General features: G+C 48.5%; 52 protein-coding genes and 1 tRNA gene (1 of these 53 running past the window's edge). 25 read left to right on the forward strand and 28 right to left on the reverse strand.

Translation table 11 applies throughout. The features are described from left to right. Positions 1 to 233: 233 nt before the first annotated feature. Both MHN31_RS13870 and MHN31_RS13875 read right to left on the reverse strand, forming a co-directional pair. A complete protein-coding gene (locus MHN31_RS13870; protein ID WP_125559167.1) occupies positions 234 to 1,163 on the reverse strand; it encodes a porin in 930 nt (309 codons plus the stop codon). 142 nt (positions 1,164 to 1,305) lie between these two features. Beyond that, a complete protein-coding gene (locus MHN31_RS13875) occupies positions 1,306 to 2,154 on the reverse strand; it encodes a LysR family transcriptional regulator (protein ID WP_125559165.1) in 849 nt (282 codons plus the stop codon). A gap of 86 nt (positions 2,155 to 2,240) precedes the next feature. Between MHN31_RS13875 and MHN31_RS13880 the strand changes: the two genes are divergently transcribed. Then, positions 2,241 to 2,618, forward strand: coding sequence for a DUF413 domain-containing protein (locus MHN31_RS13880; protein ID WP_058796367.1), 378 nt, complete (start codon positions 2,241 to 2,243; stop codon positions 2,616 to 2,618). Positions 2,619 to 2,660: 42 nt separating this feature from the next. Here MHN31_RS13880 and rarD read toward each other — a convergent pair whose 3' ends face one another. Next, on the reverse strand, positions 2,661 to 3,566 hold the full coding sequence (rarD, locus tag MHN31_RS13885) for an EamA family transporter RarD (protein WP_125559161.1): 906 nt from the start codon (positions 3,564 to 3,566) through the stop codon (positions 2,661 to 2,663). Positions 3,567 to 3,715: 149 nt separating this feature from the next. Here rarD and recQ point away from each other — a divergent pair, with 149 nt between their 5' ends. The 5 genes from recQ to MHN31_RS13910 all read left to right on the forward strand — a co-directional run bounded on the left by recQ (position 3,716) and on the right by MHN31_RS13910 (position 9,742). Then, the gene (recQ, locus tag MHN31_RS13890) at positions 3,716 to 5,530 is read left to right on the forward strand and encodes a DNA helicase RecQ (RefSeq protein ID WP_138538496.1); all 1,815 of its coding nucleotides are present in this window, start codon (positions 3,716 to 3,718) and stop codon (positions 5,528 to 5,530) included. A 24-nt stretch (positions 5,531 to 5,554) separates the two neighbouring features. Then, on the forward strand, positions 5,555 to 5,857 hold the full coding sequence (locus MHN31_RS13895; protein ID WP_239444527.1) for a DUF3630 family protein: 303 nt from the start codon (positions 5,555 to 5,557) through the stop codon (positions 5,855 to 5,857). A gap of 74 nt (positions 5,858 to 5,931) precedes the next feature. Next, positions 5,932 to 7,701 carry a ShlB/FhaC/HecB family hemolysin secretion/activation protein gene (locus MHN31_RS13900; protein ID WP_239444528.1) on the forward strand — a complete coding sequence of 590 codons (1,770 nt, stop codon included), beginning with the start codon at positions 5,932 to 5,934 and terminating at the stop codon, positions 7,699 to 7,701. Positions 7,702 to 7,758: 57 nt separating this feature from the next. Then, positions 7,759 to 8,325 (forward strand): mechanosensitive ion channel domain-containing protein, encoded by a 567-nt coding sequence (locus tag MHN31_RS13905; RefSeq protein WP_125559155.1) that lies wholly within the window; start codon positions 7,759 to 7,761, stop codon positions 8,323 to 8,325. A gap of 79 nt (positions 8,326 to 8,404) precedes the next feature. Further along, a complete protein-coding gene (locus tag MHN31_RS13910) occupies positions 8,405 to 9,742 on the forward strand; it encodes a tetratricopeptide repeat protein (RefSeq protein ID WP_239444529.1) in 1,338 nt (445 codons plus the stop codon). Here MHN31_RS13910 and MHN31_RS13915 read toward each other — a convergent pair. Further along, the gene (locus MHN31_RS13915) at positions 9,739 to 10,338 is read right to left on the reverse strand and encodes a DUF6151 family protein (RefSeq protein WP_138538498.1); all 600 of its coding nucleotides are present in this window, start codon (positions 10,336 to 10,338) and stop codon (positions 9,739 to 9,741) included. The two genes, MHN31_RS13910 and MHN31_RS13915, sit on opposite strands and share 4 nt — an antisense overlap. A 148-nt stretch (positions 10,339 to 10,486) precedes the next feature. On the opposite strand from MHN31_RS13915, the gene yeiP reads away from it, so the two are divergent. Together yeiP and MHN31_RS13925 are read left to right on the forward strand one after the other, a co-directional pair. Beyond that, the gene (gene yeiP / locus MHN31_RS13920) at positions 10,487 to 11,059 is read left to right on the forward strand and encodes an elongation factor P-like protein YeiP (protein WP_125559149.1); all 573 of its coding nucleotides are present in this window, start codon (positions 10,487 to 10,489) and stop codon (positions 11,057 to 11,059) included. Positions 11,060 to 11,248: 189 nt separating this feature from the next. Next, positions 11,249 to 13,912, forward strand: coding sequence for an ATP-binding protein (locus MHN31_RS13925; protein ID WP_239444530.1), 2,664 nt, complete (start codon positions 11,249 to 11,251; stop codon positions 13,910 to 13,912). 39 nt (positions 13,913 to 13,951) lie between these two features. Here the strand turns inward: MHN31_RS13925 and rimI are convergent, their stop codons facing one another. From rimI to guaB, 5 genes are all read right to left on the reverse strand, one after another. After that, the gene (rimI, locus tag MHN31_RS13930) at positions 13,952 to 14,425 is read right to left on the reverse strand and encodes a ribosomal protein S18-alanine N-acetyltransferase (RefSeq protein WP_239444564.1); all 474 of its coding nucleotides are present in this window, start codon (positions 14,423 to 14,425) and stop codon (positions 13,952 to 13,954) included. Then, entirely contained in the window at positions 14,422 to 14,733 is a 312-nt protein-coding gene (locus tag MHN31_RS13935) for a hypothetical protein (RefSeq protein WP_239444531.1), read from the reverse strand. Before MHN31_RS13935 ends, rimI begins: the two co-directional genes overlap by 4 nt. Before the next feature lie 107 nt (positions 14,734 to 14,840). After that, positions 14,841 to 14,917, reverse strand: a tRNA-Trp gene (locus MHN31_RS13940). Between the two features lie 148 nt (positions 14,918 to 15,065). After that, complete coding sequence (gene guaA / locus MHN31_RS13945; RefSeq protein WP_010383432.1) at positions 15,066 to 16,640, reverse strand: glutamine-hydrolyzing GMP synthase; 1,575 nt, start codon at positions 16,638 to 16,640, stop codon at positions 15,066 to 15,068. Positions 16,641 to 16,824: 184 nt separating this feature from the next. Beyond that, complete coding sequence (guaB, locus tag MHN31_RS13950) at positions 16,825 to 18,294, reverse strand: IMP dehydrogenase (protein ID WP_239444532.1); 1,470 nt, start codon at positions 18,292 to 18,294, stop codon at positions 16,825 to 16,827. A 131-nt stretch (positions 18,295 to 18,425) separates the two neighbouring features. On the opposite strand from guaB, the gene xseA reads away from it, so the two are divergent. Beyond that, positions 18,426 to 19,790, forward strand: a complete 1,365-nt coding sequence (xseA, locus tag MHN31_RS13955; protein ID WP_194868487.1) for an exodeoxyribonuclease VII large subunit — start codon at positions 18,426 to 18,428, stop codon at positions 19,788 to 19,790. On the opposite strand, the gene MHN31_RS13960 is transcribed toward xseA, so the two are convergent. The 3 genes from MHN31_RS13960 to MHN31_RS13970 form a co-directional block, all read right to left on the reverse strand. Next, a complete protein-coding gene (locus MHN31_RS13960; RefSeq protein ID WP_239444533.1) occupies positions 19,787 to 20,449 on the reverse strand; it encodes a hypothetical protein in 663 nt (220 codons plus the stop codon). The genes xseA and MHN31_RS13960 overlap by 4 nt on opposite strands. A 27-nt stretch (positions 20,450 to 20,476) precedes the next feature. After that, positions 20,477 to 21,298, reverse strand: coding sequence for a serine O-acetyltransferase (gene cysE / locus MHN31_RS13965; protein WP_021032726.1), 822 nt, complete (start codon positions 21,296 to 21,298; stop codon positions 20,477 to 20,479). A 202-nt stretch (positions 21,299 to 21,500) separates the two neighbouring features. Then, a complete protein-coding gene (locus MHN31_RS13970) occupies positions 21,501 to 24,374 on the reverse strand; it encodes a M16 family metallopeptidase (protein ID WP_239444534.1) in 2,874 nt (957 codons plus the stop codon). Positions 24,375 to 24,675: 301 nt separating this feature from the next. Between MHN31_RS13970 and MHN31_RS13975 the strand changes: the two genes are divergently transcribed. Further along, positions 24,676 to 25,632 (forward strand): methylenetetrahydrofolate reductase, encoded by a 957-nt coding sequence (locus MHN31_RS13975; RefSeq protein WP_125559138.1) that lies wholly within the window; start codon positions 24,676 to 24,678, stop codon positions 25,630 to 25,632. A gap of 61 nt (positions 25,633 to 25,693) precedes the next feature. Here MHN31_RS13975 and gpsA read toward each other — a convergent pair whose 3' ends face one another. The 4 genes from gpsA to MHN31_RS13995 all read right to left on the reverse strand — a co-directional run bounded on the left by gpsA (position 25,694) and on the right by MHN31_RS13995 (position 27,952). Next, on the reverse strand, positions 25,694 to 26,701 hold the full coding sequence (gpsA, locus tag MHN31_RS13980) for an NAD(P)H-dependent glycerol-3-phosphate dehydrogenase (protein WP_010383439.1): 1,008 nt from the start codon (positions 26,699 to 26,701) through the stop codon (positions 25,694 to 25,696). A 3-nt stretch (positions 26,702 to 26,704) separates the two neighbouring features. Next, positions 26,705 to 27,187 (reverse strand): protein-export chaperone SecB, encoded by a 483-nt coding sequence (gene secB / locus MHN31_RS13985; RefSeq protein WP_010383440.1) that lies wholly within the window; start codon positions 27,185 to 27,187, stop codon positions 26,705 to 26,707. A 70-nt stretch (positions 27,188 to 27,257) separates the two neighbouring features. After that, positions 27,258 to 27,512, reverse strand: coding sequence for a glutaredoxin 3 (gene grxC, locus MHN31_RS13990; RefSeq protein ID WP_010383441.1), 255 nt, complete (start codon positions 27,510 to 27,512; stop codon positions 27,258 to 27,260). Positions 27,513 to 27,520: 8 nt separating this feature from the next. Beyond that, positions 27,521 to 27,952 (reverse strand): rhodanese-like domain-containing protein, encoded by a 432-nt coding sequence (locus MHN31_RS13995; RefSeq protein ID WP_010383442.1) that lies wholly within the window; start codon positions 27,950 to 27,952, stop codon positions 27,521 to 27,523. Positions 27,953 to 28,215: 263 nt separating this feature from the next. Here MHN31_RS13995 and gpmM point away from each other — a divergent pair, with 263 nt between their 5' ends. From gpmM to MHN31_RS14020, 5 genes are all read left to right on the forward strand, one after another. Further along, the gene (gpmM, locus tag MHN31_RS14000) at positions 28,216 to 29,760 is read left to right on the forward strand and encodes a 2,3-bisphosphoglycerate-independent phosphoglycerate mutase (protein WP_239444535.1); all 1,545 of its coding nucleotides are present in this window, start codon (positions 28,216 to 28,218) and stop codon (positions 29,758 to 29,760) included. A gap of 3 nt (positions 29,761 to 29,763) precedes the next feature. Next, positions 29,764 to 30,900: a peptidoglycan DD-metalloendopeptidase family protein gene (locus tag MHN31_RS14005; protein WP_125559132.1), complete on the forward strand. Its 1,137-nt coding sequence runs from the start codon at positions 29,764 to 29,766 to the stop codon at positions 30,898 to 30,900. Positions 30,901 to 30,938: 38 nt separating this feature from the next. Further along, complete coding sequence (locus tag MHN31_RS14010; RefSeq protein WP_125559130.1) at positions 30,939 to 32,159, forward strand: S41 family peptidase; 1,221 nt, start codon at positions 30,939 to 30,941, stop codon at positions 32,157 to 32,159. A gap of 21 nt (positions 32,160 to 32,180) precedes the next feature. Then, entirely contained in the window at positions 32,181 to 32,930 is a 750-nt protein-coding gene (locus MHN31_RS14015; RefSeq protein ID WP_239444565.1) for a divergent polysaccharide deacetylase family protein, read from the forward strand. Between the two features lie 284 nt (positions 32,931 to 33,214). Beyond that, positions 33,215 to 33,634, forward strand: a complete 420-nt coding sequence (locus MHN31_RS14020) for a CBS domain-containing protein (RefSeq protein ID WP_194868490.1) — start codon at positions 33,215 to 33,217, stop codon at positions 33,632 to 33,634. 42 nt (positions 33,635 to 33,676) lie between these two features. On the opposite strand, the gene pepB is transcribed toward MHN31_RS14020, so the two are convergent. Beyond that, positions 33,677 to 34,972, reverse strand: coding sequence for an aminopeptidase PepB (gene pepB, locus MHN31_RS14025; protein WP_125559129.1), 1,296 nt, complete (start codon positions 34,970 to 34,972; stop codon positions 33,677 to 33,679). An 81-nt stretch (positions 34,973 to 35,053) separates the two neighbouring features. On the opposite strand from pepB, the gene sfsA reads away from it, so the two are divergent. The 8 genes from sfsA (at position 35,054) to MHN31_RS14065 (ending at position 41,578) form a co-directional block, all read left to right on the forward strand. Beyond that, a complete protein-coding gene (sfsA, locus tag MHN31_RS14030) occupies positions 35,054 to 35,761 on the forward strand; it encodes a DNA/RNA nuclease SfsA (protein ID WP_239444536.1) in 708 nt (235 codons plus the stop codon). Positions 35,762 to 36,021: 260 nt separating this feature from the next. Next, positions 36,022 to 36,465 (forward strand): RNA polymerase-binding protein DksA, encoded by a 444-nt coding sequence (dksA, locus tag MHN31_RS14035; RefSeq protein ID WP_010383453.1) that lies wholly within the window; start codon positions 36,022 to 36,024, stop codon positions 36,463 to 36,465. 18 nt (positions 36,466 to 36,483) lie between these two features. Beyond that, complete coding sequence (gene gluQRS / locus MHN31_RS14040) at positions 36,484 to 37,428, forward strand: tRNA glutamyl-Q(34) synthetase GluQRS (RefSeq protein ID WP_239444537.1); 945 nt, start codon at positions 36,484 to 36,486, stop codon at positions 37,426 to 37,428. A gap of 259 nt (positions 37,429 to 37,687) precedes the next feature. Further along, entirely contained in the window at positions 37,688 to 39,049 is a 1,362-nt protein-coding gene (pcnB, locus tag MHN31_RS14045) for a polynucleotide adenylyltransferase PcnB (RefSeq protein WP_239444566.1), read from the forward strand. Then, complete coding sequence (folK, locus tag MHN31_RS14050) at positions 39,046 to 39,555, forward strand: 2-amino-4-hydroxy-6-hydroxymethyldihydropteridine diphosphokinase (protein WP_239444538.1); 510 nt, start codon at positions 39,046 to 39,048, stop codon at positions 39,553 to 39,555. The genes pcnB and folK overlap by 4 nt, the downstream gene beginning before the upstream one ends. Before the next feature lie 55 nt (positions 39,556 to 39,610). Next, the gene (gene panB, locus MHN31_RS14055) at positions 39,611 to 40,405 is read left to right on the forward strand and encodes a 3-methyl-2-oxobutanoate hydroxymethyltransferase (protein WP_125559119.1); all 795 of its coding nucleotides are present in this window, start codon (positions 39,611 to 39,613) and stop codon (positions 40,403 to 40,405) included. Then, positions 40,405 to 41,259, forward strand: a complete 855-nt coding sequence (panC, locus tag MHN31_RS14060) for a pantoate--beta-alanine ligase (RefSeq protein ID WP_239444539.1) — start codon at positions 40,405 to 40,407, stop codon at positions 41,257 to 41,259. The genes panB and panC overlap by 1 nt, the downstream gene beginning before the upstream one ends. A 79-nt stretch (positions 41,260 to 41,338) precedes the next feature. After that, positions 41,339 to 41,578 (forward strand): hypothetical protein, encoded by a 240-nt coding sequence (locus tag MHN31_RS14065; protein WP_125559116.1) that lies wholly within the window; start codon positions 41,339 to 41,341, stop codon positions 41,576 to 41,578. Positions 41,579 to 41,871: 293 nt separating this feature from the next. Here the strand turns inward: MHN31_RS14065 and MHN31_RS14070 are convergent, their stop codons facing one another. The 3 genes from MHN31_RS14070 to phoB form a co-directional block, all read right to left on the reverse strand. After that, a complete protein-coding gene (locus tag MHN31_RS14070) occupies positions 41,872 to 42,840 on the reverse strand; it encodes a phosphate ABC transporter substrate-binding protein PstS family protein (RefSeq protein WP_010383461.1) in 969 nt (322 codons plus the stop codon). Between the two features lie 76 nt (positions 42,841 to 42,916). Then, positions 42,917 to 44,245, reverse strand: a complete 1,329-nt coding sequence (gene phoR, locus MHN31_RS14075) for a phosphate regulon sensor histidine kinase PhoR (protein WP_125559114.1) — start codon at positions 44,243 to 44,245, stop codon at positions 42,917 to 42,919. 56 nt (positions 44,246 to 44,301) lie between these two features. Then, positions 44,302 to 44,991, reverse strand: a complete 690-nt coding sequence (gene phoB, locus MHN31_RS14080) for a phosphate regulon transcriptional regulator PhoB (protein ID WP_010383464.1) — start codon at positions 44,989 to 44,991, stop codon at positions 44,302 to 44,304. A 41-nt stretch (positions 44,992 to 45,032) separates the two neighbouring features. Between phoB and MHN31_RS14085 the strand changes: the two genes are divergently transcribed. Next, positions 45,033 to 45,245, forward strand: coding sequence for a hypothetical protein (locus MHN31_RS14085; RefSeq protein WP_125559112.1), 213 nt, complete (start codon positions 45,033 to 45,035; stop codon positions 45,243 to 45,245). 247 nt (positions 45,246 to 45,492) lie between these two features. Here MHN31_RS14085 and MHN31_RS14090 read toward each other — a convergent pair whose 3' ends face one another. From MHN31_RS14090 to MHN31_RS14125, 8 genes are all read right to left on the reverse strand, one after another. Beyond that, entirely contained in the window at positions 45,493 to 46,431 is a 939-nt protein-coding gene (locus tag MHN31_RS14090) for a porin (RefSeq protein WP_125559110.1), read from the reverse strand. 478 nt (positions 46,432 to 46,909) lie between these two features. Then, the gene (fba, locus tag MHN31_RS14095) at positions 46,910 to 47,974 is read right to left on the reverse strand and encodes a class II fructose-bisphosphate aldolase (RefSeq protein ID WP_239444540.1); all 1,065 of its coding nucleotides are present in this window, start codon (positions 47,972 to 47,974) and stop codon (positions 46,910 to 46,912) included. Between the two features lie 198 nt (positions 47,975 to 48,172). Further along, on the reverse strand, positions 48,173 to 49,351 hold the full coding sequence (locus tag MHN31_RS14100) for a phosphoglycerate kinase (protein ID WP_125559108.1): 1,179 nt from the start codon (positions 49,349 to 49,351) through the stop codon (positions 48,173 to 48,175). A 31-nt stretch (positions 49,352 to 49,382) separates the two neighbouring features. Further along, entirely contained in the window at positions 49,383 to 50,396 is a 1,014-nt protein-coding gene (epd, locus tag MHN31_RS14105; RefSeq protein WP_194868494.1) for an erythrose-4-phosphate dehydrogenase, read from the reverse strand. A 157-nt stretch (positions 50,397 to 50,553) separates the two neighbouring features. Continuing rightward, the gene (locus MHN31_RS14110; protein WP_239444541.1) at positions 50,554 to 51,171 is read right to left on the reverse strand and encodes a 3'-5' exonuclease; all 618 of its coding nucleotides are present in this window, start codon (positions 51,169 to 51,171) and stop codon (positions 50,554 to 50,556) included. Next, entirely contained in the window at positions 51,168 to 53,006 is a 1,839-nt protein-coding gene (locus MHN31_RS14115; protein ID WP_125559102.1) for a DUF294 nucleotidyltransferase-like domain-containing protein, read from the reverse strand. Before MHN31_RS14115 ends, MHN31_RS14110 begins: the two co-directional genes overlap by 4 nt. A gap of 259 nt (positions 53,007 to 53,265) precedes the next feature. Next, positions 53,266 to 54,990: a sodium:solute symporter family protein gene (locus MHN31_RS14120; protein WP_125559199.1), complete on the reverse strand. Its 1,725-nt coding sequence runs from the start codon at positions 54,988 to 54,990 to the stop codon at positions 53,266 to 53,268. 11 nt (positions 54,991 to 55,001) lie between these two features. Further along, entirely contained in the window at positions 55,002 to 55,265 is a 264-nt protein-coding gene (locus tag MHN31_RS14125) for a DUF4212 domain-containing protein (RefSeq protein ID WP_010383473.1), read from the reverse strand. Positions 55,266 to 55,631: 366 nt separating this feature from the next. Between MHN31_RS14125 and MHN31_RS14130 the strand changes: the two genes are divergently transcribed. Continuing rightward, positions 55,632 to 57,671, forward strand: partial view of a PAS-domain containing protein gene (locus tag MHN31_RS14130; RefSeq protein WP_239444542.1) — the 5' portion only. Its footprint extends 1,389 nt past the window's final position; only the first 2,040 of its 3,429 coding nucleotides appear in the window; the start codon lies at positions 55,632 to 55,634; its stop codon lies beyond the right edge, outside the window.

Raw genomic sequence — 57,671 nt, forward strand, 5'->3', positions numbered from 1 at the left:
GCGTTGTGCCCCGTGTCGGTGGATGCGCATTATAGGGAAATCGAAACCCAGCGCAACCCCTTTTTTGAAGAAAAGTGAGAAAAACAGTGCGTTCGGACATTAATTGCACTAAACGCGCATTTTTTGACATTAAACACACAAAATCAGCTCACTTTCAGGTACACATTACGCAAAAAGGCCAGTCAGAGTATTCTGACTGGCCTTTTTTGTATGTTCTATTAGATGCGATATGCTTAGAACTTATATTCGATACCGGCACCCAGGTAATCTTCTTCTACACCATTGTCTTCGTCAACACTTGAGTAGAATGCGTAAAGTTTTGCTGCTTTGCTTAGCTTGTGGTCAATACCAACAGAGATACCATCTACTTTATCGCCTTTATCAAAGTCGATAACCTGATATTGTAGCTTTAGGGTATTCGCACCGAAACCATATGCCGCGTTTACCATGTAACCGTCAGCTTCATCAGACCCATCAACTTTCTCTTGCATCTGATACATTGCGCCCAGTTTGAAGTCTGCTACTTTACCTTGTACTGAAAAACGTACTGCGTCGTAGCCTTTTACTTCACTATCTGTTGCAACTGCAGCGTAGAAGTTAGTCTTTTTCAGTTTAGCATCACCATAAGTCAGGGCTGCTGAGAAACCGTTTTCACCCTCAGTGCTATCTTCTGCAATAAAGGTACCTAGCACTTTGAAGCCATTGAAGCTGGCCGACTTATAAGAAATAGAGTCGCCCAGACGGTTTTCACCTTTAAACAGATTCTTAATATCTGCCTCAAGGTCGTTGAACAGGTCCAGCTTGCCTTGTGACTGTTTGAATGCCGTGTCATTGCGACCAATAACAACTTCACCGAAACCGCCTTTCAGGCCCACATACTGGTTACGCGCTGTAATGTTGTCATCATCGCCTTTAGAGTCCGCATCAGATACATCAACCTGAAACTCCAATTTGTAGATAACTTCCAGGCCAGAGTCCAGCTTTTCTGACCCCTTGAAACCAAAGCGTGATGCATTGCTCTTCACTTCTGTGAATGAACCTTCACCTTCATCTGAACTTTGGACAGACAAATTCGCTTTACCATATACATCAACATCAGCGTAAGCGCTCGCAGACAAAGCACCGAAAATAGAAACAAATAATGCTGATTTGGATAATTTCATGTGTATTTCCTCAAGTATCGCAACACGTAATTTTTTAGACAGGCGCAGTCTGCCAGTGATACGTGACAGAAATATTACACTTAAAATAAAAGTGACATTTAACTGTCAGTCAATCATCATAAATAATTCAACAATCTGTAACCTAATCAGGTAGAGACGCCAAAAGACTGGCAATTGTCTCAATTTGTTCTATCTGTTCATTATCCTTGTGATAAGCAACATAGATTTCCCGTGCATTTTGCTCCACTGATTCTATATGAAATAGCTGCTTCTTCTCTATCGGCTCAACGGCCAGTGCACGGGGTATAAATGCTGAGCCACCACACTGCATGATCAAATCCAGTGCGATACGACCCGTACTGGTTCTGAAATAAGGCGGTGTACTGCCGTTAAACTGTTTCGCATGCCACAATGAAAAAGCCGTTCCCCAGTCTACGTAAACATATTGCTTATCAAAAAAGTCTTCACTGGTGGTTTGCACCATTGTACTGACCGGGATGATAGCCAGATGCTTAATTTGCTTAACGACCAGTTCATCCACTTTAGGTGGGTCAAATAGCACCGCAATATCGAGCGTTCGCTCCAATAATAAACGAGTACTCTCCTGCTGCGCTTTGACCTCAGCCACCAGCGATACTCCAGGCATCGCCGCCACAATGTGGTTAATCCCAAACTGTAAAAAGGCGTCCCAAATATTTGGCGTGCCGGCCAGTGACACTTGTTTATGCATATTATTGGCAAGTGCGACATCAACCTTGGCACGCTGCATCCCGGTGAGGATCATATTGGCATGAGGTAACAAACGTTCGCCCGGCGCAGTCAGTTGAATATTATTACGCTGACGTATGAACAAATTAACGCCAAGGCTTTGTTCTAACTGGCGGATCCGAAAGCTGACAGCAGATTGAGTAATATATAAATTTTCCGCTGCGCGACCAAAATGACGCGTCTTAACAACTTCGACAAATGTTTTTAATAGATCTAGGTCCACATACCCCCCTTACGATAAAAAAAACTCGTTTAAATATTTGTTCTCTATGGTCCATACTCCTGCCAAACAATGCTGAGGATTTCACCATGAATCAAAATTTAGCGACCTTGAAAGAAGCTTTTGTTACATCTAAACATTTCTATGATGATCTTAACTTTCCTCGAGGGTTTTCTCGCAGCGGACACTTCACTTTGCAGGAGTCTGATGTACTGGAAAACCATGGTGCACTACTAAAGAGCTTATACACCAAAGCTAGCCAGCCACAAAATGAATTTCAACGACAATTTGTCGACGTCATGGAGGGACGACAAACACCAGGCAATGTGATGGAAAAAACCTGGACGAAATACCTGAAACTCACAACCTGCAAAACCAAGTTTCATACTTTGTTTGGCCGCTCTAAGGTAGAGACAAATAAAGAAGAAGTCGAAGCTGTTGCCGTGGAGGCAGACGACGAAATGTAATACATTACAGGGGGACTGACAGGTTCAGTCCCCCCAACATAATTACGCAGCCGCGAGACGGCGCTGCGCTTTACCCGAACGGTAAGAATCAAAACTGAACAGTGCCAGGGCAGACCAGATAAAGGCGAACGTTAACACCCGCTCAGCACTAAATACTTCACCATAGAACACCACAGCCAGAACGAACATCAAACTTGGTCCAATATATTGAAAGAAACCCAAAGTCGAATAGGGAATACGTTTTGCGGCAGCGGTGAAACACAGTAAAGGTAATGTCGTTACAACCCCTGCGCTAATCAATAACACATTAGTGACCCAGTCATTCACCATCATATTGCTGGTTTCACTGGGTGTTAACCACCACCAGTAACCAAGTGCAATGGGCAGCAGAATAACGGCTTCAATCAACAGGCCAGGCAAAGACTCTACCGCCATGGTCTTACGCAATAACCCATAAATCGCAAATGACCCGGCTAAAGAGAAGGCAATCACCGGAAACGAGCCAAAGCTGACCAATTGCAGCACCACCCCGACAACGGCCAGCGCAACCGCAAACTGCTGGCGAGGCCGCAAGCGCTCTTGTAAAAACAACATACCCAACAACACATTGAGTAAAGGGTTAATATAGTAGCCCAAACTTGCATCCAACATATGCCCATTATTCACTGACCAGATGAATAAGCCCCAGTTAAATCCCAGCAATAAGGCCGTAACCGTCAACATGAGCATGAGTTTTGGCTGACGCAGCACGGCAACTACTTTGTCCCAGTTGAGTTTTATGGCGATGATCAAGGCAATAAAGAGTACCGACCAGACCACACGATGGATAAGAATTTCAAGCGCATCCACTTGATCCAGCGATTTAAAATAGATGGGAGCCAATCCCCACATCAAAAATGCTAAAACGGCAAAGATATACCCCTGCTTCGTTTCACTACTCGTTCCCATTCATTTCTCCCAAGCACAACATAATTGGTCTTCTGATTGTTCCCACAGATGCCAAGCGCGCAGTATACCGTAATCTGTACCTGCCCGTATGATTTTCCTGTGATCAAAAACAAAAGACTTCTGCTGCAAAACCCACTAAAATGCGCTCGATGGAAAATCTTGCAACTCACTCAATCGACACACCGCACGGCGTACTGAAAGAAGTTTTTGGCTACAGTGACTTTCGTGACGGGCAACTCGACGTCATTCAGGCCTGCCTGGACGGGCGCGACAGCTTAGTACTGCTACCAACCGGTGGCGGCAAATCTTTATGCTATCAGGTACCCGCGTTACTTTTGCCAGGCACCTGCGTCGTGGTCTCTCCGCTGATCTCTTTGATGCAAGACCAGGTTGCACAGTTACAAGCTCTGGGTATCTCAGCAGAGTTTATCAATAACAGCCTCGACCGGGCTCAGCAGCAAGCCATCTACCAGCGCCTGCATCAGGGTGAAATAAAACTCTTGTATGTGGCGCCGGAAAAAATACTGCAAAGCGAATTTATTGAGCGCCTGAGTCACCTCCAACTAGGCTTATTCGCCATCGATGAAGCGCACTGCGTATCACACTGGGGGCATGATTTCAGACCGCACTACTGTCGACTGCATGAATTAAAGCACCGCTTTGCCTCAATCCCTATGATGGCGCTTACCGCGACAGCCGATTTGGCAACCCGCAGTGACATTGTCACCCAACTCGGTTTACAGGCGCCTTTTATTCATACGGGCAGCTTCGACAGACCGAATATTCGTTACACCATCGAAGAGAAGTTCAAACCATTATCTCAGTTGATGCGCTATCTGCGCACGCAAAAAGGGCAAAGCGGCATTGTTTATTGCTCCAGCCGTAAACGTGTTGATGACATCGCCGAAAAACTGGTTGAAGCCGGCTTTAATGCAGCTGCTTACCATGCGGGGATGAGCAATGAGCAACGCCAGTTTGTACAAAATGCCTTTGCTCGTGATGACATTCAGATTGTGGTTGCAACGGTGGCTTTCGGCATGGGGATCAATAAGTCGAACGTGCGGTATGTACTGCACTATGACATTCCCAAGAGTATCGAAGCGTATTACCAGGAAACAGGCCGTGCCGGCCGCGATGGCCTGGCAGCAGAAGCCATCATGTACTTCGACCCCGCAGACATTGGTCGGGTCAAACGGTTTTTTGAAGACATTGAGGATGAGCACAGGCGCAGAGTCGAAGAGCAACGATTTAGCTCAATGGCCAGTTTTGCCTCGGCACAAACCTGCCGACGCCAGATCCTGCTTAATTATTTCAGCGAATATCAACGCGAACCATGCGGCAACTGTGACATCTGTCTGAACCCGCCAAAACGATTTGACGGCACTTTGGTTGCCCAACAAGCCTTGTCCTGTATCTATCGGGCAGAGCAGCGCTTTGGGCTTGGCTATATTGTGGACGTGTTACGCGGCGCCAATACCGCACGGATCCGGGACAACCAACACCACACCCTGAGCACCTATGGCATTGGCAAAGAGCACAGCAACGAGTACTGGCTGAGTATTCTGCGACAACTCATACATCATGGCCTGGTTGCCCAAGACATTACTCAGGGTGCCGCATTGCGCCTGACCGAAGGGGCTCGCTCAGTACTGCGAGGAGAATATGCCCTACAACTGGCCCAGCCACGGCTTGAAGCGAAGCATGTTTATCAAGATAAACTGGCGCAGTTCAATTATGATAAAAAGCTCTTTGCTAAATTGCGCAGCCTGCGTAAAGAGCTGGCCGATCAGGATGACGTACCACCTTATGTGGTATTCAGTGATAAAACCCTGGCGGAAATGGCACAACTAACGCCGACCAATGATAGCGAATTCTTGAAAGTCTCTGGGGTTGGCTTCACCAAGCTCAGCAAATACGGCGCACCTTTTATGCAGCTGATCCGCAATTACCTCGACACAGATTAACCTAACCGTTTAAGTGGAGTCACAGTGACAACGCGTATCGATCACTTACCAGATCAAAACCACATTCTTGTCATCCCCAGCTCGCTGCCTGATGCAGATGAGTTTGAGTTTTGGGGACACATTTTCTTGCACCTGGATGGCCTTGCCTTGCTGGAATTTCATCAGGGTGCTGACCGCCACCAGTGGCGCTTCAATTATGCAGGGCACCCATACAACCTCAATTTTGAGCACTATAGTGAGAGTATCTGGATCGCGCCGGAAGGCCTTGGTGCCACTGAACATTTGCCGAACCTGGTAACATTATTACGGTTAAATTTACAACAATAATATAGACTTAGTTGAGCAGCTATGGCTAACATAGGCCATAATTAAAAGTACGTTAATTAACGACAGGCTGTTCTATGGGTTGGGTTGTTCGCACGTCAATACTAGCAGTACTCACATCAGTGGTAACCACGTCAGTGCAAGTTGCTGCCAGTACGTCATCAAGTGCTTCTGCGCATTGCAGTAACAACCGCCCCACTACGCCTGAGGATGATAACCTCCACCGCCAGTTAGATAGCACCGACACCTTACCAGCTTTACTCAATGCCTCTGTGGTTAGCATTGAGCTCAGACAACTGAATGTCTTTGATACCTCTTTGCCGGAGGAAGATAACGCCGTGTTTCGTTTTGCAAATCGGGCGCACGTCAAAACGAAACCTGAGGTGATCCGCAATTTATTGCTGTTTAGCCAAGGGGGCAAATATGACCCCAAACTGCTTCGGGAGTCAGAACGACTTTTACGCCAGCAGCCCTATATCTATGATGCCAGGATCTTTGCCGAACAAACCTGTGAGGGTGAAGTGGCTGTTACAGTCATTACACGCGACCTCTGGACCTTGCTACCCGATATCAGTTTCAGCCGCAGCGGCGGCGATAATTCAAGTCGTCTCGGCTTTCGTGAATCCAACTTGCTGGGCTACGGTAAACGCCTGTCACTGACACATATTTCCGACCCGGACCGCAGTGGCTATTTATTTGTTTACGATGATCCCCAAATTTTGTCGAGCCGTTACCGGGGGCGCCTTGAATACGCGGACAACGATGATGGAAAAGTGCATTATGTCGGCGTTGAATACCCATTTTTTTCAATCTCCACGCCTTATAGTTACGGTATCAGTAACTTAAGTAACCGTCGGGTTGAGTCATTCTACAATCTGGGTGAAGAAATCTCGGAGTATCAACAGCTCAGTGAGATATCCAACTTCTACATTGGCCGCGCCTTTGCACTCGACAACGACTGGACGCGTCGGCTGTTACTTGGATATCAGGATGAAAAGCAAGAATTTGCTCGCCTACGCGGTACCACTTTACCCATTGCTGAAAACCGGACACTACGCTACCCCTATATTCAGGCACAGTGGTTCGAAGATGCCTATATTAAAGTCCGTAACTTTGACTCAATCTATCGCACTGAGGATTTAAATTTAGGCTGGAATATCAATGCCCAGCTTGGCTATTCAGACAGTGGGCTCAGTGATGATGACAGCCGTTGGGTGATGGCCTTCAATGCCAATAAAGCTCATTTCACCTCTGCAGATAGCTTGCTCCGCTTCGCCTTCAATTTACATGGTTACTGGAACAAACGTCAGGATCAGGCTGAAAACCTGCTGCTCAGCTCACGACTGCAATATTATCTCAATACCAGCATACGCCAGTCCTGGTATGCCCAGCTTGAAATTCAGTATGGTAAACACCTCAGTGCCGATAAACAGATCACGCTTGGCGGAGAAACCGGTTTGCGAGGTTATCCCAGCAATTACCTGCAAGGCAACCGGCGGATCCTGCTTAACCTTGAGAAGCGTTATTACTGGGAATATGATTTGCTGCACCTGTTTAAAGTAGGTGGTGCTGCCTACTTTGATATTGGCCGCGTTGATGGCCGCCCGATACCACCACCATTGCCTGGCAGTCTTGACGAGCCGAACACGTTAACGGATCTGCAGCAACATGCGCTAACACATCAAATTCAGGGTCAGTTTCTAAAAAACATCGGTATTGGACTGCGGCTTGCTCCCAGTCGGGCCAACTCGGGACTGGTGCTGCATCTGGATGTCGCAGCGCCCCTTGATGGCCCGGACAACATCGACTCAGTACAGTGGTTATTTACCGTTAAAAACCGCTTTTAAACAGCTAAATTTCCCTGATATCATCGCGCATTATTGATATTTAAATAGGTCTGCCACGTGCCTGAAGCAATTACGTCATTCCTGCTCACTGAGTACAAACTGATTGTCACACTGCTGTTCGTTTTCCTGTTTCCTTTGTTGCTCAAACTGGCTATCAAAATACTCCATCGTATCACCCGGGGTAAAATCGACCTGCACAGACAACAAAGAGCTGAGTTACTGCTCAAAGGGCTGGTTGGAACGGTGTTGTTATGCCTGTTGCTGGTGTTCTGGGGGATCGAGTTGCGTGGTTTATTAGTGCTGGGCTCCTCCTTATTTGCCATGCTCGGTGTTGCCTTGTTTGCCGCCTGGTCTTTGCTCAGCAACCTGACTGCTTTTTTAATCATGTTTGTGCAAAATGACTTTCGCCTGGGCAACTGGGTCAGGGTTATAGATGGTGCCAACGCCATCGAAGGCTGTATTGTCGAAATGGGGCTGATGAATGTGGTGTTACGTCATGTCGATGGGCATAAAGTGGTCTACCCCAACAACCTGTTCGTTACTCGTCCGGTCTGGGTATTAACCGAAGCGCCGGCCAAACCGAAAAACATCACTGAGCGAAGGGTACTAGGCCCTAAAAAATAACCAAACCTGTCGAGTGTCATACAAAAGTGACATGACGCATGATATACGAAGATATCTTAAAGTGAACAAGGAAGGACCGATGAAGACACCCAAATTGTGTGCCGTTATGATTGCGGGCGTGCTGCTACTGTCAGGCTGTAAAAGCCTGGTTGAAAAAGGAGACACATTGTATGAGGCCGGCATGTATGATCAATCCGCCGAGTTCTACGAACAAGCCCTCGCCGAGGATCCTCAGGATGTAGAGGCACGTCAGCGGCTTACTCTGGCACGCAATAAAATCATCGACCGTGGACTCATTGACGTGCGCATGTTACGCCTGTCTGGCAATCATACCGGCGCGGCACTCAAGCTAGAAGCCTTACTACGTAACCAGGTAAGCTGGCACATAGAGCCTATCGGGCCCATGGCAGAAACCCAAAATGAAGAGCTGCGATATGCCACCAGCTGGCTCAAGCAAGAGGCTTTGTCACTGTCCCGCTCAGCCTTCCCGGATCCATTTCGATACTTCGAAATGCGTTATGCCTTTTTAATTGCCAATGCCAGACTGGGCAACGCCTTTGCTCAGTATCAGGAGCAATTAAAGATCAATGCCAAGCGTCAGTGTGAAAAACTCAGTACATCGCAGAGCAAAGATCGTCTGTTCTTACAGCGCTTTTATCGCAAATATTGTCAAGCCTGGAGTATCGCCAGCCGCCCCACACAACGAGTGACTGCCCGGGCTTTATATTCCGAGATCCGCATCGTGCCAAAACTCACTGTGCAACTGCACGACACGAGCACACAAAAACAACGCCTTCAGACTGTCTTATCTCAGCTAAATGACGCTTTTAAGGACAGTCTATGGTACCACCCGCAAGGTGAGGGGACCTTCACGCTTAACGTCCATGCCACTTTCAAACACAGCCGCAATACCAAGCTGGTGAACAGACAGAAGCACTACACGCTGGAACAAGCACAGCCCAACCCGAGTGAGCCAGGTTCTTTTATTGATGTTGAAGTAGCAAAAATCTACCAGTACCCTGTCACTGAATTCACAGAGCATTATAGTCTGGATATGATGTATCTGGGCCGTCTGGGTAGGCAACAGATTGAGCATAAAGTGGACGATAGCCAGGTGCATCACACACAAAGCCATTATGCGGACTTCCCCGATTTGGATCTGGAACCACAACAAGCGCAATTTCTGGATGTTAGCACGCATTTAACCAAACAGCTCACTGAGCTACACACTCAGTTTGTTGCAGACCTGGATCGCGTGTGGCTGCAAACCTACTGCGAAGATCAACTCGGTTCAGCCGATGGCGAATATGTACTGCGCTGTGCCAAACTGGCGCCACAACATGATTACGTCAATAACTGGTTTAATCAGCACTTTGGATTAAGTTACCAGGCGATGTCGAGTCTCTACTCGCTTTAGCCTTTATCTGCAGAACATGAATAAAGCTGCTGTGGCGGTGCCAGCGGTGCGCCATTGACAAAAAATACCGAAGGTGAGTTTTTGCCACACAGCTTCCAGGCCAGCAACTTAGTGATCAAACGCAGCACCATCACCTTTTGTGAGCGTGCGCCTTTGAGTTCATCTGGTAAACGGCCCAGCGCGCCACGGCAATAGACACTCCCCGAAGTCGGACCCACTAAAGTCTCGAGCGGCTCGCGCACAAAGCTATGTATGATCCCCACCATGGGCCAGAAGGGGCTAAAACAGTTGCCAACCGGGGTATGACAGCATTGGGTGTACCAACGATAGACGCCTCCCCTGGTCAGCTGTAGGCAGGCCAGCTGATCATGTCCTGTTAAAATACTGACGTGCGCCGGTGGCACCTGATAAATATCCGTTCCGCCAAAGTCGTTGAGAGAGTCGGTCTGTGCCAAATGATGCAGATACGCGCGACAATCCTGACAATAGCAGGTCAGACGATTCCCTTGCCAGTGCGGGTGCGCAGCGATGCGCCCGGTAACCTGACCACACTGGCAACCCAGTTTAAACCCTTCAACCATCATACCTGCTCTCACCTTTCTCTCCTCATCTAGCTTCCCTGTTCAAGCCAGCTTCACCTGTCGGGCCTGTATTGTAGAATAAACCGATTGGGAACACAGCACTTGGCGAGATCCCGACTTCATGCTAACTTCTCGCTCAGTTTAGACTAACAGGAAGCCTTTTATGCCTAAAGCCAGTGAAATAAAGAAACACGCCGCGATTGATTATAATGGTCGCGTAATGATCGTCCGAGATATTGAGCGCTCTGTACCGCAAGGTCGTGCTGGCGGCAGTTTATACCGTATGCGTATGTACGATGTCGTCAATGGCGGTAAAGTCGATGAAACCTTTAAAGCCGAAGAAATGCTACAACTGGCCGATTTAACGCGTCGCCCGGCAATGCTTTCTTACATTGATGGTGACGAATATGTATTCATGGATGACGAGGACTATACTCCTTATCACATCCACAAAGACTCGATTGCTGAACAGGTCCTGTTCATCAATGAAGAAACCAAAGGCCTGCTGATCGTTGTTGTAGAAGGCACCCCGGTATCATTAGATCTGCCTTCAAGCGTTGAGCTGGTAATCGAAGAAACCGCCCCCTCTATCAAAGGCGCATCGGCCAGTGCCCGTACTAAGCCAGCCACATTAACAACAGGCTTAGTAGTTCAGGTACCTGAGCATATTTCCAGCGGTGATAAAATTAAAATCAACACTGCAGAATCAAAGTTTATGAGCCGCGCAGACAGTTAAGTCTGCGGTGCCCGCCATACCCAGGTGGGCACTCTATTAGCGTGTTCAAAGTTCAACCAATTTATGAGATACCATAGCCGTTTTGCGCAAAAATCGGTAATATAACCCACAATAACACTCTTAATCGGACACGTTTGTGGTCATACTGGGGTGCATCAGCACCAAGTTGATAGATGGAATTATACACGGATGAAAACAAGTAAGCTGAGTATCAGGCTATTATGGTATATCACTCCTTTGGTGATATTGCCGCTGCTACTGCTCGGCGGCTTTACGCTGACCAACGTCACCAGCTCTACCCAAAAGCAGGCAAAACTCATTGTCAGTCGCTTTGTTGAACAACAACAACAAAAAATGTTCAACTACATGGAAATCTATCAATCCACCACTAAATTGTTGTCGACCTCTCCGGTGCTCAGTGATTTTTTAAGCCTGCCAGAAAAAGAAGCTCAGGAAAAAACACAACGTCTGGGTGCACTCATGGATGTGTTCGCCAGTTACAGCGAAGCCTATCCCGATATCATTAGCATCAATCTGGTCAATGAGCACGGCCAGAGTCATGCCTTTTATGCCAGTAACCTGAACCGGGCACCTCAGTCCTATCCCTTTTTTGCCCAGGTCCGGCAAAGTAACTTACGTCAGCAACAGTTTATGCAAGCATCGCATAATGGCGGTACACAACTGTATTTTGTGCAGCAGATTTATGGGGTAGATTTCAATCTAAACCGGCCTCAACGCGAAGGCTACATTATTGTTCAGGTCGCGCCGTCAATCATCAGCAGTAGTATTCTGGAAGCCCCCTATGACAATACACTGAACCTGTTGGTGTCAGCTTCAGGCGAAGTCTTATTTAGCTCCGACAGTCATTTTAATCAAAGCTTTCTGAGCGCCGAGGAAATGGCACACATCAATGGTCTGGCAGATAAAGGTAAACTGGACTCTCTGGTGCTACCATCCATTGATAACCTAAGGCGCATGACCTATAGCGCGCAGCTCAGTGGCGGTTACTATTATATCTCAACCATTCCTAAAACAATTTTATATCAGTCAGGCAAAGCGATCAGCCTGACCACCGCCCTGATTGTTATCCTGTCGGTCATTACACTTCCCATTTTGATCTTTATTGTGGTGAGAAACTTGCTCCTGACTCCTATTGAGCTGCTCGGGGAAGCCAGCCATCGCGTCGGGGATGGCGATTTATCGGTTGCGCTACCCGCCCATGACGATGACGAAGTTGGCATTTTGTTTGATGACTTTAACCATATGATCAAACAGATCCGGGATTTCCAGGGGGAGCTGGAAGACTACAAACTGCACCTGGAAGAAAAAGTAGAAAACCGTACCCGGGCACTGGAAGAAATGAACCGACAGTTAGAGGTCGCGATTGCCGAAGCCGAACAGGCCAGCCAGCTAAAAAGCCGTTTCCTGGCCAATATGAGTCACGAGATCCGCACACCGCTGACTGCCATTATGGGCTTTACCGAACAGATACTCCATTATCCAAATGCCACTAACTCTGCGCTACACCTGGATACCATTTTGCGCAATTCCAGGCACTTACTGGAATTAATCAATAACATTCTGGACTTGTCTAAGATTGAGGCCGAGAAATTAGCTGTTGAACAAGACCCCATTGAATTGCTTCATTTGCTGAAGGATGTGGAGTCTATTATTGCTCCTATGGCAGAGCAAAAGCAGCTGGAATTCACCGTACACTATGCCCTACCCCTGCCTCAGCAGCTCTTCAGTGATGAAACCCGCCTCAAACAGATCCTGCTTAACATCGCAACGAATGCGGTTAAGTTTACTGAAACAGGCAGTATCCAGATCAGTGCCCGTTATCGTTCAGACACAGCCCGATTTGAATTTGAAGTCAAAGACAGTGGCATCGGGATGTCACAAGGCGAGATGTCCCGTGTATTTAAACCCTTTGAGCAAGCTGATTCCACCACCACCCGACGATTCGGTGGCACAGGCCTGGGGTTGTGTATCTCAAAAAATCTGGCGCAGCTGTTAGGCGGAGATGTCAGTGTAGAAAGTGCTCAGGGGGTCGGCAGTTGCTTTATTATTAGCGTTGCGGCCAATCACCCGACGCAAGATTTTGCCTGGATTGAGGAAGAAGACCAGCTGGCACACGATCATGTGGTATCAGCCCAGCAACTGGACCAAACTCAGCTGGAAGCCGAAATTCTGCTTGCCGAGGATAACCCGGATAACCAGGAGCTGCTTACCTTACTCCTCGGTGCCTGGGGGCTTAAACCAGATATTGCCAGCAATGGCGCACAAGCCGTGGAGATGGCACTGGTTAACGATTACGATTTGATCCTGATGGACATGCAAATGCCAGTCATGGGCGGTCTGGAAGCCACTGAAATGCTACGCCATGCCGCGTATGATGGCCCTATCATTGCACTGACAGCCAATGTTATGAAACATGACATTGATACCTACCTGGCAGCCGGGTGTGATGCAACACTCGCCAAACCCATTGACCGTGAAAAGCTCGGTGCTGTCCTGCTTAACTACTTACAGCTGGAAGAGGATAAAAACTCCCAGTGGAATTCACTTTTAAAAAGTGAAAAGTACTTACAGATCAGTCGCAACTACGTCGAAAAACTGCCCGACCAACTCATTCAACTGGAACAGCTATTTGGGGATCAGGAATGGGAATCACTCAGAGCCTTGGCGCACAGTCTCAAAGGCAGCGCCGGGTGCTTTGGCTTTACCAACATCCACAGTGCCGCCGGCGATTTGGAAACCAGCCTGCGCGAAGACAACCCAACCAAGTGGGAATATGCCATGCTGACGCTTACACAGGCTATCAGGTATACGTTGGAACAGGAACACGCCTGACTCTGACGAGTCAGTTTTGCACGCATAGGGTTAATGAACTCAGTGGCCCATGAGCTCAGGGTCAAACAGCACTTTCCCCATCAACAACGCATCCTCTTTACCATCCGCGCTAGGATAGTAGTTTTTACGCACGCCCATCTCCGTAAATCCAGCCTTGTGATATAGGCCAATGGCTGCTTCATTGCCGACGCGCACTTCCAAAAAGATATTTTCGGCGCGGTCTTGCTCACAGCGTGACATGAAATGTGCCAACAACTGACTGGCGAGGCCCTGCCCCTGACAAGCAGGCGTGATACAGATGTCCATCAAGGTGAAATCCGGACCAGCCCGCTCACCCACATAAAAGCCAACCAGTTGCTCACCCTGATACAAGGCGGCATTGAAGTAACGACCGTTCAAACATGACTGCATGGTCTTGCTGGTCCAAGGGTGTGTATGACAGGCCTGCTCAATATCCATAACCTGTTGCAATGGCAGGGCAGCGAGATGATCAGGCCTGATAGAAATGGTCATGATTGCCCACTCCAGATCTGCTGCCACAATGCCCGCTTTTGCGTCGCACTCAGCTGCATCTCCGGTATAACCAAGTGAGCCTGCTGTGCGTGACACGTCCAGCTGATGGTATCGCCTGCAACGACAGTGAGTTCGCTGGCATTGGCCGCTGCACAGATATCCTGTTGCAACTGCGCACTTAGCGTCACGGCAACATCAGCTTGTTCCGCTGGCTGAGACACAGACGCACCAGGCTGTGGGTTAGGATCAAAAGCAGATTTGAGTTTAAGTGGCATAACACCAAGTAACTGAGCTTGAGTTGCATGCATGCAAAAACACCGGAAAAATTAAATGCTGAGGATTCTAGAATATGCGTGCAACGACTGCAATCTGAATTGTGTTAAATACGGGAATTACTAAGAAATAAAGAAGGAAGTGGCAGGGGCGGCAGGACTCGAACCCGCAACCATCGGTTTTGGAGACCGCTGTTCTACCAATTGGAACTACGCCCCTGCAATGTCGACGCATTATAATGAGCTAATTGAAAAGGTAAAGAAAAAAAATCAACTTTCTGATTGTTTGCTGTTTTTATCATCAAAAAGGGCAGATGGTTACCCGTTCCGCCCTTTTATTAACCTAATTCAGCTGATATAACTGATGTTTATTCCCACTCAATCGTCGCAGGTGGTTTACCTGAGATATCATAAACTACGCGAGAAATACCGTCGATCTCGTTGATGATACGGTTTGACACCTGACCCAGGAACTCATACGGCAGGTGTGACCAACGCGCCGTCATAAAGTCGATGGTTTCTACACAACGCAGTGAGACAACCCAATCGTACTTACGCGCATCTCCCATTACGCCCACTGAGCGCACCGGAAGGAACACAGTGAAAGCCTGAGACACTTTGTGGTACAGGTCAGCTTTATGCAACTCTTCAATGAAGATAGCATCAGCACGACGTAGCAGGTCGCAGTATTCTTTCTTGATCTCGCCCAGTACACGTACACCCAGACCTGGACCCGGGAACGGGTGGCGATATAGCATGTCATACGGCAAGCCCAGCTCCAGGCCAATCTTACGTACTTCATCTTTAAACAGCTCACGTAGCGGCTCCACCAGGCCCAGCTCCATGTCTTCCGGCAAGCCACCTACATTGTGGTGAGACTTAATCACATGTGCTTTACCTGTGGCTGATGCCGCAGATTCGATCACGTCCGGGTAGATGGTGCCCTGTGCCAGCCATTTTGCGTTAACACGTTTGCCGGCTTCTTCGTCGAATACTTCAATGAAAGTATGGCCAATCGCCTTACGCTTGTCTTCCGGATCATCAATGCCTTTCAGTGCATCCAGGAAACGATCTTCAGCATCCACCTTAACGATGTTCAGACCAAATTTATCACCGAACATGTCCATTACCTGCTGGCCTTCATTCAAACGTAGCAGGCCATTATCAACGAATACACATGTCAGCTTATCGCCAATCGCGCGGTTGATCAGCATGGCCACCACAGATGAATCAACACCCCCTGACAGACCCAGGATCACTTCATCGTCACCCACTTGCTCTTTGATACGAGCAACCGCATCTTCAATAATCTGGCTCGGCGTCCACAGCTTTTCACAGCCACAGATATCCGTTGCAAAACGCTCAAGCAGGCGCAGACCCTGTTGCGTGTGTGTTACTTCCGGGTGGAACTGCACACCATAGAAACGCTTTTCTTCCCAAGACATAGCAGCGTGCGGGCATGTATCTGTTTTTGCAGAAGTAATGAACTGCTCAGGGATCTCGATGACTTTGTCACCATGGCTCATCCATACGTCCAGTTTACCAATACCGTCTTCGATGTGATCTTCAATCGCTTCGAACAAGGCACAGTTACCGACTTTTTCAACTTTCGCGTAACCAAACTCTTTCTTATCTGAGCTGTGTACCTTACCACCCAGCTGTGACGCCATGGTTTGCATGCCGTAACAGATCCCAAGCACAGGCACACCTGCGTTGAACACATATTCTGGAGCGCGTGGGCTGCCTTCTAAAGTCGTTGACTCCGGACCACCTGACAGAATAATCCCCTGCGGATTAAATTCGCGGATCTGCTCCTCGGTTACATCCCAGGCCCATAGCTCACAGTAAACGCCGATCTCACGGATGCGGCGGGCGATCAATTGAGTGTATTGAGAACCAAAATCTAAGATCAAAATACGGGAATCATGGATGTCTTTGCTCATTGATAATCTCGTTTGTTAGGAAGCGATAAAACTAGTAAAGCATAAGAAAAATACTTTACCTAAATGGCCGGGCAAGTTTGCCTGCCCAACGCATTGTATTTGATTATTTGTATCCGCCAGATAAAGGCAGACACTAAAATTAAGAAGGGCCGGCAACCGCCAGCCCACTTTTAGTCCGCCGGGATTAGCCCATGCGGTAGTTTGGAGCCTCTTTGGTGATCTGTACGTCGTGAACGTGCGACTCACCCATACCCGCCGAAGTCACGCGGACAAACTGCGGTTTAGTGTTCAGTTCCAAAATAGTGGCACATCCTGTCAGGCCCATGGCACTGCGGATCCCGCCCACTTGCTGATGAATAATGGTGGCGATTGGGCCTTTGTAAGCCACACGGCCTTCAATGCCTTCTGGTACCAGTTTTTCAGCTGAGTTGCTCTTCTGGAAGTAACGGTCTGATGAGCCTTCTTTTTGGTTCATCGCGCCCAGTGACCCCATACCACGGTATGACTTGTAGTAACGGCCCTGATACAGTTCAACTTCACCCGGTGCTTCTTCAGTACCGGCCAGCATTGATCCCACCATGACACACGATGCACCAGCAACCAGTGCTTTAACAATGTCACCTGAGAAGCGAATACCACCATCAGCGATAACCGGAATGTCACGCCCTTTCAGACCATCAACAGCATCTGAAATTGCTGTGATTTGAGGAACACCACACCCAGTTACAATACGTGTAGTACAGATTGAACCTGGACCAATGCCCACTTTAACGGCATCTACACCAGCGTCAGCCAATGCGATTGCGCCGTCAGCTGTTGCTACGTTACCCGCTACAATTTGCAGATCCGGATACGCTTCACGGGTTGCCTTAACACGATCGATAACCCCCTGAGAATGGCCATGTGAAGTATCGATAAGTAGTACATCCACACCCGCAGCAACCAAAGCTTCAATACGCTCGTCGGTACCTGCGCCTACGCCCACAGCAGCACCTACGCGAAGGCGGCCTTGCTCGTCTTTACAGGCATTTGGCTTTTCTTGCGCTTTTTGGTAATCCTTAACCGTGATCATGCCTTTCAGTTTGAAAGCATCATCAACGACTAAGATTTTTTCGATGCGGTGCTCGTGCATCAGGCCCAGGATCTCTTCACGTGAGGCGCCTTCTTTTACCGTTACCAGATCCGCTTTTTGTGTCATCACAGATGAAACAGGTTGATCTAATTTGGTCTCGAAACGCATGTCACGGCTGGTGATAATGCCTTCCAGCAGGTTGTTCTCACCTACCACAGGGAAGCCTGAAAAACCGTTTTCTTCAGCCAGTGCCATTGTATCAGCAATGGTTTTGTCTGCGGTCACAGTCACAGGGAAAGAAACAATCCCCGCTTCGTACGCTTTTACTTTACGTACATTGCGCGCTTGTTCTTCAATGGTCATGTTCTTATGGATGAATCCGATACCACCTTCCTGTGCAAGAGCAATTGCAAGGCGTGCTTCAGTTACTGTGTCCATAGAGGCAGAAACTAATGGCAAATTAAGTTCAATACCACGAGTCAGGCGTGTTTTTAAGTTCGCAGTGTGTGGTAGAACAGTCGAATGAGCTGGTACTAAAAGTACGTCGTCAAAGGTAAGGGCTTCTTTTGCAATTCTTAGCATGTGTGCGGCATCTCTCAAGTGAAACTGAGTATAAGGAATTGCGTGCGCATTTTATCAGCGTTCCTTATGCGAGTAAATAAAATTTAGCAAAAATATGTTAGAGTGTGCGTGAATTTTTTATGGAGCTGAGTATGTCATTGCCACAACAAGAAAAAGTTTATTCGGTCTCACGCCTGAATCGTGAGATCCGCAGTTTGCTGGAGCAGGGGTTCGCTTCTTTACAGCTGACTGGCGAGATCTCTAACTTTGTTGCGCCAGCATCCGGGCATTGGTATTTCTCTTTAAAAGATGACAAAGCGCAGGTAAAAGCCGCCATGTGGCGCGGCAACAACCGCTACTGCCGCTACCGACCACAAAACGGTGAGCAGGTATTGGTTCAGGCTCGCGTCTCCGTGTATGAACCCCGCGGTGACTATCAGCTCATCGTTGAACACATGGCACCGGCAGGCGAAGGCTTGTTAAAGCAACAGTTCGATGCTCTCAAACTACGCCTGGCGGGTGAAGGCTTGTTCAGCAGCCAGCATAAGCAACCATTGCCTGCACGCATAAACCGGGTGGGCGTTGTGACCTCTCCAACCGGGGCCGCAGTCAGAGACATTTTGTCAGTTCTGAAACGTCGTGCCCCTCAGCTGGAAGTGGTGCTCTATCCGACTCAAGTGCAGGGTCAGGAGGCCCACCTGCAAATTGCCGCACAAATCGCCCTCGCCAATCGCCGCAATGAAGTGGATGTATTGATCGTCGGCCGTGGTGGTGGTTCGCTCGAAGATCTCTGGTGCTTTAATGAAGAAACGGTTGCCAGAGCAGTATTTACCAGCGAGCTGCCGGTGATCAGTGCCGTCGGTCATGAAATCGACACCACCATCAGTGATTATGTGGCCGATCTGCGTGCCCCCACCCCTTCCGCTGCCGCAGAACTGGTCAGCCCTGATGGGGCAGAAATTCTGGCTCAAGTACGTCAACAAAAACAGCGCCTTGAAGGTGCGATGCAGCGTTACCTGGCTCAGCAAGCGCAGCAATTGCACAATACACATCAGCGCCTGTTGCTACAACACCCGCAAACTCAGCTGATGCAACAGGCACAAAAAGTAGATGAATTGAGTGGTCGTCTGCACCGAGCAATTAGCCACCAGCAGCACCGTGCACAAAGCCGGGTTTCACTGGCACAACACCGCTTACAACAATTCCACCCACAACAAAAGCTGCGTTATGCCAGCCAACACCTTGATGGATTGAAAGACAAGCTCACACGTGCGATGCAAACATCGCAACAGCAACATCAGCAGCAACTCGCTTTGCTGGCAGCCAGACTCGACAGCGTCAGCCCATTGGCTGTATTGTCACGTGGCTACAGCATTACCAAATCAGGTGAGCAAGTCGTCAAATCGACCCAGGATGTGGCCGTTGGTGACGTGCTGATGACGGAGTTGCATGATGGTCGCGTACAAACACAAGTGCTAAAGCTTCACCCTCACAATGACAACAAAGAGAACGATTAATACTCTGTGTTCAATTGACGGATGCTCTTTGTGCTCAAATGCACTTGCATCCCTTGCGCCGTTTGCTGCGCCGAACTGACCTTAAAGTGTGTTATCCACGTGCTGTTAAAGAGGCTGTCGTTAAGGCGCTGCCATTGCATGGCATCTACGTCCTGGCTGCGCGGTACAAAACTCAATTGACACACATGGCGCTTACAACCGTAGCTGGCGTATGCGAAATACGTACTTAAGTCACTGGTATAGAGAAAATCACCGAGCTGTAACTCAAGCTCATCGGCCCACACCGGGTCACGTAATTCCGTGCGAAAAATATCCGCCAGTTGACGATTGATGTTGCCAGACGACGCGGCTTGCTGATGCTGTGTCGATGACTCAGACGCCGAGTCGACGTGTGCCTTAACCTGTGCCAGCTCCCCTTGTAACTGCTGAACCTGTTGCTTCAATGCGGTGAGTTCAGCCTTTTCTTGGGCAGTGTCGGGGAGTTCTCTAGAAGACAGCATATCAGGCAAAGAGGAGGATATCTGTTGAGCCCGGGATGAGTCGGGCTCTGCGTATTCTGTCAGTGAAGCAGAGATAGGGGTTGCAGCCCACCAGGTCAGTGGTGCAACAATCGCTGCACCGAGTAGCATCCAGCACATTTTTTGGCCTAGGTTGTCCATCTGCCCCACCCTGAAGTCAATCAGATGCTAGAGCATCGCGCTGGTGTGAGATTCGTTACGGGCAATCAAATCCTCATCAAGAAAGTTCTGATCCATGGATTCGGCCGGACACGCACAAGGCGGATTACCCACAACCTTAGCAGGCACACCCACCACTGTTGTATGTGGATCGACAGCCTTTAGGACCACGGAACCTGCCCCTATGCGTGCGCCCTCGCCCACTTCGATGTTGCCCAGCACTTTTGCCCCTGCGCCGATCAATACGCCTGCGCGTATTTTAGGGTGACGATCTCCTTGCTCGTTACCGGTTCCCCCTAAGGTGACCGACTGCAAGATTGAGACGTTGTTTTCTATTACAGCTGTTTCACCTATGACTATACCAGTCGCATGGTCAAACATAATGCCATGGCCGACTTTACAAGCAGGATGGATATCAACACCAAATACTTCGGATGAACGACTTTGGACAAAACGGGCGAGCTCTTTTCTGTCTTGTCGCCATAAGCAATGTGCGAGTCGGTGTGCTTGTATTGCATGGAAGCCCTTAAGGTTTGAAATAACGTTAAGGTAACTATCGGCAGCCGGGTCACGATCTTTAACGGCTTTTATATCATGCGCCACATGAGTCAACATACGGTCACAATCCACAAAGGCCTGATCAAACAATTCACGAATAGTAAATGCCGATACCACGGCGTCTGCCAGCTTGTTAGCAACAATAAAGCTCAATGCCGCGCCCAGACAATCATGATTTAAAATACTTGAGTAAACATGGCTGGCGAGCAGCGGCTCGCGGTCTACTAATTCGGTTGCTTCCTGACGAAGCTTTTGCCAGATCTCGTGTCTCATAAACTGCACTATTTCAATTATTCCAAGGCCTTTTTCTATCTTACCCTGCAAATGCGTAAATTAGCAGTGATAGTCAAATGCTTCTTGCATCAATTTGTTATTAATTATAACCCGAAACAGCGAATTGGGGATGGATGAAAGACAGGCGGATCGCAGATCCGCCTGAGCAAGCGAGGAGTCCCGATGGGACTCCACTCTGGTGTTACTTAAATACCGCTTCTGCGTTCATCACGTCGATGTTCGCAGCTGGGATAGCCAGCTTGTAGTTGGCGATGTGTTTATCTTCATCGATAAGCGTTTGCGGTTTTTCTGCGTTATAGTGCATTGGCGACTCTGTCTGATTAGCCAAACGCGCTTTCATATCAGCCGCATCGCCTGTGACAAACACATAGTGGATATTGTCACTTTGCAGGTTTTCACGGATCACCCGATTCACATCTTCAACTGTCAAAGATGCCAGCTGGTCGCGAACATAACTGACAAACTCATCAGTGTTATAGAACTGGCTGTCCAGCGCATAACCCAGCTGACGGTCCTGACTGGCGACCATCTGAGGCACAAAGTTGCTCAGGAAGTTGCGCGTTGCCTGGAAGTCACCCTCAGTCATACCGTCATTGATCAGTTTATCCAGCTCATATTGCGCAACACGCGTGGCAAAGTGTGCATCGTTATTTGAGCGCAACGGTCGCAGCCATACCTGGAAAATTTGCTCAGAGCGACCCAAGTTCGCATCCGGCTTAGTCTGGAACATGCCACGCGGGAAATACTCAATGTAGGCATAATCACCATAGTTCATACCTCGCACCTGTCGAATACGCTGGAACAGGTAGGCATTCGAGTTACGGTGCTCACCAAAATAAGAGCGTACTAACCACAGTGCAGTCCAGTCTTTGCTGCTGCGGATGGTATCAATCGGGAAGCCAAAGGAGACCGCTGTTGATTTAGCGCTCTTTTCAATGATGGTCGCGTGACGGCCAGTCAGTGCCGGTGCATCCGGAATAGTCAGGCGAGATGCCTCACCTTTAGGCAGTTGAGCCAGGTCACTCAGCATACGTGCTTTAAGCTTGTCATCGAGCGCACCTGTGATGCCGACATTCAGCTTGGCCTGTGTAAACTCGCTGCGATAGAAGGCTTTTACATCATCCAGTGTCAGTGCTTCCAGATCCGATAAATCGCCCAGGTTGTAGCTCTCATACGGGTGACCCTGATATAGCTTGTGGTAAAGCACTTCTTTACCCAGTTCTTCATCGTTAGATGCCTTGAGGCCCGCCTTGATGTTGTCAATCATCTCTTTTTTCAGACGCTTGAAATCATCTTCACGGAAACCCGGGTTGAGTAACTGCTCACTGACTAACGTATACCACTGTGCCGCATTGTCTTTGTGCACCCGACCACGTAAAGAAAGCATTTCTTTGTCGATCTGATAGTCGAAACTTCCCGCAATCGGATAGAGTGCTTTTTGAATTTCTTTATACGACTTGCTCTGCGAACCGCCATTAGCAATCATGGCTGCGGTCAGTGCTGCGACGCCTTTTTTCCCTTTCGGATCAGCCGCTGCACCGGTGTAGAACAACAAGTTTACATCCACCAGCGGTGACGCATTGGTGTTGTCCAGTACAGAGAAGTGCTGCTGTTTTGGCTGGCCGAGTTGGGCAACCAGGTTATCAAGCTCAACTTCTTTATCGAATCCTGTCACTTCAGTCAGATCAGACATGGTCACTGTGGTACGACCGCTGTCGACAAAATAACGGTTGGCCACATCGCGAATATCTTCGGCGCTCACTGAATCACTGGTCGCATACAGCGTGTTGATCACTTCCGGATCGCGCTCAAAATGCATGTACTCGGCCAGCATACTGGCAATCGCCTGTGATGAGTCCAGCCCGTTCGCAAAGTTGTATTTAAGGTTAGATTTAAGTGCTGCCAGTTTGTCGCTGTCGACCAGCTCAGTGCGAGCAGTCGCATAAGTACGGTTGATGGCATCACGCACCACGGCCAGGTCACTTTCTTCATTTACCTTCACAAAGACATGCAGCAGACCCGGATCTTTGGTCTCGGCATTGTAAGTAAACATCTGACTGGCAATTTGCTTATCGACTACCAGCTCTTGATACAGCTCGGAGTTTTCAGAGAAATACAGTTGCGAGATCAGATCCAGTGCCGCGCGATCTTTTTTCTGAGGCTCCCACGCTGTGCCTTTGTATGAGACCAAGAGCCAATGGCCCGGCAAACCTTCATAGTGCTCATGCACGTATCTGGCTTGCTGCTGTTTTGGCTCAACCGGAATATCAGCAACGTAATTACCGCGCTGCCAGCCACCCCAGTGTTTTTTAACCATTTTCATGGTTTCCTGCGGATCCACGTCGCCGACAATCACAATCGAGACATATTCCGGCTTATAAAATCGTTCAAAGAAAACTTGTCCGTACGCCATTTGATCGGGCATCGCTTCAATATCTTCGAAGAAGCCCATCGTGGTGTGTTTATAGGTATGCTTATCAAAGGCCTCTTTACGCACAGCACTTAACAGCTTACGAATTGGGCTGGCGTTGTTCTTCAGGTATTCGCCCTTTACCGTTAAGGCTTCGGTGCGGAACTGAGACTCGCTGTAGCTCAGGTTCTGGAAGATATCTGCTTTAATCTCTAAAACCTTATCCAGGTGCTCTTTAGAGAAATTCAGATGGTAGTTAGTATAATCATTGGTAGTGTAAGCGCGGTTATCTACGCCTGAGTTTTTCAGAATGTCAGCGTAAACATCTTGAGGGAACTTCTCCGAGCCCTTAAACATCATGTGCTCAAAAAAGTGTGCAAATCCGGTGCGGCCCGGTTCAACTTCGTTGCGCGAACCAACAGATACCGGGATCTGTAACGAGACAACATCTGGATAATCAGTTTTCACCACCATGACGCGCAGGCCATTATCCAGCTCTTCCAGAACATAATCCTGCGCAAACACCTTGTTACTTGCCTGGGCCTGAACTTGGCCTGACGTCTGCTCAGTCGATTGCTGAGAGGTTACGCACCCGGTCAGTGCCAGTGACACCGCGAGGCTGGTCGCCAGTAGTTTAAATTTCATATGCTTCCCTTAAATCTGTAGTGATTATTATTTTTGGCCTCGCTCGAGTGAGGCACATCGTTCCCAATTATGCCGCAATCCCGTTTGAATTCATCTTTACGCGCTCATTTTATGTAAAAAAATATGAACTGCATTGGCCCGTTCAAAGCTATCGGCAAAACAATGGCTTGCTCCAAAGTCGCAAAATCATATGAAAGAAATTCATGGGCATTGAATTTGTTTCAAGAAAAAAATCTATCTAGACGTCTAAATGGCTGCTATATTAGATCCCAGAAACTGAATTTTTGCCGGAGCCAAAATCATGGCGTTATCACTACAAGAGAAAATCTTAGACCCGAACCAAGGGGTATATTTGATTGGTACGACTCCGCCCAAATCCGGTACGGAGCAAGACAAAGTTGAACGTATTGCCACTAAGCTGCTCGACCGTCTGCACGAAATTGAATACGACGGCGTCATCATTTACGACATTCAGGACGAAAGCAGTCGCACCAATGTGCCCCGTCCTTTTCCGTTTAAAGAAACGGTTGATCCCTGTGAATACAGCCGCCTGGTCAAGTCTTTGTCAAAACTGGACGTGATCACCTATAAAAGTGTCGCACAACGTGACAGCGCTGAATTTAACCAGTGGCTCAGCACCACCAAACAAGAGTTTGGCCTGAATAATTTAGTGCTGGTTGGCTCTCCGTCTTCGCAAGGTAAAATCAATCTACCACTGCCAGAGGCGTATCAGGCGCTGGCCCAGCACGAAGAAAACTTTTTCCTCGGTGGCGTAACTATTGCGGAGCGCCATGCATCAAAACGCAATGAGCACGAGCGACTGATTGAAAAAACCACCCAGGGCTGCGAGTTCTTTATTTCTCAGGCCGTCTATGATGCACAAGCCACCATAGACTTGATCACCAGCTATGCCCGCACCTGTAAACAGCAAGGCATTGCGCCTAAGCGGCTGATCCTGACTTTCACCCCGTGCGGCGGTGAGAAAACCTTGCAATTTATGGAATGGCTGGGCATTTCAGTGCCTGAAGCAACCAAATGGCGCATGCTGGATGCAGACAACACCCTGAGTGAGTCGATCCGCATTTGTCGTGAGAATTTGGATTCAATTCTGCGTAGTTGTGCTCATCTGGATGTTCCGCTGGGACTGAACATAGAAAGCCTGACTAACCGCAAAGAAGAGATCGATGCGTCTATCAACCTCTATCGTCTGCTCAAGGCCACCATGGAGCTGACACTGGCGGAAAAGCAGATCGCTTAATAATTTGGAACCAATAAAAAACCGAGCACACTGGCTCGGTTTTTTATTTTCAGACATCAGGTTATTCGGACTTTTGCTCTCTGCCAAGCAATGCCATGGCCGCTTCTTTGACGTCTTTTTGTTGATACAGCACCTGATAGATTTGCTCCGTGATAGGCATTTCAATGCCAGTACGCTTTGCCAGCAAGTACACTTCTTTGGTGTTACGATACCCTTCAACCACCTGGCCAATACTCTGCATGGCCTCTTCAACGTTTTTACCCTGGCCCAGCGCCAGACCAAAACGTCGGTTACGGGATTGGTTGTCAGTACAAGTCAGGATCAAATCGCCCAGTCCCGCCATCCCCATAAAGGTTTCAGAACGTGCCCCCAGCGACAACCCTAGCCGGCAGAGCTCTGCCAGACCACGGGTGATCAAGGCTGTTCTGGCATTGGCACCAAAGCCAAAACCATCTGACATACCCGCACCAATGGCGATGACGTTTTTCACTGCGCCACCTAACTGGATACCGATAAAGTCGTCATTGCTGTACACCCGGAACGAACGACCACAATGCAGCAGCTTAGCCAGTTCACCTCTGAATGCTTCGCAACGAGATGACACTGAAATTGCGGTAGGTAAGCCGGCGGCCATTTCTTTTGCAAAGGTCGGCCCAGACAAAACCGCCAGCGGAACCTGCTCACCGAGGACGTCCAGTGCTACATCCTGCAGCAACCGGCCAGTATCTGGCTCCAGTCCTTTGGTTGCCCAGGCAACTTTGGTTCCAGGTAACAAGTGTGGCTTAATTGCCTCCAGAGTTTGCGCGAACGCATGGCTGGGCACCACCACCAGGACCAACTGACTAGCCTGGACGGCCTTAGTCAGTGAGGCTTCCAGCTGCAATGAAGCCGGAAAATCAATGTCTGGCAGATAACGGGCATTCTGACGCGAGCTGGCTAACTGCGCGATGGCAGTGCTGTCACGTCCCCAAAGAGTAACCTGGTGACCGTTGCGGGCAAAACAAATAGCAAGGGCGGTGCCATACGACCCCGCCCCTAATACGGTCACAGCTGAATGTGCTGTATTCATCACTTATGCGTCAGCAGCTTGCTCTTGCGCGGCACGTTGCTGCATGTACTGAGCAAATAGCGCGTCAAAGTTAACTGGTGCCAGGTTCAATTGTGGGAAAGTACCACGGTTAACTAGGCCAGATACCGCTTCACGTGCATATGGGAACAGGATGTTCGGGCAGAATGCGCCAAGCATGTGTGCCATTTGTAGCTCTTCCAGTTCACCGATAGAGAAAATACCCGCTTGCTGGATTTCACATAGGAATGCGGTTTCTTCGCCCAATGACGCAGTCACAGTCAGTGCCAGAACAACTTCATATACACCTTCGTCCAGCTTGGCAGAACGCGTGTCCATGTCCAGTTTTACCTCAGGTGTCCACTCTTTCTGGAAGATAGCCGGAGAGTTAGGTGTTTCGAAAGACACGTCTTTGGTATAGATGCGCTGAATGTTAAATTGTGGACCTTGTTGTTCTTCTGCAGCAGCTGCGTTGTTTTGCTCTGTCATTGTTCTTCCTAATTATTCGTCTTTATTTAATGTGGGGCAGCACCACGGGTCGTACCCGGGATGCCAAAAATTATTTCAGTAATGCGTCCAGCTTACCTTGTGCTTCGAGTGCCATCATGTCGTCACAACCACCAATGTGCTGCTCTTTGATGAAAATCTGTGGCACAGTATGACCGCCATTTGCTTTACTGATCATCTCTTCACGCAGCTCGGGTTGCGCGCCGATATCGTACTCGGTATATGTGACACCTTTACTATCCAGCAACGCCTTAGCGCGATGACAGTAAGGACAGTAATCCTTTGTATAAATAACAACTTGGCTCATATTTACTCCTATTTACCCGAGGCGGTTGGCAGGCCGGCTGTTTGCCAGGCACCAAAACCACCCGACAAAACGTATACTTGCTCAAAGCCCGCTTTGTACATATTGCTGGCAATGCCAGAGGCGGTCATGCCGGTGTTACACACCAGTATAATGGGCTTAGTTTTGAACTTTTCAAGTCCTGCGAAATCATTTTGTTTGGCTTTTTCCACATTCATGTGTTCGCTGCCTGCGATGCGCGAACCGTTAAACTCCTTCACTGCACGCATGTCAAACACCTGACCTTCCTGACGGTTCACCAAAATAGTAAGCTGTTGCGGATTGATCTGACGGATTTTAGAAAACATGCCTTTCAACCAGCTAGAGACCAACATAGCTGCTAAAACCAGCCAGATGATGCTGAGAATGGGGTTTCTGCCTAAAAACTCGATGTATTGTTCCATATTGTCTTTACCAACCGGGAAAATGAAATTGCTCGCGAGTATACTTTCTTACGGGCGTTGGTACAAACATCTGTGACGTAATCGCTGAGTACACTGGCAAAGCCCAATCCCCTGTACGGCATGCAGCAAAGCATAGTACACCCACACGTAATGGTTAATGTGAATTTTAAAGTGGTTGAGGATAAATCACGCTTAGAGGGCTGAATAATCATATAAAACAGGGTATCCTATGGCCAGATTTCGTGCACGTTTCAGGAGCCCAAATGACTGTGAAGAAAAAACCTCTGGTATTAATGATCCTCGATGGCTGGGGATACCGCGAAGATGCTGAGAGTAATGCTATTTTGGCAGCCAACACGCCGGTATTAGATGAACTATGGCAAACACGTCCGCGTACATTGATCTCTGGTTCAGGCCTGGATGTGGGATTACCAGACGGTCAGATGGGTAACTCAGAAGTCGGCCACGTCAACCTCGGTGCCGGCCGTATCGTTTATCAGGATTTTACCCGCATTACTAAAGCCATTGATGATGGCGAATTTGAGCATAACCCTGCACTGGTCGATAACATCGACAAAGCAGTTACTGCCGGTAAAGCGGTCCACCTGATGGGACTACTAAGCCCGGGCGGCGTACACAGTCACGAAGATCACATTGTTGCTGCCATCGAGCTGGCAGCCAAGCGCGGTGCCAAAGCGGTTTACTTCCACGCCTTTTTAGACGGCCGTGATACCCCTCCTCGCAGTGCACAGGCTTCAATTGAACGTATTGAAACACTCTTCACCAAGCTGGGCTGTGGTCGTCTGGCCTCAATTGTCGGTCGTTACTATGCTATGGACCGCGATAACCGCTGGGAGCGTGTTGAAGCCGCTTACAACCTGATGGTCTGTGGCCAGGCTGAACACCGTTTTGCCAATGGTGTCAGTGCTCTGAACGCCGCTTATGAGCGCGATGAAAACGACGAATTCGTTAACGCCACTGTGATTGCCGCTGAAGACCAGGAAGCAGCCACCATCAACGATGGCGATACGCTGATCTTCCTCAACTTCCGTGCTGACCGTGCCCGTCAAATGAGCCGTGCTTTTGTGGATGCCGACTTTGATGGCTTCAACAAACAAAAAGCACCGGTACTGAGTGGTTTTGTGATGATGACAGAGTATGCTGCCGACATTCATGCCCCTATCGCCTTTGCGCCGGAGAAGCTAACCAATGTATTGGGCGAATGGTTAGCAAAACACAATAAGACCCAGCTACGCATTTCTGAAACTGAAAAATATGCCCACGTGACTTTCTTCTTCAGTGGCGGTCGTGAAGACCTCTTTGAAGGCGAAAAGCGCGAGCTGATCCCATCACCACAAGTTGCTACGTATGACTTACAACCTGAGATGAACTCGGCCTTACTGACCGACACACTCATTAACGCCATTCACAGTGGCGAGCACGACGTGATCATCTGTAACTACCCGAATGGCGACATGGTCGGTCACTCCGGCGTATTTGACGCTGCCGTGAAAGCTTGTGAAGCCGTCGATGCCTGTATTGGCCGCGTTGTTGCTGCACTGGAAGAAGTTGGTGGTGAAGCACTGATCACAGCCGATCACGGGAATGCCGAGCAAATGGTCAACAGCAAAACGGGCCAGGCCCACACGGCGCACACCAGCGAGCCTGTTCCATTCATCTATATTGGCCGTGACGCACAACCACAAACCGGCAAAACCCTCAGCGATGTGGCACCGACCATGTTACATCTGCTGGGTATGGCACAACCAGAGGAAATGACAGGGTCTCCCGTCATGCTGCTGAAGTAATTTATGCGCCATACGCTTGCTGTACTCTCGGTCTGTTTGCTGCCCATACTCGGGCAGGCAAATGAAACCCGCACCAAAGCCGATCTGGCTGCGGTGCAGGCTGAGCTCAAAAAGAGTCAGGCCGCCTATCAACAGCAACAAGCCAGCTTTAGTGCACTCAAAAGCACCCTGCAATCCTTTGAACTGGAGATCGCCAAAAGTGCCAAAGCACTGGCATTCACCGAGCAGGGGATCAGCGAAAACAAACAACAGCAATATACGCTACAACGCGAAGCTGAGCAGCTTGAGCTGCAAAAAAAGCGCTTACAACGGCTGCTCGCCGCACAACTCAAAAGTGCTTATGTCACAGGCAGTCACGATTACTCAAAAATGCTGCTAAACCAGCAACATGCCGCGGCGTTAGAACGCACCATCAGCTACTACGATTACTTTAACCAGGCGCGTATCGCGCAGCTCGAAGCCCTCAAATCGGTGTTTGCCAAACTGGCAGAAAACCGTGCCCAACTAGAGCGTAAAAAGAAACAGCTGCTTGCATTACAGGATCAGCAAACCGCCCGTCGGGACGAATTAATGTTGGCGCAAAACGCCCGCAAAACCCACCTGAATAAACTTAACGACAAGCTCAGTCAGGCAAAAGCGGCTATTGCCTACCTTGAAGAAAACGAGCAAACCTTAATTTCCACCCTCGAAACCTTAGCCTCAGAGCAGGCCAGTAGCCCCGAACAATATGTGGCGCAACTGCAAGGATTACAAAGGTTAAAGGGCAAACTTGCCTGGCCTCTCGATGGCCGTCTGAAACACAGGTTTGGTCAGCGTAAACATGTGGGTATGAATTGGAAAGGCGTCGTGATCCGAGGCAGCAATGGCACACCGGTTAATAGTGTTGCACCGGGTCAGGTGGTCTATGCCGATTGGTTGAACGGTTTTGGCTGGGTCATCGTATTGGATCATGGGGAAGGCTTTATGAGCCTGTACGGTCATGCCCAAACCCTGCTTAAAGACGTTGGCGATCAGGTCATGCCAGGCGAGCCCATCGCCCTGGTGGGGCAAAGCGGCGGACAAACCGATCCTGGTCTATACTTCGAAATACGGCATAAGGGAAGCGCTGTTGATCCAGTAAAATGGTGCAGATCCAGTTAACTGACTAACCGATGCTGCCCCCCAGTGAGGAGCAGCATATGATGACTCCATGTGTTCAACCTGATAACAATCGCCTCTGGCATTGGCTTTTTGCATTCAGCCTGATGCTCAGTTTGCTATGTTTGCCACTCAGTGCCAAACAACTATCCAGCGAACAAATCGACGAAATTCTCTATCATATACACACCTATTATGTGGAAGATCTGCCACTCAGCCATGTCAAAAAAGACAACTTTAGTGAATTACTCACCCAACTTGACGATTATTCTAAGTTCCTTGACGAACACGAACTCGAAGCCTTATTCAGCGCAGCCAATGGCCGTTACACCGGACTGGGTATTGAGGTAGAAGAAGTCGAAGATGGCGTGGTTATTGTCGATACGCTGCCAGGCTCTCCGGCAGAGGCCGCAGGTATTGAGGGCGGTGACAAGTTGTTGGCCATCAACACCCACGATGTGAAGCGCAAATCCATTGCCGAAGTTTCGAAGCTACTGCGAGAAGCCCAATTTTCAACTATACAACTCACTGTAGAGCGCGCCAACACTGAAGTAACATTGGCGCTCAGACGCCAGGAGATCACCCTGCGTAGTGTCTCCAGCCAGCTTTTACCCGGCGGTATCGGTTATGTGTTGCTGAGCAGCTTCAATAATCACAGTTACCACGACATTGCCCGCCATATCAGTATGCTCAATAGCCACCTAGGGGAACCACTCAAGGGCCTGATCATCGACTTGAGAGATAATCCCGGCGGCACACTCAATAGTGCTGTGGCCATCTCAGATTTGTTTTTGCAAAGCGGCACCATCGTGAGTACCCGAGGACGCTTTTATGATGCCAATCAACGTTTTTTTGCAGCTCAAGGCGATATACTCAATGGTGCCCCGATGTTAGTGCTGATCAATGAGCAATCCGCTTCAGCAGCCGAAATACTGGCTGGCGCATTGCAAGATAATAGCCGGGCATTGATCCTGGGCAACCGCTCGTACGGCAAAGGATCAGTTCAGTCTTTGATCCCCATAGGTAATGGTACTACGGCACTGAAACTAACCACAGCCCGTTATTTCACTCCCTCAGGCCAATCTATCGAAGGAACCGGGATCCAACCGGACGTAATTTTTAGTAAACAAGTACTTTTAGAACTGGACAAAGACGCTATAATGGCTGGTGAAAAAAAGGTCAGACTGACCTTTGTTGCCAACCTAGATAAACATTGGCAAGAAGCGGAACAGCTATTACAAAACCATAATTTACAACAATAATTCAGGATAGTGCGCTTACTTATAACAGGCTTTTTGGTGCTTTCTCTCTGCGCAGCACCAAGCTATGGCAACCAGATTGCCATCGTCATCGACGACATTGGATATCACGAACGTGACTTAGAACTGCTGGATCTGCCCGGCCAATTGAGCTACGCCATTTTACCACACACCCCGTTTTCACAGCGCTTTGCCTATCAGGCCAGTCATAAGCGCCGCGAGTTGCTGTTGCACATTCCGATGCAGGCGCTGGAAGACAAAGCCCTTGGGCCAGGTGGCCTGACACTGGACATGCGCAAATGGCAGCTGCAAACCACGCTTGGCCATGCGCTGGCAACCTTGCCTCAGGTCAAAGGCGTCAATAATCATATGGGCTCAGCGCTCACCCAATCTGTCGAGCCAATGAAGTGGACCATGGAGCTACTCAAAAAGCGCGGGCTGTACTTTCTTGACAGCCGCACCACTGAACTGAGTCAGGCCCAGAATGTGGCCAATTTGTATGGTGTTGCCAATGTCGCCCGCCATGTTTTTTTAGATAACCAGACACAGCCAGATGCGCTGCGTCGCCAATTTGAAGAACTAAAATCACTCGCTCGCCAGCAAGGCTATGCCATCGGCATTGCACACCCCTACCCACAAACCCGACTCTTTCTTGCCGAAGCACTGAGCGAATTGGCAAACGAGGGCATCGAACTGGTTCCTTTGTCACACCTGGTTGAACAAAAGTACATCCAGCTGGCTGCGGTAAAACGTAGTCCACTCACCTCAGACTAAGGCTAATCAGCATAAATACACCACCCACCTCCGTGATCAAAGCGGCCATTCATAGGGGTTTCAAGCGCCCTATTTTGAGATTCGGCCTGGAGACAAATTGGTAAATTCTTGTGACATCTGTACAAATCTAAGCGCCTCGACGAAAACCGAAGCAGGGCTTTCCTCAGCGGGATAAATGCGCCTTAATTGAGTGCATTGGCAGAAAAATTTGATCTGGGACCATTCACTGATGCTTGGTGTCGGCTAGACTTAACTCAAACAGCATGCTCGCTTAAGGAAGTACTATGTTAACCACAGTTGCCGATTTAATGACGCCAGATCCACTGGCGGTTAGTGAAACTAATACCCTCAACGATGCCCATAACCTGATGCGTGAAAAGAACATTCGTCATATCCCAGTCATAGATGACCATGGCATGCTGGTCGGTATGCTGACACAGAAGATCATGATTGCCAAAGTGATGGGGATCATTGCCACCTACGGCACCAATGCATTGGAGCGCAAAGAAAAACAACAGCAAGTTGCTGAAGTGATGGCCACCGACTTTGCCAGTGTCCAGCCACAGCAGAGCTTACAGGAAGTGGTGCGGTTTTTTGTTGATAACCGTCATGGCTGCATGCCAGTCACAGACGACAATGGCAAATTGTTAGGTATTCTAACCTCATCGGACTTTGTCCGTCTGGCCGCCGCCTTATTGTCATAAAAAAAGCCCCTGCTGGGGCTTTTTCTTTGCATTTCAGACCTATCAGGCTTTAGCTTGCAGGGTACGTGCTACCGTGCGCATGCCTAACGTTGTTGCGCCCGATGCCCATTGCGATCCCGCAGTGTTCTGGAACGATGCAGCCAGGTCGATATGCACCCAGCCCTGGCCTTCATTGGGCACAAAGCGAGACAAGAAGCCCGCTGCATTAGATGCACCACCGAAGCCACCGCCTTTTTGTGCACGGCTGTTCGCTGTGTCAGCGTACGCCGACGGGCAGTTGTTCTGGTGCCATTTTTCCAGTGGCAACGGCCAGGCCGCCTCAAACTCTTCGTGAGCAAACTGTTGTACTTCGCTCACTAATTCTTTGTCCAGGCCAAACAGAGCATTGTATTCCTGACCAACCGCAACCAGGGCTGCGCCCGTCAGGGTGGCTGCGTCAATAATCAATGGCGCACCGGTTTCGCCTGCGGCCATCAGACCGTCAGCCAGTACCAGACGACCTTCCGCATCCGTGTTCACAATTTCAACTGTAGTGCCGTTTTTATACGTCAGGATATCTCCCAGCTTATAAGCATGACCTGAAATTAAGTTTTCCGCACAGCATAAGAACAGCTTGATGCGTTTGTCTATGCCACGCTGAATAGCAATGGCCAGGCCTGCCGTCACCGTCGCCGCGCCGCCCATGTCGCATTTCATGGTTAGCATGCCTTCGCTTGGTTTAATGGAATAACCGCCTGAATCAAAGGTGATACCTTTGCCCACCAACGCTGCCGCAACCGGGGCGTCTTCATCGCCTGTTGGGTTAAAGTCCAGCTCCAGTAATACCGGAGGACGCTCACTGCCCCGGCCCACTTCATGGATCCCGATCCACTGATGTTCAAGCAGGGCGTTCCCTTTAATGATTTGATAGCTGACATGCTCGGGGGCCAGTGACTGAATAAATTCAGCCGCTTTACCTGCCAGGCTTTCCGGATAAATGTCTTCAGCCGTGCCATTGATCATCTGACGGGTCCAGGTTGCAGCCGTTTTCAGTGCCTGTAATTCAGTGAGGTCAGACTGTGCGTTATCACAGAAGGTAACACCATCCAGTTGCTTCGGGCTTACAAACCCCTGATAAAATGCCCACTGAGATTCAGTGCACCAGGCATCACCCTGTAACTCAACTGCCAGGATCCCTTGCTGTGCCACGCTGCGACCCGCTTTTTGAATGATCTTCAATGTCTCGTGTTCGCTCAGGTGCACCAGTGCGCCCTCCTGATCGTACGATAAAGTCGCATTGCCACCCCAGTGTGCAGCCGGGGCCTGATCCGTCAGTCGAACAATAAATTTGTCAGCCATATATGATTTCACTCTTGCGCTTATTAGTTACTTGCAGTGTACACTAGCGGGCAAAATGCCCCAAATGAATGCGATTAATCTATGAAGTTTCACGTCCCACTGGCAAAAGCCACCTTACTAAAACGCTATAAGCGCTTTTTGGTTGACTTGCGCAACGATGCACAAGAAGAGTTCACCGTTCATTGCGCTAATACAGGCAAAATGACAGGGTGTGCTGACCCCGGCTTTGGTGCCTACTACTCAACCAGTGACAACCCGAAACGCAAATATCCACACTCGTTAGAACTGACCGAAAATCAAGATGGTGACCTGATCTGCGTGAATACAGCGGTGGCCAACAAGGTTGCCATAGAAGCGCTTGAACAGGACCGCATTCCCGAACTAAGAGGCTACCGGACACAACGCAGCGAAGTGAAATACGGCACAGAGAATAGCCGCATCGACATCTTACTTCAGGATCAGGACAAGCCTGACTGTTACATAGAAGTGAAATCTGTCACTCTACTCGAACAGGAGCAAGGCTATTTTCCGGATGCCCAGACCACCCGAGGCCAAAAACATCTGCGCGAACTGATCCAGACTCGCCAGCAAGGCATGCGCGCCGTGCTGCTGTTTGTTGTCATGCACAACGGTATCAATCAGGTCAAACCAGCTGCCCATATCGATAGCAAATACGCCGCACTGATTGAGGAAGCGCTGACACATGGGGTGGAGATCTATGCCTACCGGGCCGAAGTCTCAACCCAGGAAATCATACTCACCAAGGCACTTCCCTTTGCTGAGCGCTAAACTAGCATGATATACAACAGTGATCTTACGGCATAAAAAGTGCAGTATAATGAGTATTAAGCTTGAAAGTAGAAAATTTGCCTCCATATAGCTGCAAATGTCAGTGTGACCCCCGTCCGTCGCGACTTTGTGATTCCGATCATACCTTCAAACCGGGAGTGGTCTAACAAGCAAAAAGTGTTTGCCAAGGGGTAAAGATTTTGCTATCTATAGCCGCCGGCGTTAGCTGGGGTTGTTTATTAAGGATTTAGGAGAATGCTATGCCAGACCAGAAAAAACTAGGGTTGTTGGCTCAAGCCGGTTTAGAACCTTATCAGGAAAAGCCGGGTGAAGAATATATGAATGACGCACAGCGTGCGCATTTCAAAAAATTACTGGAAGCGTGGCGTAGCGATCTTCGTAACGAAGTTGACCGCACTAAGAGCCACATGCAAGATGAAGCAGCAAACTTCCCTGATCCAGTCGATCGTGCAGCACAGGAAGAAGAGTTTTCTTTGGAACTGCGTACTCGCGACCGTGAGCGTAAGCTAATCAAGAAAATTGAAAAAACACTACAACTTATCGAAGACGACGATTTCGGTTATTGTGACTCATGTGGCATTGAAATTGGTATTCGCCGCCTTGAGGCCCGTCCAACAGCGGACCTATGTGTAGACTGTAAATCAATCGCTGAAATAAAAGAAAAACAACAAGGCCGGGGCTAACTCACGTTCGTCTTAGCTATGCTACCCCAGTTTAATAGCGATTATCTGTCCGGGAGCTATCGAGGTCGATTTGCTCCCTCTCCCTCCGGCGCACTCCATTTCGGCTCTTTGATAGCCGCACTTGCCAGTTATCTTGATGCTAAAATCAATCACGGTCAGTGGTTGGTTCGCATGGAAGACATAGACACTCCCAGAGTGGTTGCAGGTGCCGCCGATGAGATTCTCAGAACTTTGGATGCCTATGGTCTGCATTGGGATGGCGAAGTGGTTTATCAAAGCCAGCGCCACGACTTATATCAGGATGTACTGGCGCAGCTAAGTGCCGCAGATCTGATCTACCCTTGCAGCTGCACCCGCAAAGCGCTCAAGCAACGCGGTGGCATTTATGATAACCATTGCCGGGCTCGACAGCTTTCGCCCGAAGGTAACGCGCTGCGACTTACTCAAACTCAACCCGTTTATTCATTCACCGATCTGCTTCAGGGTGAGGTGCAACTGAGCAAGGCGTTGGCTGAAGAAGACTATATCGTAAAACGCCGTGACGACCTGTTTGCTTACCAGTTAGTCGTGGTCGTCGATGACATTGACCAGCAAATTACCCGCATTGTGCGCGGTGCCGATCTGTTGGAGCCCACCGCACGCCAGATCAGCTTGTTCACACAGCTTATTGGCGACGCACCAGACTATGCCCATGTCTCGCTTGCAGTGGCACAGCCCGGCTTTAAATTGTCCAAGCAAAACCATGCACCCGCTATCGACAATACCAGGCCGCAGCCTGCTTTGTGTGCCGCACTGCGCTTTCTGGGCTTACCTGTTCCAGACGAATTGCAACACGACTCAGTACCTACCATTCTGCGCTGGGCCGAACAGCAATTTACCTTGCAAGCTTTACCGCGTCATCGTGAGATCCAGGTTTCCTTGTTAAACGATGGACACTATGACTTTACCCGGTTGACCGCCTGAGTCCACAGCCACCTATCCCCCAGGTCCTGGCACTCAATCTCATGTTGGATTTTTAATCATGAATCCACGTCCGCTCCTTCAATTTGACCCCATTTGAGTATATGATAGCGGGCCTCGTTAATTCGCCTACACTATACAAACTAAAACAAGTTCTATGGCCGTATGGTGAGTGTGTATGCATTATTGCACGCAATATTGATTGTTCAGGGTCGTTAGGAGAGTCGTTATTATTTCCAAAATTATTAAGCTTTGCCGCCAGATAGTTAAAGGCAAAGATCCGGTAGGAACCGTGACATGCAGCGCTACACCTGTGTTGATACCACGCAGTGAGCATGCAATCTCGCGCAAACAATTTAGCCCCAATGCAATCAAAGTGCTGTATCGACTTAAAGATGGCGGCTATGACGCCTATCTGGTCGGTGGTTGTATTCGTGATATTTTGTTAGGGATTGAGCCGAAAGATTTCGACGTAGTTACCAACGCCACACCTGAACAAGTCAAAAAGCTATTTCGTAACTGTCGTTTGATCGGCCGCCGCTTTCGCCTTGCGCACATCGTTTTCGGTCGGGAAATTATTGAAGTGGCCACCATGCGCGGCCACCATCAGGCACAGGACAATCCGGACCCAACCAGTCAGTCGAGCGACCAGGGTCAGCTGCTGCGCGATAATGTGTATGGCACCATTGAGGAAGATGCACAGCGCCGCGACTTTTCAATTAATGCACTTTATTATTCTATTAACGACTTTAGCATCCGAGATTTTGCCGGTGGTATTGCGGCCATTGAGCACCGTAAAATAGAGCTCATCGGCGACCCTGAAACCCGTTATCGCGAAGATCCGGTTCGTATGTTACGCGCGGTGCGTTTTGCCACAAAGCTGAATATGAGCATTGCCGGGCCAACTGAAGCGCCGATTGCTGAACTGGCCCCGTTGCTTGGTAACATTCCACCAGCCCGCTTGTTTGAAGAAACTCTGAAACTCTTTTTAGGTGGCAAGGCCGAAGCTAACTTCCTGATGCTCAGAAAATACGGTCTGTTTAAACAGCTATTTCCGGCCGTGGACGCCATTTTGGATAACGCGGACAGTGAATTTGAAATTACCTTTATCCAGAAAATGTTTGCCAATACGGACGATCGCATCAACGCAGATAAAAAGGTCACTCCGGCCTTTATCTATGCAGCCCTGTTATGGTTCCCACTGCGCGATCGTTGCAACACGCTGATAGCAGAAGGCATGAACGAGTATGATGCCTTTATGCAGGCAATCAGTCAGGTTCTGGCCGAGAATGCGCGTCATATTGCCGTGCCCAAGCGCTTTACACTGGGTGCACGAGACATCTGGCACATTCAGCAGCGCCTGGATAAACGCGGTGGCCAACGCGCCTATCGTCTCAGCCTGCAACCCAGATTCAAAGCAGGATATGATTTCCTGCTGCTACGAGTTGAAAGTGGCGAAACAGAGCAGCAAGAGCTGGCACAGTGGTGGACTGACTATTTACAACAAGACGTGTCTGGACAAAAAGAGATGGTAAAAGCCCTGGGTCAACGCTCAGGTGGCTCAGAAAGACGCAGACGCCGTCCTAGAAACAAACCGCGCAGAAAGCCTAATCCCGAATCATGAACACCGTTTATATTGGACTGGGGGCGAACCTTAACGCCCCTGAGGCACAGCTACGTAATGCGCTGGATGCCCTGAACACATCGCCTGTACTGACGCTCGCGCAGGTCTCCAGCTTTTATGCCTCAAAACCTATGGGTCCGCAGGACCAACCCGACTATGTGAACGCCGTTGCCAAACTTATCACGGCTCTACCCGCCATTGAGGTACTCGATTTGCTGCAGCAGATTGAGCTGCAACATGGCCGGGTACGCAAGGCCGAACGTTGGGGTCCACGTACCTTAGACTTAGATATTCTGCTATACAACGATGCACAGATAGCAACGCAAAGACTGATCGTGCCACATTATGGCTTATGTGAACGTGAATTTGTGGTCTTTCCATTATTGGAGATAGCACCCGAACTCATTTTACCTACAGGCCAGGCACTGGCGGACATCGCCACAAGGTTACCACGTAACGGGCTGACACCCATTAGTCAGTATCCTGTTGCAGCGTCGCTTGCATAGCACGACTTGAGGGCCACAGTGCGCTCAGCATCGAATTGATCACAAAGGGGGAAATATGGCTAAAGTAACCGTTTCAACATTGGCCAAGAAAAAACGTGAAGGAACAAAAATCACCGCACTGACGGCATACGATGCCAGCTTTGCTAAGCTGTTTTACGACAACGGCGTTGACATTATTCTGGTCGGCGATTCATTAGGTATGGTACTGCAAGGCGGCGAAGATACGCTGGCTGTGACCACTGCTGATATCGCCTATCATACGCGCTGTGTCCGAGCTGGTAGCAAAGAGCTATTTGTGATCGCAGATATGCCCTTTATGAGCTACGCTAACCCGGCACAAGCGTGCGAAAACGCGGCGACGTTAATGCGTTCAGGCGCAAATATGGTAAAACTGGAAGGCGGTGAATGGCTGCTGGACTCTATTCGTTTACTCACCCAGCAAGGCATCCCTGTGTGTGGGCATTTAGGTCTAACGCCACAGTCCGTGAATGTCTTTGGCGGCTTTAAAATTCAGGGCCGGGAAGACGCGCAGGCGGAGAAAATGGTTGCTGATGCCATTGCATTAGAAAATGCTGGTGCACAACTACTCGTTGTTGAATGCATCCCTTCTGCACTGGCAAAACGCATCAGTGAAGCGCTGAGTATTCCGGTCATTGGTATCGGAGCGGGCAAAGACACCGACGGCCAAATCCTGGTTATGCACGACCTGGTCGGTATCTCTGCAGGCTATATTCCTAAGTTTTCGAAAAACTTCCTCGCCGAGACGGGCAACATGCCTGAGGCGGTCGAAAAGTTTTGCGCCGATGTGAAGAGCGGAGCATTCCCCTCTCAGGAACACGAGTTTAACTAATGCAATCAATTACAGAAATAAAATCTCTGCGTAGCCAAATCAAAGCCTGGCGACAGCAGGGGCAAAGCATCGCCTTTGTACCCACCATGGGCAATCTGCATCAAGGGCACTTTTCACTGGTTGAGAAGGCTAAAACCCTGGCAGACAAAGTGGTAGTCAGTATTTTTGTCAATCCAATGCAATTTGGTGCCAACGAAGACCTGGACAAGTACCCGCGGACACTGATTCAGGACAAACAAGGCTTAGCCGAACTGGACACAGACATTGTCTTCACCCCCAGTGTTGACGCTATCTATCCAAACGGGCTCGACACACAAAGTTATGTCGATGTCCCCGGTGTGTCCGAAGGTTATTGCGGTGGCAGTCGCAGCGGTCACTTCAGGGGCGTAGCTACGGTCGTCACCAAGTTATTCAACCTGGTACAACCTGACTTTGCCTGCTTTGGTGAAAAAGACTATCAGCAACTCCAGGTTATCAAAACCATGGTACGCGACTTGTCGATGCCTATTGAAATTATTGGCGTGCCGACTCAGCGGGAAATTTCCGGGCTGGCAATGAGTTCACGCAATGGCTATTTGTCTGAACAAGAAAAAGATACCGCGAAGCAACTGTATCAGGTACTGAGTGAGACAGCACTGCAACTTCAACAAGGCGTGCGCGATTATGCAACGCTGGAGCAAACAGCAAAGTCTGTACTTGAAGCTGCCGGACTTCAACCTGATTACTTCTCTATAGCACAAAGACAGAGCCTAAAACCTGCTACACTGGAAGACGGTGAGTTTGTCATTTTGGCTGCGGCTTACCTCGGCCAGGTGAGACTAATCGACAATATCCAGGTCCTCACCGACGCATAACAATGTATAGGATCCCTGAGTTCTCGGCGCACAGCGCTGTGGGATCCTAATTTAAATTACTCTCTTGCAGGACTGTCTCATGAAATCACAGATATCGATTATCGCCTTGCTATTGGCAGGCTGTAGCAATACCAATTCCCCCGAACTGAACCAGTGCGCACAACAAAACTATCAATGTGAACAAAGCTGCGAGCAACGTGCGAACCCTCAGTCAATGGCCATGCAGGTGTGTAGCGATGGATGTATTGAGTCGTTTAACCAATGTAAGGCACAGGCTGAGCAGCTCACTCAGCAGCAGCGTAATAGCACCTTGTATTAAAAACTATTGCAGGCAAAAATAGACATAATACCAATTTCACTTAATACCTGGTCTATTTGAAGGAGCAACTAGGACGCTAACAACGTTAAAAATTTCTCATTTAGAACCTTATACCTTAGACATAGGTTCACAAATTTTTACCTCGCCTATAGGGATGTAGGTGCCTCAGCGATAGCAGGACGCGGGAGCGGTGCTATCGACCCTATTTTCTCGCCTCAAAATAGCTCACTTAATTAAGCAAATTGGACATAAAAAAACCGCTCTTAGAGCGGTTTTTTCTTTCCGTGCAAAGCTTATAGCAGGCCTAGCTTCTTAAGCTCTTTGCTTGCAAGCTGGCTTGAAAGTGGTACATAACCATCTTTCTCTACAATCTTCTGACCTTCTTTTGACAGCACCATTTTCAGGAACTCAGCTTCAATTGGAGAAAGCGGCTTGTTCGGGTGCTTATTCACGTAAAGGTATAGGAAACGAGACAGCGGGTACTTACCCTTAGCAACATTGTCTAGCGTCGCATCAACAAAGTTGTCGCCTTTTTTCGACAGCGGTACAGTACGTACACCAGATGTCTTATAACCAATACCTGAGTAGCCAATTGCATTCACTGAAGAAGAGATTGACTGAACCACTGAGGCTGAACCTGGCTGTTCGTTTACGTTGTTACGGAAGTCACCTTTACACAGGGCTTTTTTCTTAAAGTAACCGTAAGTACCTGATACTGAGTTACGACCATACAACTGAATGTCTTTGCTACCCCAGTCACCAGACAGACCTAAGTCGCTCCAGCGCTCAACTTGCTCAGAAGCACCACACTTACGCGTTGATGAGAAGATAGCATCAACCTGGTCGATACGCAGGCCCTGAATTGGGTTATCTTTGTGTACAAATACTGCCAATGCATCGATAGCAACACGAACTTCAGTCGGCTTATAACCATAACGCTTTTCAAACGCTTCGATTTCTTTCGACTTCATCTTACGGCTCATTGGACCAAAGTTGGCTGTCGCTTCTGTCAAAGCCGGTGGCGCAGTAGAAGAACCTGCAGCCTGAATTTGAATGTTCACGTTAGGGTAAATACGTTTGTACTCTTCAGCCCAAAAGGTCATCATGTTAGCCAGTGTGTCGGAACCCACAGATGAAAAGTTACCTGAGATACCGCTGGTTTTGTTGTACTCAGGTAGATTCTTATCAAGTGCAGAGGCTTGAGCAGATACCAGTGTTGTTACAGCCACACCCATTGCGGCAACTAAGCTTTTAAATTTCATTGGGGTCACTCCAAATGTTCTTCCCATTTAATTTCTGAGCACATTGTGCAGAAAACAAATGACAATAAAATTACTCTCAAATGACACTTTTATGACTTTCTGTGTTTGTCATAAAAATGCGTTTTTCTTTTTCAAAGGCAAATGAGAATCGCGATCCTTTGCCCAGTGTACTGTCAATTTCCAGGTGTGAGTCATGACGTGACAAAACGTGTTTAGTGATAGCCAGACCCAGCCCTGAGCCACCAGTTTTGCGGCTACGCGCCTTGTCCACACGGTAGAAACGCTCAGTGAGCCGGTTTATGTGCTCAGGCGCAATCCCATCACCATTATCAATGACAGAAAAGCGGGCACGATCTGATTCCAGGAACCAGTTCACAGTGATTTTTCCACCCGGCTTAGTGTAATGAATGGCATTGAATACCAGATTAGAAAAGGCGCTACGCAGCTCATCAACACACCCTTTAATATCCAGCGACTGATCAACGTTAAACTCGATCTCATGATGTTTGTCCTGATTCAACGAATTGGCTTCAGTCTGGATCAGAGCCAGCATAGCAGGTACATTCACCGCTTTATCATTGTCCTGGTTACGCTGCCCTTCAATACGGGATAAAGAGAGCAATTGATTCACCAAACTGTCCATCCGTTTGCACTGCTCTATCATAGTGTGGTGCGCTTTGTTCCACATTGCAGGCGGCGGCATGTTATCGCCTTCCATCATCTCCAGATAACCCGTCACCACCGTTAGTGGTGTACGCAGTTCATGAGAAACATTAGCGACAAAGTCTTTACGCATCTGCTCCAGCTGTTTTAGCCTGGAGATGTCACGTACCACCATCATTAACTGCTCTGCGTAGGGCATAACCCGAAATTCTAATACGCGCTCTCCACCATGCCCCGATTCCATCTCCAGAGGATCATGAAAATCATGAGCCTGCATATATTTGACGAATTTAGGATCGCGGATCAGATTATCCAGGCGTTGCCCATGATCAGTCGGCCATTGCAGACCCAGCACTTTAAGAGCAAGCTGGTTACACCAGACAATACTGAGATCCTGTTGCATTACAATCACGGCATCAGGTACCGCTTCGGCACCTTCGCGAAAGCGTCGGATCAATTCAGCCAGCTCATTGCGTTTTTTGCGGTTGCGGTGCTGCAGCTGGTAAATCCCTTCAAAGATCTGCTCCCAGGCGCCCGATCCTTCTGGTGGATTAAAACTGCGCTGATTGATCAGCCAGTCACTCAGTCGATACAATTGTTGATAATGCCAGATCAATAGCACCATGGCACCGATAAAGAGTAAAACAAACGGTGCGCCTAATAAGATCCCAATCAGGGTTAATGGCAGGAAATACAAAAACAGGCGTTTCAATAACGCCTGTTTATCAATCACCCTATACATACAAAATGATCCTAAAGAAAATGCGCCACGGTTAGCCTACCATAGCGCCAGGTGCTTTACAGCTTACTTGAGAAGCGATAACCAGCACCGCGTACGGTTTGTACCAGGCGATCATGGCCCAATGGTGCAATCGCTTTGCGTAAGCGACGGATATGAACATCCACTGTACGATCTTCAACATACACATTAGTGCCCCAAACGTGATCCAGCAACTGTTCACGGCTATAAACACGCTCCGGGTGCGTCATAAAGAAATGCAGTAATCTGAATTCAGTAGGCCCCATTTCCAGCTCATTACCAGCAGAGGTTACTCGGTGTGATATTGGATCCAGACGTAACCCGTGCACTTCAATGGCCTCTTCCAGTGAAGTGGGAGAAACCCGGCGCATCACTGCCTTGATACGTGCCATTAATTCTTTTGGAGAGAAAGGTTTAGTAACGTAGTCGTCTGCACCCACTTCCAATCCTTTGACCTTATCTTCTTCTTCCCCACGTGCTGTTAGCATGATAATCGGGATTTGTCTGGTGTATTCGCTTTGTTTAAACTTTTTGGCAATCTGAATACCGCTGCCTCCTGGCAACATCCAGTCCAATAACACCATATCAGGATAAGGCTCAACCATAGCTGCAATTGCAGAATCATAGTCTTCAGCTTCAATGGCTTGAAAACCATTTTGTTCCAACACAAACACCAACATTTCTCTGATCGGTGCTTCGTCATCAACTACCAGTACTTTACGTGACATTCCCATTTATCTCTTACGTTACCGAAGTGGGTTTCATTATTATGACTAAGTATGACAGTTTTATGAAATACCAAGTGATAAAAGATGACAATTGGGAAAAAAATAGGGCCAAACAAATACAAAGCTATAATACTGAAAAAACGCAAGTTTCACCTGGCTACCAGCTTGCTTTAACCAACAAGTGGGTTAAATCTTTGTTTAGTCAGGTTTGTTTTGTCGCTTTACGCGCACACAAAGTAAAGCAAACACTGTAAACGTCACGTAACGCCAGACATACGGGCCATTTAAGTTCATTTACAAAGCCATTATTTGACATAATGCTCAGCCCTTAAACAGAGTACTCAGATCGAGTTATAACGGTACCTTAATATAGCTGTATTTGGGTTACAGGGTTTATTTCGCCCTATGGACTGTGCAATGTTACACCGCCATTAAGTGTAACACTGCCTAATGCAAGCCCAATCAAATATCACGCTATTGAGCAAGGGCGCGGCTTGTGGACTAAAAGTCATACCTCAAGGTCAGTGCCATATGATCTTGATCCGCCTCATTATCGAGATCGATTTTAGTGTACCAAAGATACATTCTCGTTTGCTTTGACAGGCTTTTCTCAACCCCAATGGAAACTGCATCACCAGAGTCTTTCAGCTTGCCGGAGGCGCCATCTGAGTTCTGATATTGCGCTAGTAGCTTGTAGCCACTGTCTAACTTCAATGATGCGCTGGCCACATAGCTGTCTACCGTATCATTGCTGTCCACCGCTTCACTTTGCTGATAGCTGGCACCCAAGGTCACTTTGGCCACTTTACCCTGAACAGTAACACGAGTGATGTCCTGACCAGCGACTTCTTCATCACGCGCTACACTGGCATAAATCGCGGTTTTCTTCAGCTTACTGTCACCATAAGAGGCCGCCATAGACAGCCCACTTTCGCCGTTTTGTTTACTGTTGTCCTCACTGATATAGCTAACCGTAAATTTGAGATGATTCAATGAAGGAGTTGTATATTGTAACGTGTCGCCAAGGCGGTTTTCACCCACAAAAAAACTTTTGATGTCGGCGTTGAAGTCATTCATGAGATCCACTTTTCCCTGAGACTTCTTCATAGGCGTGTCAGCCCGCCCCACTAAAACCTGGCCAAACCGGCCCTTAATACCCACATACTGTGAGCGGGCCGTAATATTCTCTTCGGACTTACCGTCATTGTCGTTTTCGGACATTTCAACCTGAAATTCCAACTTATAAAACGCAGAGATCCCTGTGTCTATGTCTGCTCCGCCTTTGATCCCCATTCTGGAGGCATAGCTCTCAACTGAAGTGTCTGAACCACTTCCCGTATCACTGTTTGCCACACCCAAATGTGCGCGACCGTAAACCTTGAGCTCTTCAGCCTGTACTTCCATGCAAGCCAGCGCAGAACACCCAATAAGGGCAGCCATAAAGCATTTCTTCATACTTTGACCCCAATAAAAATCAATATGAGCAGAATAGAGTATTATTTAAAGCTAGACGCTCTGTATCAGAGATCAAGTGATGTACCGCTGGATCAAAGTTTTTCTAAGTTAAAATGTCAGAGATCAAATTTATACCAACAAGATCCGATCGGGATCATATTTTTACTAACCACAATGATCTATTTTGCCAGGTACGGCACTGCAAACAAGCTAACTTATTGATTTTAGATCGGATCCAATAAGGTGATACACTCAGATCCTTGCCTGACTTAGTAAGATCATGATCCCGGAACGTTTGTGCTCTCGTTACTTAGTCAAGATCTGATCCCTGTTAACCTAGGTAGGTAAAACTCTGATCCCAACAGGATCGACATGTCTGCAAAGAGACAAACAACGCAAACAAAAATGCCGCAGTATATGAGCTGCGGCATTTAACACTAACCAGATTGTGTCGTGTTAGTATTTATTTGATCTGGGGAGCCAGCTCACCTGACAGATATTTCAGGTGCATATCATCCAAAGAGATTGGCTTAATGCGGCTTGCATGACCTGCAGTACCAAACGCTTCGTAACGCGCAACACAAATCTCTGTCATCGCTTTCGTTGCTTCAGCAAGGTACTTACGAGGATCAAAGTTAGCCGGGTTATGTGCCAGGTGACGGCGAATGGCGCCAGTCGCAGCTAAACGTAAATCGGTGTCAATGTTCACCTTACGCACACCGTGCTTGATACCTTCAACGATCTGCTCAACCGGTACACCATACGTCTCAGGGATCTCACCGCCAAACTCATTGATAACGGCCAGCCACTCCTGAGGCACCGATGAAGAACCGTGCATAACCAAATGGGTATTCGGGATACGTGCGTGGATCTCTTTGATGCGATTGATTGCAAGGATGTCACCCGTTGGTGGACGCGTAAACTTGTATGCACCATGAGACGTACCACAGGCAATAGCCAGTGCGTCAACACCTGTTTTCTTGACGAAGTCAGCCGCTTCTTCAGGATCGGTCAGCAGTTGATCATGAGACAATTTACCTACTGCACCAATGCCATCCTCTTCACCAGCTTCACCCGTTTCTAATGAACCCAGTACACCCAGCTCACCCTCAACAGATACACCACCAGCGTGTGCCATTTCTACAGTGCGTCGCGTTACATCAACATTGTACTCATAGCTTGATGGTGTTTTACCATCTTCCATCAAAGAACCATCCATCATGACCGATGAAAAGCCAAGCTGAATTGAACGCTGACAGACGCCCGGAGAGGTACCGTGGTCCTGGTGCATAACAACCGGAATGTGCGGCCATTCTTCTACTGCGGCCAAAATCATATGGCGAATAAACGGTGCCCCTGCGTACTTACGTGCGCCTGCCGAGCCCTGAACAATAACCGGACTATTGGTTTTATCTGCCGCTTCCATAATAGCGCGCATTTGCTCTTGGTTGTTTACGTTAAAGGCAGGAACGCCGTAACCATGCTCTGCGGCATGATCCAGCAATTGACGCATACTGATTAAAGCCATTGTGCTTTCTCCAATTGTTGATGAGTGAAGCTGATATTTCCAGATCAGCGCTCTAACTCATCGATTTGAACGGGATAGATAGTAAGTGCTACACACTCAGTTTGTTTTGAGAATAAATGTGAGAGAGTCTCAAAACCGGACCAATCTGTCGGCCCAAAAATCTGATGCTGCAACGTATTGCGCAGCATCGTGCTTGAATTACGCTTTCGCTCTTTGTTCAAGCATAGCGACTGCTGGCAGTTTTTTCCCCTCAAGGAACTCTAAAAACGCACCACCACCTGTCGAGATGTATGAGATTTCATCTGCAACGCCGTATTTATCGATCGCGGCAAGGGTATCACCACCGCCAGCAATTGAGAAAGCGTTAGACTTCGCAATCGCATTGGCAATCGCTTCAGTACCATTACCGAATTGATCGAATTCAAATACACCAACAGGACCATTCCAAACCACAGTACCAGCGTTGGCAATGATTTTACCCAAGGTATTGGCTGTATCTGGACCAATATCGAAGATCATGTCAGTGTCACGTACTTCCGCAACATCTTTGATCTGTGCAACCGCAGACTCAGAGAATTCATCACCAACCACCACGTCAGTTGGTACAGGGATATCTCCGTCATTGGCGCGTGCTGCATCGCTCAATTTGTTCGCTTCATCAATCAGGTCCGGTTCATACAGAGATTTACCTACCGGGTTACCCGCTGCGGCGATAAAAGTATTTGCAATCCCGCCACCGGTAACCAATTGATCAACCACTTTAGATAATGAATCAAGTACCGTCAGCTTAGTCGACACTTTAGATCCACCTACAATAGCAACCAAAGGACGTGCAGGATTATCAAGGGCTTTGCCCAGTGCATCCAGCTCAGCCGCCAGTAATGGACCTGCACACGCAACATCAGCAAACAAGCCAACGCCATGTGTTGATGCCTGAGCACGGTGTGCCGTGCCAAATGCATCCATCACATACACGTCACAGAGTGCCGCCAGCTTCTTAGACAGCGCTTCATCGTTCTTCTTTTCACCAACATTGAAGCGAACGTTTTCGAATACCACAACTTCATTGTCTGCGATATCAACGCCATCCAGATAGTTATCGACCAGACGCACATTTTGCTCTAATGCGTCGTTAAGATAATCAACAACTGGTTGTAGTGAATACTGCGCATCGTATTCCCCTTCCGTTGGGCGACCCAGGTGAGACATAACCATAACCTTGGCACCTTTTTCCAGGGCAAGCTTGATGGTAGGTAAAGACGCTCTGATACGGGCATCTGATGTAACCTTACCTTCTTTCACCGGTACGTTAAGATCTTCACGGATCAGAACGCGTTTGCCGTTTAAATCTAAATCCGCCATCTTAATGACTGACATTGACATCTCCTTCAAGAACGATACTGAGTTTTTAATTAACTTGTGTCATTGCTGTGGCTGTATCGAGCATGCGATTTGCAAACCCCCACTCGTTGTCGCACCACACCAGCAACTTCGCCAACCGTTTCTGGCTGACGCGTGTTTGGGTACCATCTATGATACTGGAATGTGGATCATGATTAAAATCCACCGAGACCAAAGGCTCTTCAGTGTAGTCCAGTATCCCTTTCAACGGGCCACATGCGGCCTGTTGTAATGCATTATTCACTTGTTCGAGCGTCACATCACTGTTGAGGGTAACGCTCAAATCCATTGCCGTCACATTAATGGTGGGTACCCGCACTGCAATGGCTTCAAAACAACCATGAAACTTAGGCAAGATCCGCTCGATCCCACGGGCTAACTTTGTATCCACCGGGATAATAGACTGACTTGCCGCTCGGGTACGCCGCAGATCAGGGTGATATGCATCAATCACCTGTTGATCATGCATAGACGCATGGATCGTTGTAATGGTGCCCGAGCCAATCCCAAAAGCATCATCCAATACATTTATGACAGGGACAATACAATTAGTAGTGCATGAGCCATTTGATACGATGGCATGTTCAGGACGCAGTTCTTTGTCATTAATACCATACACTATGGTGGCATCGACATCCGCGTCAGCCGGATGAGAAAACAGCACTTTCTTGGCACCTGCACGCAAATGTGCCTGGGCATGAAAGCGGGAATGAAATACACCAGTACACTCTAACACAACATCAACATCGAGGGCATGCCAGGGTAAATGGCTGGGATCGGCTTCGCTAAACAGTTGGATTTTATCTTCTCCAACCGTCAGATAGGGGGCATCAAGGTGCACAGGAAAAGAAAAACGCCCATGTGAGGTATCGTATTTCAGCAGATGAGCAATGCCCTGCGGATCGGCAAGTTCATTTATAGCGACGATTTGAATGTCATACTGGCGACCAGATTCATACAAAGCCCGCACTATATTGCGACCAATACGACCAAAACCATTTATAGCCAGTTTGATAGTCATTAAGTTGAAGATCCACCACGTTGTGAAAAATTGGGCTCAATCCTGCTGCATACACGGTGTAGCGTCCGCACGCGAATAAAATTCCCAAGCTTTCCGTATTAAGATGGCGCTATTGTAATCGACCGGGCACAAATGTGTAAGAGATATGCAAAAATAATTACGTCAGCTGTCTGAGTAACGCCCCATGTGTCCCACCAAACTGGCTGTTTTGTGCGAGCAAGAGCTCAGCCGTACTCAGCGCATCACTGAGTGCATGATGCTCACAAGCTGACGGCAATCCATAACGCTGACGACAGGCAGACAATGTAAGACAGTCCGCTGCCAGCGTTTGTCCTTGTCTGAGCAAACGATTTCTCTCAATCTGCATCGTATCCAGGATCAATTCAGGACGCACAGAGATACCATGAGACACAAACGCCCGCTTGAGAAACCCCCAGTCTAGTATGGCGTTGTGGCATACCAATACACCTTGTTCGAACAACTCGGCCAGTTGTTGTAGTAATGCACGCAAACTGGTTCCCTGTGCTAATGCCCGCTCATCCACACCATGGATCACCGGACTTTGTCCCAACTGACGTACTTCCTTATTCAGCATGTGCCGGGCTGTGCTAAGCGTGATCCGACCCTGTCGGATCTCAACCCAAGCGGCGGAGACAATTTCGTCCCGCTTTGGGTCTAATCCAGTCAACTCCAGATCCAAGACGATCAGGTTAGCATCTTCCAATCTCAAATGACGATAAGTATGCCAGTTACGTAATCGGGTTAACCAACTCACAGGCTACCTCTGGCAAATTTGAAGGCACATGCTTGTTGTGCCTGCTTGATCAACTGAAATGCTTCTTTGAGCTGATGACGCTCCAGTGAGCTTAAATACTCTGGATTAATGCAATTTTCCGGCAAGCCTTCTTTGTCAATCTGAGTACGCAAACGCAGCTGAGTTAAATAGCGCCAGCAATCTTGTAAGTTAGCAATGTCTTCAGCACTGAGCACTCGGTGCCCTTTCAGCGCATGTAAGCGTTGCAGAGTATTGGCTTTACGGATCCCAGCTTGCAACGCATAAAGACGAACAACATCGTTGATGATCACCACACCGCGCTTTTTTAGGTCCAGATATTTGTGCTTGTGCTTATCCTGCTGAAGCTTAAACTGCTGAAACAAACCAATCGGCACCGTGTTGGCATTAATATCAGCAGCCATCGCAGCATAAAACAACGCATTTTTCGGGATCTCGTTTAAATGATGCAGAAATTGGCCGAACAAAACATCCGATCCGGTAATAAAGCGCAGATCAAAATAGATCTTACAGTTAAGCATTGCATGGGGTGTCGGAGTATGGATCCAGCTCGTAAACCTGTCGCACCATTCACTGAGCGTGCCGCGACATTGCGGATTACTTGCCATAATATTGCCCGGGCAAGTCCGGATCCCACATTCATCCAGTTGCTGGCAGACAAATGCGCCAAGCTGAGCAAAATAATGCCTTTGTTCATCTGTCACACCTTCGGGCAACAGCAGACCATTGTCCTGATCTGAATGCAGGGTTTGCTCTTCACGCGCCTGGGAGCCAAAACAGATCCAGGCAAACGGGGTGGGTGCGTTGCCATGCTGCTGCTGATATAGGTCTATCAAACGTCCAGTCAGTGCATCACTAAGCCCACTGAGCAGCTGGCCGATCAGTGAAATATCCTCGATCTTATTGGCAAAATCACTCAATAGATCTGGGATCTCTTTCGCTAACTGCTTCACCTGGGCATAACTGCATGCTTTATAGATCCGACCGATCAATTGCACCGGATCGCTTTTTTGCTGACGTAAAAGATCTGTGCTGGTGATCATACCTATCGGCATACGATCTTCATTGAGTACAGGCAGATGATGAATATTGTGCTTGAGCATCAAATGCAATGCCGAAAAGATCCGATTGTTTTCGAAGATGTGTTTCGGTTTGGCCGTCATGATCTCACGGATAGCCCGGGCAGGATCAAGGCCCTCTGCCAGCACCCGATTACGCAAGTCACGATCCGTCACAACTCCTGCTAACTGGTCGTGCTCGATCACCATGATTGAAGACACCCGATGCAGCTTCATGACTTTGGCCGCGTCCTGAATACTGGCATCAGGCGCCAGAGTCACCGCAGCCCGGCTCATTAACTCGCTGACCGGACGTTCAGACCAACTGTTTCCCGAATCTTTATAATGGCTGGACAGCAGGCGTTTGGCATGGGCACGCACAAAATACTGCTCAAAAGGTTTATATTCATGACGGAGAAAATCAAACGCCGATTGTGGCAACACATATACCAACCCTGGCTGCACCACTTCCAGTTGATTACTGATTGGTTCACCGGTTAGCAGCGAGGGATAACCAAAGTAATCGCCTTCAGCGAGCCGGGTAACCAATTCGCCCCGCTCCGAACGTAAATCAAAGTGACCGGAACGCACCAAATAAAGCTGGGGCTGATCACTTTTGAACCACTGGGCCTGATTTTGTGCGCTGACGTAAATGATTTCCAGATGCTCAACAAAGTAATCTACCGCGCTGTCGGTCAGCTGAGCAAATGGCGCCTGTTGCTGCACAAAGGTCAGCACATCCTGTACCTGAGCCGTCATAACCCCTCCCAAAAATAACAACTACTCCACAGCTTTCGCCATGAAGTAGTTGGTTTCTTTGCTATCAGAAAGTCCCCCTACCTGATAGGCTGCGCTTTATACCAATTTCACTTAATACCTGGTCTATTTGAAGGAGCAAATAGGACGCTAACAGCGTTAAAAATTTCTCATTTAGAGCAACTAAATAGCAAAATTTTTGCCTTGTTATCGACCCTATTTTCTCGCCTCAAGATAGCTCACTTAATTAAGCAAATTGGTATTAATGCGCATGTGCAGCAGACGATCCTTTCGGGTTACGGATCCCATCTACCATTTGCTTCACCTCAATTGGCGTTTCAGCGGTCAGCTTCATAACAATGGCAGCAATACCAAAGTTCACTAACATACCAATAATACCAATCCCTTCCGGTGAGATACCAAATAACCAATTCGCAGGCGTGTTCAGTTCCGGACTGACAAATTTAAAGTAGATAATGTAGGCGGCCGTGAACCCAATACCGCATACCATACCGCTGATGGCGCCTTCTTTGTTCATACGTTTAGAGAAAATACCCATAATGATCGCCGGGAAGAAGCTTGCTGCTGCCAGACCAAAGGCAAAGGCCACCACCGACGCCACGAATCCGGGCGGGTTAATACCGAAATAAGCAGAGATTGCGATGGCCACCATTGCCGACAAACGTGCAGCCAGGAGCTCTTGTTTATCACTGATATCCGGTTTAAGCGTGCGTTTGAGGAGATCATGTGAGACCGAGGTGGAGATCACCAGTAACAGGCCCGCTGTAGTCGACAGTGCAGCAGCTATACCACCTGCAGCGACCAGTGCAATCACCCAGGCTGGTAAGTCTGCAATTTCCGGGTTCGCCAGTACCATGATGTCTCGGTCGATTTTCACTTCATTACGGCTCGCCGGGTCGTCAATCTTACCGGCAGAGTAGAACATTTTGCCGTCACCATTTTTATCATTGAACGTGATAAGACCCGTTCTTTCCCAGTTTTTCACCCACTCTGGCGCTTCAGCATACGCTGTACCACTGCCATCTTTACCATTGATAGTGTCAATCATATTCACACGCGCAAATGACGCAACCGCTGGTGCGGTGGTGTATACAATGGCAATGAAAACTAAAGTCCAGGCAGCTGAAATACGGGTGTCTTTTACTTTTGGTACAGTAAAGAAGCGCACAATAACGTGTGGCAAACCAGCAGTACCGACCATCAGAGCAGCTGTAATAGCGAAGACATCAATCATGCTCTTGGACCCTTCGGTGTATTGTGCAAAGCCGAGTTCGGTACTGAGTCCATCGAGTTTATCCAACAAATAGGTGCCGGAGCCGTCCGCCAGCGTGCCACCAAAACCTGTTTGCGGCAGTAAGTGGCCAGTCATCATCAAAGAGATAAAAATAGCAGGTACCAAATAAGCAAACACCAGTACACAATATTGCGCAACCTGCGTATAAGTAATGCCTTTCATGCCACCCAGGACGGCATAGAAGAATACGATCACCATCCCGATATAAACGCCAGTTTCAATGTCGACTTCCAGAAAACGAGAGAACACCACACCCACACCACGCATCTGACCAGCGATATAGGTAAAGCAAATAAAAATCGCACACAAAATGGCGACAACACGGGCTACCTGAGAGTAATAACGGTCGCCGATAAAGTCCGGCACAGTGAATTTACCAAATTTACGCAGATAAGGTGCCAGGCACAGTGCCAGTAGTACATAACCACCGGTCCAGCCCATCAGATACACGCCACCGTCGTAACCTGCAAATGAGATAATCCCTGCCATGGAAATAAATGACGCTGCACTCATCCAGTCTGCAGCAGTTGCCATGCCGTTCGCCAGCGGCGGCACACCGCCACCAGCAACATAGAATTCATTGGTTGAACCGGCACGCGCCCAGATGGCAATGCCGATGTAGAGGGCAAAGCTAAGCCCAACAATTAAAAAGGTGAGAGTTTGAACATCCATCATAGCGCTCCTTATTCATCCACGCCGTATTTTTTGTCCAGCGCATCCATTTTGAATACATAGACAAAAATCAAAGCAACGAAGGTATAAATTGCGCCCTGCTGCGAAAACCAAAAACCCAACTTAAATCCGAAGAAGCGAACCTCGTTGAGTACATCAACCAGTAGAATGCCGCATCCAAAAGACACCACAAACCACACTACTAATAGCTTAAACATTAAGGCTAGATTCTCTGACCAATATGCTTTTGCTTGTTCTTCACTTTTAAAAGCCATGATAAGTCCCCTTTCACACACCTGTTGCCGATGTGCTGGTGTTAATGACCTTTTGACTGTAGCAATGGGGCGTCAAGAAGAAATTGAGACCTTAGTCGTAACAACAAGGTTACGTTTACGTAAACTGCAAAACAAAGACATATCCAAGCTAAACAAAATATATAAAATCAATAAGTTAAACAATTTACTGAGGGAAAACTGCGATTAGAGGAAGGTGTATCTCAGGGATAAGACATTAGTCTAATTAATTCAATAAAAATCGAATAATTATGTAAAATCAGGTGATTATGTCACTTTGGATTATTTGCAAGTGATGCTACTTTAAAGGCACAGAGACAATAACAAAAATTATCACAAGGGCTCATCATGACGGCTGCACTGATCCTCGTTGCCATCGCCTATATCGGCTTACTCTTCTGGCTCGCCAACTGGGGGGACAAAACAACGCCGGCTGCAACCCGGATCAGCCATCACCCTTTTGTTTATGCCCTCGCACTGGGTATTTATTGTACCTCATGGACCTATTACGGATCAGTAGGCACTGCAGCGACCAGTAGCTGGCACTATTTGCCCATTTTACTGGGCCCAGCCTTGCTGTTTATGTTTGGTCAGGGCTTTTTACGCAAACTGATCCTGGTCAGTAAAAAACAAAACATCACCACCATCGCCGACTTTATTTCAGCACGTTATGGTAAGCGCCAGACCACCGCGGTGATGGTCACTATGATAGCCTTGCTGGCCACCATTCCCTATATTGCGTTGCAGCTCAAGGCGCTGAGCAGCAGCTTTTTGCTGTTACAACAGGGCACCCCAATTTCCGGGGGCATGCTGGCCATGACCGGCACTTTATTAATGGCCCTGTTTGCGATCTTTTTTGGTACCCGCAAAGTTGATGTCACCGAATATCGCTCCGGACTGATGCTGGCTGTCGCATTTGAGTCGCTCATCAAGTTACTGGCACTGGTCGCAGTGGCTGTGATAGCCATAAAAGCGCTGCTAACTCAGAGTGGCTCAACCACCTTGTTATTTGCTCACTGGCAGGGATTTGATTTTACCAATTTCAACTTTGTCGGCCAGACACTGATGGCCGCAGCAGCCATCATCTGCTTACCTCGTCAGTTTCACGTTACTGTGGTCGACAATCAGGATAGTCGACATCTGCGCACTGCCCGCTGGGCGTTTCCGGTTTACCTTATCCTGATTGCCGCAATGATTTTGCCGATTGCCACGGCAGCCATTCACCCCAATATCGGCCAAACCGTTGCTGCAGACAGCTTTGTGCTGGCTCTGCCGATGATGCAGGGTCACCCGTTGATCACCACCTTTGTATTCATCGGCGGGTTATCAGCAGCCACCGCTATGATAGTGGTCGCCACACTGACGCTCAGTACCATGCTTTCCAATGATGTGGTGCTCCCTTTGCTGATAAAGCGCAAGTTTAAGAAAAACCGCCTCACCAGTAATTATAAAACCCGAATTTTGCTGATCCGACGCTTTATCATTGCCGCTATCCTGGTGCTGGCTTTTCTTTATCAGCAATGGTTTGGCCATGGCGAAGCGCTTGCCAACATGGGCCTGGTGGCGTTTTCTTTGGTCACTCAGTTATTGCCAGCCATTGTCGGCGGGCTCTACTGGCGAAAAGGCCATGCTTATGGCGTCTATGCCGGGTTACTGGCCGGCTTTTTGTGCTGGATGTTGTTTCTGATGTTTCCAGTCATTGAAGCCGGCAGTGCGCTGGATTTTGAAACCCGCCAGACCATCATCACCCGGGGCACCTTATTGGCATTACTGGCCAATATCAGTTGTTATATCAGCTTCTCACTGGGTGCATATGAGCGTCTCATTGATAAAATCCAGGCGGCCGCGTTTGTCAGCCCCTGGGAGCAAGCCAGCGCAGCCAAACGGCTTAACAAAGATGTCAAAGCCACAGTGTACGACTTTACGGTATTGCTACAGACCTTTTTAGGGATCCAGCGCAGTCAGCAGTTGCTCAGCCATTACGCGATTAATCACGATATTGAAGACAGTAACGCCTATCCGAGTGCTGATTTCATTGCCTTTTGTGAGCGTGCCCTAACCGGCGTGTTAGGCGCCTCCTCTGCCCGTGCCCTGATCCACGCCGTATCCTCGGGTAAGCAACTCGCCTTTGAAGAAGTAGTTAACTTTTTTGATGAAACCACGCAGGCGTTACAATTCAACCAAAACCTGCTGTTTACATCTTTGGAAAACCTCAGTCATGGTATCTCGGTCGTCGATAAAGATCTCAACCTAGTTGCCTGGAACCGCCGTTATCACGAAATGTTTGAATATCCGGACGGTTTTTTGCAGGTGGGTCAGAGTATAGAAGAAGTGATCCGCTTCAACGCTGAACGCGGTGAATGTGGCCCCGGAGAGTTAGAAAAGCTA

It is taken from the genome of Pseudoalteromonas sp. McH1-42 (assembly GCF_022347845.1).
Taxonomy (GTDB): domain Bacteria; phylum Pseudomonadota; class Gammaproteobacteria; order Enterobacterales; family Alteromonadaceae; genus Pseudoalteromonas; species Pseudoalteromonas rubra_D.

What these genes read in the sequence shown, in the direction of transcription:
- MHN31_RS13870 (WP_125559167.1), bottom strand. Translation starts at nt 1,163, where the DNA reads ATGAAATTATCCAAATCAGCATTATTTGTTTCTATTTTCGGTGCTTTG.
- MHN31_RS13880 (WP_058796367.1), top strand. Translation starts at nt 2,241, where the DNA reads ATGAATCAAAATTTAGCGACCTTGAAAGAAGCTTTTGTTACATCTAAA.
- rarD (WP_125559161.1), bottom strand. Translation starts at nt 3,566, where the DNA reads ATGGGAACGAGTAGTGAAACGAAGCAGGGGTATATCTTTGCCGTTTTA.
- recQ (WP_138538496.1), top strand. Translation starts at nt 3,716, where the DNA reads ATGGAAAATCTTGCAACTCACTCAATCGACACACCGCACGGCGTACTG.
- MHN31_RS13900 (WP_239444528.1), top strand. Translation starts at nt 5,932, where the DNA reads ATGGGTTGGGTTGTTCGCACGTCAATACTAGCAGTACTCACATCAGTG.
- MHN31_RS13910 (WP_239444529.1), top strand. Translation starts at nt 8,405, where the DNA reads ATGAAGACACCCAAATTGTGTGCCGTTATGATTGCGGGCGTGCTGCTA.
- yeiP (WP_125559149.1), top strand. Translation starts at nt 10,487, where the DNA reads ATGCCTAAAGCCAGTGAAATAAAGAAACACGCCGCGATTGATTATAAT.
- MHN31_RS13925 (WP_239444530.1), top strand. Translation starts at nt 11,249, where the DNA reads ATGAAAACAAGTAAGCTGAGTATCAGGCTATTATGGTATATCACTCCT.
- rimI (WP_239444564.1), bottom strand. Translation starts at nt 14,425, where the DNA reads ATGACCATTTCTATCAGGCCTGATCATCTCGCTGCCCTGCCATTGCAA.
- MHN31_RS13935 (WP_239444531.1), bottom strand. Translation starts at nt 14,733, where the DNA reads ATGCATGCAACTCAAGCTCAGTTACTTGGTGTTATGCCACTTAAACTC.
- guaA (WP_010383432.1), bottom strand. Translation starts at nt 16,640, where the DNA reads ATGAGCAAAGACATCCATGATTCCCGTATTTTGATCTTAGATTTTGGT.
- guaB (WP_239444532.1), bottom strand. Translation starts at nt 18,294, where the DNA reads ATGCTAAGAATTGCAAAAGAAGCCCTTACCTTTGACGACGTACTTTTA.
- xseA (WP_194868487.1), top strand. Translation starts at nt 18,426, where the DNA reads ATGTCATTGCCACAACAAGAAAAAGTTTATTCGGTCTCACGCCTGAAT.
- MHN31_RS13960 (WP_239444533.1), bottom strand. Translation starts at nt 20,449, where the DNA reads ATGGACAACCTAGGCCAAAAAATGTGCTGGATGCTACTCGGTGCAGCG.
- cysE (WP_021032726.1), bottom strand. Translation starts at nt 21,298, where the DNA reads ATGAGACACGAGATCTGGCAAAAGCTTCGTCAGGAAGCAACCGAATTA.
- MHN31_RS13970 (WP_239444534.1), bottom strand. Translation starts at nt 24,374, where the DNA reads ATGAAATTTAAACTACTGGCGACCAGCCTCGCGGTGTCACTGGCACTG.
- MHN31_RS13975 (WP_125559138.1), top strand. Translation starts at nt 24,676, where the DNA reads ATGGCGTTATCACTACAAGAGAAAATCTTAGACCCGAACCAAGGGGTA.
- gpsA (WP_010383439.1), bottom strand. Translation starts at nt 26,701, where the DNA reads ATGAATACAGCACATTCAGCTGTGACCGTATTAGGGGCGGGGTCGTAT.
- secB (WP_010383440.1), bottom strand. Translation starts at nt 27,187, where the DNA reads ATGACAGAGCAAAACAACGCAGCTGCTGCAGAAGAACAACAAGGTCCA.
- grxC (WP_010383441.1), bottom strand. Translation starts at nt 27,512, where the DNA reads ATGAGCCAAGTTGTTATTTATACAAAGGATTACTGTCCTTACTGTCAT.
- MHN31_RS13995 (WP_010383442.1), bottom strand. Translation starts at nt 27,952, where the DNA reads ATGGAACAATACATCGAGTTTTTAGGCAGAAACCCCATTCTCAGCATC.
- gpmM (WP_239444535.1), top strand. Translation starts at nt 28,216, where the DNA reads ATGACTGTGAAGAAAAAACCTCTGGTATTAATGATCCTCGATGGCTGG.
- MHN31_RS14005 (WP_125559132.1), top strand. Translation starts at nt 29,764, where the DNA reads ATGCGCCATACGCTTGCTGTACTCTCGGTCTGTTTGCTGCCCATACTC.
- MHN31_RS14010 (WP_125559130.1), top strand. Translation starts at nt 30,939, where the DNA reads ATGATGACTCCATGTGTTCAACCTGATAACAATCGCCTCTGGCATTGG.
- MHN31_RS14020 (WP_194868490.1), top strand. Translation starts at nt 33,215, where the DNA reads ATGTTAACCACAGTTGCCGATTTAATGACGCCAGATCCACTGGCGGTT.
- pepB (WP_125559129.1), bottom strand. Translation starts at nt 34,972, where the DNA reads ATGGCTGACAAATTTATTGTTCGACTGACGGATCAGGCCCCGGCTGCA.
- sfsA (WP_239444536.1), top strand. Translation starts at nt 35,054, where the DNA reads ATGAAGTTTCACGTCCCACTGGCAAAAGCCACCTTACTAAAACGCTAT.
- dksA (WP_010383453.1), top strand. Translation starts at nt 36,022, where the DNA reads ATGCCAGACCAGAAAAAACTAGGGTTGTTGGCTCAAGCCGGTTTAGAA.
- gluQRS (WP_239444537.1), top strand. Translation starts at nt 36,484, where the DNA reads ATGCTACCCCAGTTTAATAGCGATTATCTGTCCGGGAGCTATCGAGGT.
- folK (WP_239444538.1), top strand. Translation starts at nt 39,046, where the DNA reads ATGAACACCGTTTATATTGGACTGGGGGCGAACCTTAACGCCCCTGAG.
- panB (WP_125559119.1), top strand. Translation starts at nt 39,611, where the DNA reads ATGGCTAAAGTAACCGTTTCAACATTGGCCAAGAAAAAACGTGAAGGA.
- panC (WP_239444539.1), top strand. Translation starts at nt 40,405, where the DNA reads ATGCAATCAATTACAGAAATAAAATCTCTGCGTAGCCAAATCAAAGCC.
- MHN31_RS14065 (WP_125559116.1), top strand. Translation starts at nt 41,339, where the DNA reads ATGAAATCACAGATATCGATTATCGCCTTGCTATTGGCAGGCTGTAGC.
- MHN31_RS14070 (WP_010383461.1), bottom strand. Translation starts at nt 42,840, where the DNA reads ATGAAATTTAAAAGCTTAGTTGCCGCAATGGGTGTGGCTGTAACAACA.
- phoR (WP_125559114.1), bottom strand. Translation starts at nt 44,245, where the DNA reads ATGTATAGGGTGATTGATAAACAGGCGTTATTGAAACGCCTGTTTTTG.
- phoB (WP_010383464.1), bottom strand. Translation starts at nt 44,991, where the DNA reads ATGTCACGTAAAGTACTGGTAGTTGATGACGAAGCACCGATCAGAGAA.
- MHN31_RS14085 (WP_125559112.1), top strand. Translation starts at nt 45,033, where the DNA reads ATGACTAAGTATGACAGTTTTATGAAATACCAAGTGATAAAAGATGAC.
- MHN31_RS14090 (WP_125559110.1), bottom strand. Translation starts at nt 46,431, where the DNA reads ATGGCTGCCCTTATTGGGTGTTCTGCGCTGGCTTGCATGGAAGTACAG.
- fba (WP_239444540.1), bottom strand. Translation starts at nt 47,974, where the DNA reads ATGGCTTTAATCAGTATGCGTCAATTGCTGGATCATGCCGCAGAGCAT.
- MHN31_RS14100 (WP_125559108.1), bottom strand. Translation starts at nt 49,351, where the DNA reads ATGTCAGTCATTAAGATGGCGGATTTAGATTTAAACGGCAAACGCGTT.
- epd (WP_194868494.1), bottom strand. Translation starts at nt 50,396, where the DNA reads ATGACTATCAAACTGGCTATAAATGGTTTTGGTCGTATTGGTCGCAAT.
- MHN31_RS14115 (WP_125559102.1), bottom strand. Translation starts at nt 53,006, where the DNA reads ATGACGGCTCAGGTACAGGATGTGCTGACCTTTGTGCAGCAACAGGCG.
- MHN31_RS14120 (WP_125559199.1), bottom strand. Translation starts at nt 54,990, where the DNA reads ATGGATGTTCAAACTCTCACCTTTTTAATTGTTGGGCTTAGCTTTGCC.
- MHN31_RS14125 (WP_010383473.1), bottom strand. Translation starts at nt 55,265, where the DNA reads ATGGCTTTTAAAAGTGAAGAACAAGCAAAAGCATATTGGTCAGAGAAT.